We start from the raw sequence: 55,824 nt of genomic DNA on the forward strand, positions 1-55,824 counted from the left end.
ACCCGCTCGCACCGCGTGTAGGGGGTCTGGGTTGATCCGACTGATGCTCGCCGAGGACATGCACCTGATCCGCAAGGCGTTGGTCGCTCTGTTGTCGAGCGAGGACGACCTCGAGGTGGTGGCCGAGGCGGACAAGGGCGAGGACATCGTCCGGCTCGGCTGCCTGCGGCGCCCCGACGTCGCGGTGCTCGACATCGGGATGCCCGGTGTCGACGGCCTCACCGCGGCTGCCGAGCTGCACCGCCGGTTACCCTCCTGCAGGACCGTCGTCCTCACCGGGCTCGGGACGCCCATGGCGCTGCGCAAGGCGCTGGACGCCAACGTGCGCGGCTTCGTCGTGAAGGACGCCTCACCGGGCCACCTCGTGGACTGCATCCGCCGCGTGGCGAAGGGAGAGCGGGTCATCGACCCCGAGCTCGCGGTGGCCGCGCTCGACGCCGACAGCAACCCGCTGACCGCCCGCGAGCTCGACGTCCTGGAGACCGCGGCCGGCGGCGCCACCGTCGGCGAGATCGCCGACCGCCTGTCGCTGTCGCGGGGCACGGTCCGCAACTACCTGTCCCGCATCCTCACCAAGGTCGGCGCCCGCTCACGCGTCGAGGCGATCCAGATCGCCTCCGAGTGCGGCTGGCTGTGGCCCGCCGTCGGCCGTGACATCGGCATCCTGCGCTACCGTTCCCGCCGGTAGCCTCCCCGGGCCCTCCCAGTGACCCACCAGGTCGGCGTACAGCGGTGAGGACGCCGCCATCTCCTCGTGCGTGCCGAGCAGGACGCGGGTGCCGTCCATGACCAGCACCCGCCGGGCCCGCAGGGCCGAGGAGATCCGGTGCGCCACGACGATCACCGTGCCCCCGCGCGCCGCGAAGGCCGCCTCCGCCCGCGCCTCCGCCGCCGGGTCGAGATGGCAGGTCGCCTCGTCGAGCACGACCAGCCGGGCGGGGGACAGGTAGGTCCTGGCCAGCGCGACGAGCTGCCGCTCGCCCGCGGACAGCTCGGCCGGGTCGAGCGGGCCGCCCGCGGTGCGCTGTGCGAGCTCCGCCAGCCCGAACGCCGCCACCGCCTCGTCCACCCGCTCGGGAGGCGTCCCCGGCGCGAGGTACGTGAGGTTGTCCGCCAGGGTGGCGGGGAAGACGTACGCCTCCTGGGGGATCAGCGCGCGGGCGGCCGGGTGGACCCGCGCGGCCGGGACGCCGCCGACGAGGACCTCGCCGTCATCCGGGGTCAGCAGGCCGGCGACGAGCGCGGCCAGCGTGGACTTGCCGATCCCGCTCGGGCCGACGACGGCCAGATGGTCACCCTCGGGCACGTCGAGGTCCAGGCCGTCGATCACCGGCTCGGGGGCCTTGCGCCCCGGCGTGCCGTACGCGAAGCGCACCCCGCGCAGCTCCAGCCGGACCCCGCCCGGCTCCCGGTCGCCGTGCGGCACGGGCGGGCCGGGCGCGTGCAGGATGCGCTCCAGCGTGACGGCCAGACGGACGCCGCTGACGCCGAGCCCCTGGACCAGGCCGCCGAGCGCGGGGGACAGCGACTGCATGACATAGGTCAGCGAGCCGAGGATCACCCCGCCGGTGACCCCCTGGCGCACCAGCCAGGGCGCGCCCGCGAGCAGGAGCACCACCGGCAGCCACGCCCCCACCGCCAGCGACAGCGTCCGCGACGCCGTCACCCGGGCCAGCGCCCGCGCGGCCCTCGCCTGCCGGGAGACCTCCCGCCCGACGCTCGCCGCGACGCGCGCCTCGCCGCCGCAGGCGGTCACGTCCCGCAGGCCGCCCGCCATCGCGGCCACCGCGGCGGCCGTGCGCTCGTCGGCGACGATGAACTCGCGCTGACGCCGCGCCAGGGCGGGCAGGGAGAGGAGGAACAGGCCGAGCCCCAGGGCCACCGGCGTCAGCACGAGCGGCACGACCTCCGGGGCCAGCGTCGTCAGCCCGGCCGCGACGCCGGCCACCGTGAACACGAAGGTCCTGACCGCCGTGATGATCGCGCCGAAGGCGTCCCTGGCCAGCTCGACCTGATGGTTCATCCGGGCGACCGCCGCGCTGTCGCCGCCCCGCCCGGCCCGCAGCGCCCCGGTCACCACGCGCCGCAGCAGGTCGTCGCGGAACGGCTCGACGATCCCGGCGATGAGCAGCAGCACCTGCCGGGCGGCCACCGCGGCCACCGCCCATGCGACGGCGAGCACCGCCAGCCACATCAGGCCGGCGCCGGGCCGCCCCGCGGCGAAGCCGTCGTCCACGGCCCGCGCGATCGCGTACCCGCCGCTCAGCGCGGGCAGGGTCTCCGCCACCGACCAGCAGGCCAGCCGCAGCAGCCGGGAGGGCTCGCGCCGCAGGGCCCGCACGACCACCCGCCCGGCGGCCGCTCCCGGCCGCCCTCCCGCGGGTGCGCGGCGCTTCACGAGGCCTCCTCGGCCCGGAAGACCGCGCGGTAGCCGGGGTCGTCCCACAGCCGCTCGTGCGTGCCGGTCGCGCGCACCCGCCCGTTGTCCAGCCACACGACCTGGTCGGCCTGCGCCGCCGTCGTCACGCGATGGGCCACCACCAGGCGGGTGCGGTCGGACAGGCTCCCGGTGAGCGCCCGCCCCACCTGCCGCTCGGTCACCGTGTCCAGGCTGGACATGGCGTCGTCCAGGATCAGCAGCCGACCGGCCTGGGCGAACGCGCGGGCCAGGCCGACCCGCTGGATCTCGCCCCCGGACATCGGCGCCTCGCCGGCCGGGGTGGCGTAGCCGAGCGGCAGCCGCCGGATGAAGGCGTCGGCGCGGGCGGCGCCCGCGGCCGCCCGCACCGCGTCCTCGCTGCGCGCCGTGTCTACGCTTCGCACCGCGTCTACGCTTCGCGCCGTGTCCTCGCTTCGCTTACCGGCGTCGTCCCGTGCGGCGAGGCCGAACGCGACGGCCTCGCCCAGCGTGTCGCCGAACAGCGCGGGCCGCTCGAACGCGTATCCGACGGCCCGGCGCAGCGGCTCGCGGCCGATCTCGCGCAGCGGCACGCCGTCCAGCAGCACCGTGCCGCGCTCGGGATCGACGAGCCGGCCGGCGACGGCGGCCAGCGACGACTTGCCCGAGCCCGAACGGCCCACCACCGCCGTGCACGTGCCGCCGGGCACGACCAGGCTGACACCGCTCAGCAGGCGCACACCGTCGGCCCGCACGGTCACGTCGCGCAGCTCCAGGGTGCCCGGGCCCGGCGGCAGCGGCCGGTCCCCGTACGCCGGGGGCGGCACGGCGAACAGCTGCTCCAGGCGCAGGGCGGCCGACCGGGCACGGGCGATGCGCGCCGCGTACCCGAGCGCCGACCCCAGGCCCGCCCCGAGCACGACGTAGCGCGCGGCGGCGAGCAGCTCCCCGACGGTGAGGCCGCCGGCCGACAGGCGTAGCCCACCGACGGCGAGCACGGCGATCTCCAGAAGCGGGATGACGACGGCGGCCTGGACGCCCGCCCGCGCCTGCAGGCGCCACAACGCCAGGCCATGGGCGCGCAGGCGGGGGAGCGGGGCGAGCACGCGCGCCGCCTCAAGGTCCTCGGTGCCGGCCGCGGTGATGGTGCGGGCCCCGGCGAGCGCGCCCACCAGCATGGCCGCGATCTCCCCCTGGGCCTGCTGGTAGCCGCCGGAGGCCGCCGTGGTCCTGCGCATGAACGCGCGCAGCACGGCCACGATCAGGAGCAGACCGGCGACGAGCGTGACCGCGAGCCACGGGTCGATCAGCGCGAGGGCGACGACGCTGCCGGCCGCAGGAATGATCAGCGTGGCGGCGGTGACCACCGCCTCGGGGGTCCGTCCGGCCTCCTCCACGTTCACCCCGGCGCGGGTGACGATCTCACCCGCGGTGAAGTGGCGGGTCATGCCGGCGCCGACGGACAGGGTGTGGGCCACCACCCGGGAGCGCAGCCACTGCGCCGCCCGCGCCCCGCTCACCCCGGCCGCGAGCACGCCCAGCGCGTCGCACGCGACGACCAGCGCGACCAGCAGCGCGGCGGTCGTGAGCGGGCCGGTGAGGCCGAACCCGGCCTCGGGCCCCGCTCCATCCCGCGCCTGGGTCCGCACCACGGCGTCGACGGCGCGGCCGAGCGCCGCCGGGAGCATGAGGTCGGCCGCGGCGCCCAGCAGCGCCGTCGCCGTCAGCGCCGCGAGCCACGGGCCGCCGCGCCGTACGGCCCGTGCGATCAGCAGGTCCGCCGGACGAGAGCTCACCGGGTCCTCCAGAAGGGAAAGGCCGGACAGGACGGGGCACGGGAACGCTTCCGCGTTGCCGGCCGGGGCCGGAAACGCGGAAGCCTGGGCGGCCGCGACGACCGCCCAGGACTCCCTCAGCGTGCTATCAGCCGCAGATCAGGCTGAGGCTGCTGTTCTCGTGCGGGGTGCAGGCCAGGAGGCTCAGGTTGCTGCCGCCGCCGCCACCACCGCTGTGGCCGCCGGGAACCTCGAGGGTCTGCAGGTCGAGAAGCGCCATCTGGATCATCTCCTTGTATGGTTCCATCAGCCGGATGCGGCTGAAGTTCGTGTTCTTGGGAGGGTCGTCAGCCGCAGATGATGCTGAGGCTGCTGTTCTCGTGCGGGGTGCACCCGAGCAGGCTCAGGTTGCTGCCGCCACCGCCGCCACCGCTGTGGCCGCCGGGGACCTCGAGGGTCTGCAGGTCGAGGAGCGCCATGTGCGTTCACCTCCTTCCGGGGCTGGTCGGGACGTTCGACCCGGCGGCGGTGCGCAGGGGCCCCTGCGCCTGAGACCGTCCGGGGGGCTCGAGAAACGGGAGGTGGACCGGCTCGTCGTGCAGCGCGGTGCCGAGCGCGAGCAGCACGCCGGCGCTCCCGGTGGACAGATCCATGGACAGGCGGAGCAACTGGGCTCCGGGGAAGGCCAGCCCGTCCTGGTGGGGAAGCTCGTGCCACGCCAGCCGGGCGATCTGCGCCGCGGCGGCCTCCGGGTCGGGGCGGGAGCCGGACGACAGGCAGGCGATCATGCCGGCCCGGCCCGCGAACAGCCCCGACTGGACGTAGTAGTGCAGGGTCGTGACCGGCCGGATGGCGGCCAGCGACTCGGCGAAGATCTCGTCGTGCCGATGGGTCAGGTAGCGGTCCAGCACCAGGCCGATGCCGGCCGACCCCTCGTCGAGGTAGGGATTGGTCCGCCAGCCCTGCTGCACCTGGAGCTGACCGTCCTCGCGGCCGACGCACCGGCGCAGGTCCTGCCGCAGCGCGGTGGCCGCGAGGTCGAGCAGCCCGGGATCGCCGGTGCGCTCGTAGGCGTGCAGGAACATCAGGGCGGGTCCCGACGAGCCGTACATCAGCCCCGCGTGCGGGTGCCGCCCGCCGCTGATCTCGGGCACGTCGTCCGGGCCGCCGAGCCGGTCGGCCACCACCGCCACGACCTGCGCGGCCCGCTCGCGCAGCTCCGGCTCGCCGGTCGCGTCGTGCAGGTGCATCAGGGCGAGGGCGACGCCCGACAGGCCGCGGTAGAGGCTCAGATCCAGCCCCTCCCGGAGCTCCCGCGCGCATCGCCGCGCCACGTCGAGCGCCTCCTCGCGGCGGCCGAGGGCCTCCAGCGCGTACGCCACCCCGTGCAGGCCGTCGTAGAAGCCGGGCCCGATGCTGGGCCTGGCGGCCTGCCTGAGCAGCCACTCCTCGTGCTCGGGGAAGCGCCCCGCCCCGGTCGCCGCGAGCGCGTACAGCACGCCGGCCGCGCCGTTGGCGAGGCTGACCCCGCCGCCGGGCTGGAACTGGACGATGTCGCCCGGGAACAGCCGGTCCTCGCGGTCCGGTGTCGCCGAGGCGAGGATCGCCTTCGCGAGCGCGTCCCGGACGGCGGGCCACCCCTCGGTGAGCCGGTCCGGCCGGGGCAGCCGGCTCGGCTGGGGCGCGGGCGGATCCTCGCCGAGGATCGTCCGCACGGCTCCCTCGATCAGCGCGGGGGGCACGGGGAACGTCTCGACGATCAGCCGGCCGAGCTGGGCGGCCTTGGGCCGGTGGAGCTGCAGCAGCATGGTGGTCATCGGGGCGAACACCCCCAGGTGCAGGCAGGCCAGCGCGTACTCGTCGGCCTCGACGCCGGCCAGCTCGCGCGGCGGCACGAAGCCGGGATTGGCGAGCGTGGGCCGTCTGCGCTCCTCGACGGGAGAGGAGACCTCGAAGTCGATCAGGACCACGCGGTCGCCGTCCACCAGGATGTTGAAGGGGTGCAGGTCGCCGAACACCACGCCGCGCTCGTGCAGCGCCGAGACCGCGGCGCGTACCTTGGCGAGCATCCCGATGGCCCACTCGGTGTAGTCCGCGTCCAGCTCCGGGGTGTGGTCGGCCCGCGTGAGGGGGTGCCGCTGGGCGATGAGCTGGCTGAGCGAGGTGCCGTCGACGTACTCCTGCACCAGGAAGTGGTGCTCGCCGGCCGTGAAGTAGTCGCGCAGCGCCGGCACGACGTCGAGGCCGGCCAGGCGCTCCATGATGGCGGCCTCGTGCCGCAGGCGGGTGACGGCGTCGCGTCCCTCGACGTCGAGCCCGGCGTGCGGGCGGCCCTCCTTGAGCACCACCTTCTCGCCGGTGCGCCTGTCGCGGCCCAGGTAGACGCCGCCGCCGTTGGAGAAGTGCAGGACGCTCTCCACGTCGTACGGCACGCCTTCGAGCGTCACCGCGTTGCGCGCGGCCAGGTGCGGTTCGAGGAAGGCCGGCAGGGTCACCCAGGAGGGCAGGGCGAACGCCGGACCGCGCACGTCGGGGACGAGGTTGCCGTCGGCGTCCTCGATCGCGAGCACCCGCTCGCCGTTGTCGTCGAGGCAGTGGCGCTCGGCGAACCCGCCGTACCGGACGAACAGGGGGCCGTCGCCGTACCGCAGGTCGCTGAGGATGTACGGGCCCTCGACGCCGTCGAGGATCTCGGCGAGCTCCTTGAGCGTCAGCTCCAGCTGCGCCTCGTCCACGGGATAAATGGTGACCAGCTTGCCGCTCGACCCGCGGAAGGCGTACTTGGAGTTCTGCATCGTCATCACGCGCCGGCCGCGCAGGAACTTGAAGGCCAGCCCACGGGGCACGCAGTAGTCCCAGGCCGCCGCGATCACCCGCTCCGCCTCCGGCACGGAGGAGGAGATGTGAATCTTCCAGCCCTGCGTGGGCAGACCGGCACCGGCCGGCGCGTAGTGCAGCCAGGTCTCGCTCTCGGCGTGCGCCCATCCGTCGGGGGTGGGGCGGGCCGCGATGGCGAAGTCGGGATGCTCCGCGCGCTTGGTGTCGAGGGTGTCGTAGAACAAGGGATCTGCGAGGCAGTAAATCTCGTACTTACTAATCACAAGATGTCCCCTTAGGCCGGTCACGTCAAAGAATTCCGGAAATAAGGAGAAGGGCCAAGTTACGCCCGTCAACTGCGCCATGTGAAATCTGCATATAACGAACCGTGACGCAGTCATGGGTCGACGGGTGATGCCGCTCGCGGCTATCTCCTCGGTACCACCCGGACTATTCGGTCAAGGGGCTGGTCAAACACGCCACGCCGCTGTGCGGGGCCTTGCGCGTGGCCTCACACGGGCCCTTGTGCGGAACCTCGTGCGGGGCCTTGTGTGGGGCCTTGTGTGGGGGCGGCGGGAGGGATGGGGGCGGTGCGCGAGGCACACGCGTGCGGCCGGCCGGCGCTCAGAACGCGTGGAGGGCCACATGAAGGCGCGGGTGTCGCGCCCTGGACGCCGGGCCGTGGCGGGTGAGCGTGGCCGGTGTCAGCGGCGGTCCCCGCCCCTGCGGGGGATCTCGGCGATGAGGCGGAACCAGCCGTCGGGGTCGAGGACCGTTCCCACGGTGCCGGCGAGCGCCGCCGCCCGGTTGCGGAGGTTGTCCAGCCCGGTGCCGTCGCCGGGTCGTACGGAGGGGTCGACGCCGTCGTTGGCGACGGTGAGCGTCGCCACGCCGCCACGCACGACGATCTCGATCGTACACAGGGTCGCCCTGCTGTGGCGCAGGACGTTGGTCACCGCCTCCCGCACCATGATGGCGAGCACCGCGCTCACCTCGTCGCCCAGCTCCGCCTCGGTCGCCTCGACCTTGCAGTCGGTTCCGTAGGCATGGAGCACGGCCCGCGCGTTGGCCAGTTCCGAGGCGAGCGAGACGTCCCGGAAGGAGCGGGTCACGTTGCGGATGTCGGCGGACGCCTGGCGGATGGACTGCACCACGTCGGCCAGCGCGGGTCGCAGGGGGCTGTCGTCGTCCGCGAGCCGGTAGGCGAGTTCGCTGCGCAGGCTGGCCAGCCACAGGCGGCTGCTCACGAGGTCGTGCACATCACGGCCGAACTGCTCGCGCGCCTCGGCCGCCGCCTGCCGTGCGGCCTCGGCCTGCATCATGCGCAGCCGGCGCAGGCGCATCACGAGGACGACCAGCCCGGCGACCAGGAGCGTACCGAGCAGGGCCAGCGGTGCGAGCAGGGCCAGCGGTGTGACCAGGGCGATATGCGGCAAGTGAGGCAAACGACGACCCTCCAGTCATCCTTGCCGTAACATCGGCCTCGCCATTCGGTACACACGTCAGATCTTTGCATACCGGTCCTGAAATATGGCTACTTCATTCATGCCGAAGTAGGTTCTATTACTACCGCGTATATGAGGCCTCTGGGGCACCCTAAAAACGGGCGTTCATGAACTGTGAATCCGGCTGTAACAATTCACGGCTCCGTGTCTGTTTCGCGTGGGAAGGGCCCCGGAATCCCGTCAGCGCGAGTGGCCCGCGATCCCCGGAAGTCGAGGGGCCCCGAGGGCGTGGGGGCCCGGAGGGCATGGGGTCCTGGACTGTGCGGGGTCCTGAGCGTGTGGGGCGGAGCGTGCGGGGTCCTGAGAGGTCGGTTTGTGAGTTGATGCCCCTTCCGGCGTTGGGTTTGGAAGAGGCGGGCTGGTCAGCGGGGTGGCTGCTGGGCTAGGGGCGGGGCTGGGCGAACAGGCCGGGCTCGGTCTCGATGAGGATGCCGCGGCTGACCAGGCGTTTGAGCTTGGAGCGGATGTTCTCGGTGTTCTTGGACACGATGGGCAGGTCCAGGGCCTGCGGCCCCGGCGGTCATGGAGAACCTATTCGCGAGCAGCACCCAGGCCACCTGAGGTTGGCCTGGGTGACCACTGTGCGCGGCTCTCACCGGGGCTGTTCGGCTGCGTGGATCTCCTGGAAGACCTGCCGGGCGATCTGATAGCCGTCGAAGGCCTGGGCGGCGCCGGCGTACGCCTCGATGTGGATGAACGCCTCGACGATCTCTTGTGGAGTGACTCCGTTGCCGAGTGCGATGCGGAGCTGCCCGCGCAGCGGTTCGAGCGTGCCCAGGGTGGCGGCGATCGTCACGGAGATGAGGGCGCGGGTGCGGGTGTCGAGAACGTCGGTGCGCGGCCATGCGTCGCCGAAGGTGTGCAGCGTGGCCAGTCGTGTGAAGTCCGCGGCGTTGGCCGGCTCGCCCGGGCCGGGTTCCAGGAACGGCTCCAGCCGCCTGCCGAGCAGCCGCGCGGCCGTGTCCAATGCGGCCGCGTAGCCGGGTTCCTTCTGGTTGTCGGTCATGGTGATTCCTCGATCGCTTGTCGTTTCGGAGGGGCGGGCGTACGCCCGGAATGTAGAGATCAGTGCTGGGGGCGCACGTTGAGCGCGCCGTACTGCCCGCCACGCACCAGCGCGGGGTCGAACAGGCCCGAGAGGAAGGCGAGGTCGTCCGCGCTCAGCGGCACGGCCGTCGCGGCGGCGTTCTGGCGTGCGTACGCCGCCCGCTTCGTGCCGGGGATGGGCGCGATGTCGTACGGCTGGGCGAGCAGCCAGGCCAGGGCGATCTGCCCAGGGGCATGTCCCCGCTCGTCGGCGAACGCCTTCAGCCCCTCGACGAGGCGGAGGTTCTCCGCGAAGTTCTCTTCCTGGAACTTGGGCAGAGTGGAGCGGAAGTCGTCGCCGGAGAACGAGGTGCCGCTGGTGAAGCGGCCGGCGAGCGCGGCTCGCCCCAGGGGGCTGTACGGGACGAAGGTGATGCCCAGCTCACGGCAGGCGGGAAGCACCTCCTGCTCCACCTCGCGGGCCCAGAGCGAGTACTCACTCTGGAGAGCCGAGATCGGCGCCACCGCGGCCGCCCGGCGAAGCAGGTCTGGCCCGACCGCGCTGAGCCCGATCGCACGCACCTTGCCCGCGGTCACCAGGTCGGCCATCGCGCCGACGGTGTCCTCGATCGGCACGGTGGGGTCGAGGCGGTGGATGTAGTAGAGGTCGATGTGGTCGACGCCGAGGCGGCGCAGGCTGGCGTCGCAGGCGGCGGCCACGTACTCGGGGCGTCCGTCAAAGGCCACCCCGCCCTCCGGGGAGAGCCGCGCGCCGAACTTCGTCGCCAGGACGACCTCGTCGCGCACACCGTGTACGGCGCGGCCCAGCAGCTCCTCGTTGTGCCCGAAGCCCTTCTGCGGCCCGCCGGTGGCCGCACTGGCCGCGCCGTAGATGTCGGAGGTGTCGAAGAAGTCGATGCCGGCGTCGATGGCGGCGTGGATCGTGGCGACGGACTCCTCTTCGTCGGCGTCGCCGTAGAACTGGGACATTCCCATGCAGCCCAGCCCGATCGGCCGGATGGAGATGTCGCTGTGTCCGAGTGTGATGCGGGCTTCCTGCACGGCGGTCCTCCTAGACGGCGATGGTCTTGTACTCGATGTACTGGGCGAGACCCGCGGCGCCGAACTCGCGGCCGATGCCGCTGCTCTTGTAGCCGCCGAAGGCGCCGTCGTAGGTCGGGGCGGCTCCGTTGACGGTCATCCATCCGGTTCGGATCCTGCGGGCGACCTCGACGCCGTGGTCCCGGTCGGCGGTCCACACGCCGCCGCCGAGGCCGTACTCGGAGTCGTTGGCGATGCGGACGGCGTCGTCCTCGTCGTCGAACGGGATGACGACCAGGACGGGGCCGAAGATCTCCTCGCGGGCGATCCGCATGTCGCTGTCGACGTCGGCGAACAGCGTCGGACGGACGTAGTACCCGCCCTCCAGACCCTCGGGCGTCTCCGGCCCGCCGGTGACCATCCGGGCGCCTTCGGCGATGCCGAGTTCGATGTAGGAGCGCACCCGCTGCTGCTGGTCGGCGCGCACCATGGGCCCGATGAAGGTCTGCGGGTCAGCGGGATCGCCGACGCTGAGCTCCTCCATCATGGTCTTCAGCGCGCCGACGACCTCCTCGTAGCGGCTGCGCGGGGCGAGGATCCGGGTGTGGGCCACGCAGTTCTCGGCGTTGTTGCCCAGCGACAGGGCCTTCAGGCCCGACACGGCCGCCGTCAGGTCGGCGTCCTCGAGGATGATCGAGGCGGACTTGCCGCCCAGCTCCAGGCTGACCCTCTTGAGCTGTTCTCCCGCGATGGAGGCGATGCGCCGGCCCACCGCGGTGGAGCCGGTGAAGGCGATCTTGTCCACGCCGGGGTGGGCGACCAGGTACTCACTCGTCTCACGACCCGCGGGCAGGATGCTCACCACGCCCTCGGGGAGGCCGGCCTCGTCGAAGACCTCGGCGAGGGCCAGGGCGTCCAGCGCTGTCTCGGGAGAGGCCTTCAGGATGACCGTGCAGCCGGCGAGCAGCGCGGGCACCAGCTTGGCCAAGGCCGACTGGTGGGGCGCGTTCCACGGGATCACCGCCGCCACCACGCCCACGGGTTCGCGGCGCAGCAGCGTCGAGGACCCGTTCACGGCGCCCACCTGCTCGTCCCAGTCGAGGGCCGCGGCGGCGCGTAGATACGCGTCCGTCTGCTCGGGAACGCCCGACTGGTGCGTCCAGCGGGTGAACCACAGCGGCGAGCCGTTCTCGGAGGTGACCAGAGCAGCGAACTCCTCGGCACGTGCCGCGTGCAGCTTGGAGAACCGCTCCACCGCGCCGCGCCGCTCCTGCGGGCTCATCCGAGGCCAGGGTCCCTCGTCGAACGCCCGCCGCGCGGCTGCGACCGCCCGGTCGACGTCGGCGGGAGCGGCGTGCGGTGCGGTCCCGACCAGCGAAAGGTCGTGCGGCGAACGCACCTCCAGGACGCCGCCGGTGGCCGGAGCGACCCACTGTCCTCCGACGTACAACTTGTCGTAAGTGATCACGATGTTTCCTTCCGAGTTTTGTGTCCAGTGGACCTTTATGACTATAGCGGTCCATTGGACACGTATCAAGTGTCCGATGGACCGCTATCCTGGGGGCGGCCATGATCCGCGGGGCGCGAGGAGGTTCGATGGACGACGTCGAGGGGCCGGCCTTCCAGCGGGCCAGACGGCCCGAGCACCGGGAACTGCGCCGGCAGGAGATCCTGGACGCCGCGGAGGCGCTGCTGGCCGAGATGCCCGCCGACGAGATCAGCCTCCGGGAACTCGGACGTCGGCTGGGTGTGTCCAAGACGCATGTGGTGCGCTATTTCGAGAGCCGCGAGGGCGTCTTCCTAGGGCTGCTCGCCAGGCTCCGGCTGGCCTGGCTCGACGCGCTGGCGGACGAGTGGCCGGAGCCGCCCTGCGAGCCCGACCAGGTGATGCGGGCCTGGGCCGACTCCCTCGCCGCCCGGCCGGTCCTGTGCCAACTGTGGAGCCTGCTGCCGAGCGTCCTGGAGCGGAACGTCTCCGCCGACACCGTACGCATGTACAAACTCGTCGACCTGGGACACCGCACCAGGCTGGCGAAGCTGGTCAGGGACCGGGTGCCGGCCCTCAGCGCGGACGCCGCGCTCACCCTGACGGAGTACGCCGTCGTCTCACTGGTGGGCCTGTGGCCGTTCAGCAACCCGACCCCGACCGTCGTCGAGGCCACCGCCGACCCCCGGCTCGCGGGCTCACGGGTGGATTTCGCCACCATGTACGGAGAGATCCTTCAGACCACGCTCACCGGCCTGCTCACCCGTGCATGAAGCGGGTGCCGGAGTGGTCCTTGGGACCCGTGGCCATCTGCTTCAGGCACCCTTGGGGAAGGCGTGCTTCTTACCGCCGATCACGGCTACGCAGGCGGCGACCAGGAGCACCAACGACGCCCAAGTGATCGAAGCGGTGCCCAGATCCGCAATCAGAGGGTGATTCGCAAGGGTATGCCTGAGTTGCGTGGTGTAATCCCGTGAATTTGTAGCGTTACGGCCGATCAATGGACTTGGGCATGCTGCGATGGCGGTGTGACCGAGCGCAAGCCGTACCCAAGCGACTTATCCGACGAACGGTGGGCCCTGATCGAGCCCGTGATCACCGCATGGAAGGCCGCGCACCCCTCGGTCAGCGGCCACCAGGGCAGATACGACCTGCGGGAGATCGTCAACGCGATCCTCTACCAGAGCCGGACCGGCTGCCAGTGGGACTACCTGCCCCACGACCTGCCGCCCCGCAGCGCGGTGTACTACTACTTCGCCAAATGGCGCGACGACGGCACCGACCAGACGATCCACGACCTGCTGCGCTGGCAGGCACGCGAGAAACACCAGCGATCAGCCGACCCGAGCCTGGTGGTGCTCGACACCCAAAGCGTCCACGCGGCGGCCGGAGTCCCGTCCGAACCACGGGCCGCGACGCGGGCAAGAAGGTGCCCGGGCGTAAGCGCGGCCTGGCCGTGGACGTGCTGGGCCTGGTCATCGCGGTCGTGGTACTGGCCGCATCGGTGCACGACAACGCCGCCGGGATCGTCCTGCTGGACCGGCTCACCGCCGCGTGTCGCTCGCCGAGGGCGAAAGCGAAGCCGAGCCGGCCGCACCACCGGCCGCGGTTCCCGATCACCCCGCCTACCAGCAGATCCTGACCATCTTCGCCGACACCGGCCAGCCTTTACGCGCTCGCGACCTGTGTCAGGCCCTGGACCTGCCCATCGCGTCCAAGAACACCGAGAACATCCGCTCCAAGCTCAAACGCCTGGTCAGCCGCGGCATCCTCATCGAGACCGAGCCCGGCTTGTTCGCCCAGCCCCGCCCCTAGCCCAGCAGCCACCCCGCTGACCAGCCCGCCTCTTCCAAACCCAAGGCCGGAAGGGGCATCAACTCACAAACCGACCTCTCAGGACGCGGGGTCCTGGAGGGGGCGGCGCTCAGGCGAGCGACCGCACCGCCGCCCCGAACACCGCGGGGAGGCGCCGCGCGGCGGGCACGATCATCCGGGCCGCGGGAGGGTGCCGCCGGGCCCGCACCAGCGCGGCCGTCAGCAGGCGGGATCGCCACGACAGGCGCCGCCAGGCGTTCTCGTACTCCTCGGGGCGGCCCACCATCAGGCACCCGACGAGGGCGCGGGCCGACAGCAGCGCCAGCGAGATCCCCTCGCCGGTGAGCGCGTCCACGTAGCCCGCGGCGTCGCCGACGAGCAGGATCCTCCCCGCCACCCGCCGCCGCACCCGCTGGCGCAGCGGCCCGGCCCCGCGCACGGGGGTGGCGGGCGGGCCGTCCAACCGGGCGAGCAGGTCGGGGAACCGCGCCAGGTGCTCGTCGTAGGTCCGCCGCTCGCTGCTCAGCACGGCCACGCCGACCAGGTCGTCGCCCACCGGCGTGACGTACGCCTCGCCGCCGGGTGCCCAGTGCACCTCCACGAAGTCCGTCCACGGCGCGATCCGGTAGTGGCGGCGCAGGCCGTACCTGCGGGGGCCGCGGGACGCCAGGTCGAGTCCGAGCCGCGCCCTGATCGGCGAGTGCAGCCCGTCGGCCGCGACCAGCCACCGCGCGCCAAACTCCCGGCCACACAGTTCCGGCCCAGGCAGTTCCGGCCCGCCCGTCACGTGGGCGCGTACGCCCTCGCCGGCGGCGTGCACCGCGTCCACCCGGCCGGGCACCACGCGGACGCCGAGGTCCCGGGCGCGGTGGGCGAGCGCGGTGTGCAGGGCCGTCCGGCGCACGCCCAGTCCCGGGCCGTCCCGGAACTCCGCCTGCACCCGCTGCGGCCCGTCCACGTAACGGATGCCGCGAAACGGCCTGCCGTCCGGCACCGCCACGCCGAGGTCCGCCAGCGCCGCCGCGCCGGTGGGCATCAGACCCTCCCCGCACGCCTTGTCGACCGGACCCGGCCGCGGCTCGACCACGACGGCCTCCATGCCGGCCAGCGCCGCGTTGATGGCCGTGGCCAGCCCGGCGGGCCCGCCGCCGGCCACCAGCACGTCGATCACGCCGCGGTCCCCGCTCCGGCGTCGCGCGCGGCGGATCCGGGGGCCGCGGTGGCGAGCGCGGCGTTCTCGCAGCGCAGGCGCACGACCATGAGCGGCACGTTGAGCAGGGTGAAGGCCAGCGCGGTCAGCCAGGCGGAGTGCACGAGCGGAAGCGCCGCGCCCTCCACCGCCACCGCGACGTAGTTGGGATGGCGCAGCCACCCGAACCGGTACGGCCCGCGCGCCACGAGCGGCAGGCCGGGCACGACGATGACCTGGGTGTTCCACTGGGGACCGAGTGTGGTGACGCACCACCATCGCAGCGCCTGCGCGGCCAGGACCAGTCCGAGCATCGGCCAGCCGAGGCCGGGGACGAACGGCCGGCCCGCCAGCCACACCTCGAGCAGGCATCCGGCCAGCAGCCCGGTGTGCAGGGCGACCATCCAGGGATAGTGGCCCCCGCCGTACACCACGCCGCCCCGGCCGAGGCTCCAGCGGGCGTTGCGGCGCGCGACGACGAGTTCGGCGAGGCGCTCCACCGCGACCAGCGCGACGAGCAGCACGTACCACGGTGACACGGGCATGGGCGGCACGGCTCCTTCTACCAGCGCAGCAGGACGAGTTCGGAGCAGAACCCCGGGCCCATCGCCAGCAGCAGGCCCGGCGTGCCCGGCGGCGGGGGCCGCAGGGCGAGGGTGTCGCGCAGCACGTGCAGCACCGAGGCCGACGACAGGTTTCCGTTGGCGGCCAGCGAACGCCAGGTGAGGTCGAGCGCGCCGTCCGGGAGCGCGAGTGTCTCCGCGACGGCCTCCAGCACCTTGGGGCCGCCGGGGTGGCAGACCCAGGCGGTGACGTCGCCCGCGGTCAGGCCGTGGTCGGCGAGGAACCCGTGCACGTCGTCGCCCAGATAGGTGCGGACCACATCGGGCACCCCGGCGTCCAGCACGACCCGGAAGCCGCTGTCGCGGACGTCCCAGCCCATCACGCGTTCCGATCCGGGATACAGGTGACCACGCGTCGCCACCACCACGGGCCGCGCCGCGTCCACGGGGGGCGGCTCGCGCTCGTCCCCGTACGCGACCACCGCGGCGGCGCCGTCGCCGAACAGGGCGCCCGCCACGAGGTTGGCCGTGGAGGCGTCGTCGCGCTGCAACGTGAGAGAGCACAGCTCGACGGAGAGCAGCACCGCCACGTGTCCGGGCCAGCCGCGCAGGTAGTCGTGCAGCCGGGAGATTCCCGCCGCGCCGGCCACGCACCCGAGGCCGAACACCGGCACCCGCTTCACGTCCGGGCGCAGCCCGATCCGGTTGGCCAACCGGGCGTCCAGCGACGGCGCGGCGACGCCGGTGACCGACGTGCACATGATCATGTCGACGTCCGCAGGGGTGAGGCCCGCCGCCTCCAGCGCCCCCGTGACGGCCTGCGCGCCCAGGTCGAGGGCGGCCTCGATGAACAGGTCGTTGGCCGCGCCGAAGCCGTCGAGCTTGCCGTACTCGTCGAGCGGCAGCACCAGGTTGCGGTGCTCCACCCGGGCACTGGCGTGCAGCCGGTCGAGAAGCCGGCGATCGGCGCCCGGCGGAAGGCAGACTCTCGCCAGCGCATCCGCGACCTCCGCCTGCGAGTGGCGATGCGGGGGAACGACACCATGGACGGCCGCGATCCGCGTCATCTCACATCCCCGTGCAGGCGAAAACCGTGACAAGTCTCTCTTGCCCATTGGCGGCCGCCGCATACCTTCCGACGCCGATCGTGATCTGTATCCGGGGTGCCCGGTTACGCTCGGGATCGTGACCGGTTCAGGGGAGCTGCCCGACGAAACGGCGGCGATCGGCGGCGAGGGCGCCGCCGGGCCGGCTCGCCGCGCGGGCCTCGCTCCGGCGGACTTCACTGGCGAGGCGGACGGGCGCCGCCGGGCGGCGCGGACGGTGGCGCAGGCGGTGGCACAGACGGTGGCACAGGCGGTGGCGCAGGCGGTGCCGCGGACGGTGGCCGGGCTGGCCCGCGCGTGCCACCCGGGTCCGGCCGCCGCGGTGACGATCCTGGTCGCGGCGCTCGTGGCCGTCGCGGGGTGGGGCCCGGCGGGGACGGCGCTGACGGCCCTCGCCGTGCTGACCGGTCAGCTGTCCGTGGGCTGGTGCAACGACGCCGCGGACGCCGCCGTGGACGCCGCGGCCGGGAGGACCGCCAAACCGATCGTCGCGGGCCTGGTGTCCGCGCGTACGGTGCGTGTCGCGGCGTTCTCCGCGCTGGCGGCCTGCGTGCCGCTCTCGCTGGCCTGCGGCGTGGTGGCCGGGCTGACGCATCTGTCGGCCGTCGCCGCGGCCTGGGTCTACAACTTGTGGCTCAAGGGCACGGCGGCTTCGTGGGCGCCGTACGCGGCCGGGTTCGGCGCGGTGCCCGTGTTCGTGGCGGCCGGGACGCCGGGCCACGCCCTGCCGGCGTGGTGGGCCGTGCTCGCCGCGGCGCTGCTCGGCTGCGCGGCGCACCTCGCCAACGTGCTGCCCGACATCGAGACGGACGTGGCGACGGGGGTGCGGGGCTGGCCGCAGCGTCTCGGCTCCGCCCGGGTGCGGGTTCTGCTGCCGCTGCCGCTGCTGGCCGCGTCCGCGCTGCTGGTGGTCGCGCCTCCGGGGCCGGCCGGTCCGGTCCGATGGCTCGCGCTCGCCGGGGTGGCCGGGTGCGCCGCGGCCGGCCTGCTGCTCGGCCGGCGGGTGTCCGTGGCGCCCTTCGCCGCTGCGATCGGCGCCGCCGGGATCGACGTCCTGCTGCTCGCGGTCACGCCGGGCGTCGTCACCGCCGGCTGACTGTCCGCCGGCTGACTCCCGCCGCGGCCACGCCCGGCGTCATCCGGGGAAGTCACCTGCGGGGAAGGAACAGCCCCAGGCCCACGGCGGCGATCGGCACCAGGCAGAGGATCGTGAAGACGCCCTGCGGGCCGTACGCCTCCGCCGCGACGCCGAGCGCCGGCGCGGCGAGCCCGCCGACGCTCACGGCGAGCCCGAGCGTGACGCCGGCCGCGGTGCCCGGCCGGTTCGGCAGGTAGTCCTGGCCCAGCTTCACCAGCACGGCGAACGGGATGTTGATCGCGATGCCCGCCAGCACGGCGAACACCAGCGGCAGGGAGGGCCCCGGCAGGAGGCGCAGCCCGGCGAGCGCGGGGATGGCCAGCAGGCCGCCGATCTGCACGGTGCGCACGAGCCCGATCCGGTCGGCGAGGCGCCCCCCGATCAGCGTGCCCGCGACTCCGCCGACCAGGAAGCAGGCCAGGGCCGTGCCCGCGAGGCCGCGCCCGGCGTCCAGGTGCCTGATCCAGAACAACTCGATGAAGGTGAGCACGCCGAAGAACGTCACCGACCTGACGACCTCGATGCCGGTGAGGACCATGAACGGCGCCCACCTGTCGGTGCCCGCGCGCGGGCCCGCCGTGGACGCCCGGGCCGAGGGCCGGCTCCTGAGCAGCGCGAACGCGACGAGCAGGGCCGGCGGGATGAACAGGACCGTGGCACCGACGCCCATCGCGATGAGCGCGGGCGTGGCCAGCACCGGCGCGAGGAAGAAGCCGACGCTCCCGCCGGCCGCGAAGACGCTCATCGCCGTGGCGCTGTCTCCCGCCGCCTCCCTGGCCCCCTTGCCCGCCGCCGGGTGGAACATGGCCACGCCGAGCCCGGACAGCAGGACGAGGGCCCAGACCGCGGGGTAGGGCTCCATCAGCCCGGACAGGCCGAGGCCGAGCCCGGCCAGCGCGACGCCGGCGGCGGCCAGCCACCCCAGGCGGAAACGGTCGACCGCCAGGCCGATGAACGGCTGCGGGATCGAACTTCCCAGGGCCGCGGCCATGGTCAGCCCGGAGGCGGCCACGTAGCCGTAGTGCCGGTCGAGCACGAAATAGGGCACGCAGGCGGGCACCAGTCCCTGGTAGAGGTCGTCGACGGCGTGCGCGGCCGCCCACAGCCACATGCGCCGCCATGCGGACGCGGCCCGCGCCGCCGGCGCCCGAACGGATGTCTCTGTCACTGATCGTCTCCTTGAGAGGCTCCGTCGAGCATCCCGGACGACCGAGTCGGCGAACTAGCGATACTCTGCCGAGTCATGTCGGCAATCCGCCATTCCGAAAGCGGCGGCCCGTCCCGTGTGCCGCTGGCCCACCGCCAGCGCATCGGCTGGCACGATCACGCCTCGCACCAGCTCATCCATCCGCACCGCGGGGTGCTGCGGATCTCGACCCCGATCGGCGACTGGGTGGTGCCGCCGCACCGGGGCGTGTGGATACCGGCAGGGGTGGCGCACGCGCACGAGGCGTACGGGCCGACCGAGATGCGGGCGCTGGTCTTCGACCCCCCGGTCAACCCGCTGCGGCTGGACCGGCCCACGGTCCTGGCGATCACGCCGCTGCTGCGGGAGGTGGTGGTCGCCCTGACCGGCGACGACGAGCCGGCCGCGACGCAGCGGGCCAACCTGGAACGCGTGCTGCTCGACCAGCTCCGCAAGGTCGAGGCGCTCCCGCTGTGCCTGCCGGCGCCGTCCGACGCCCGGCTGCGCGACGTGGCCGCGATCCTCGAGGCCGACCCGGCGGACGGCCGGACGCTCGCCGAGCTGGGCGCGGCGGTCGGCGCCTCGGAACGCACGCTCAGCAGGCTGTTCCGCGCGGAGACCGGCATGAGCTTCCCGCAGTGGCGCACCCAGCTGCGGCTGCATCACGCGCTCATCCTGCTGTCCGGCGGCCGGTCGGTGACCTCGACGGCCGCCGCCTGTGGCTACAGCGGCCCCAGCGCGTTCATCCAGGCGTTCAGGCATGCCTTCGGCACGACCCCGCACGCGTACGTACGCTCGTGAGGCGGCTGACTACGGGCGGGTGAGCACCACGTAGCCGGCCTCCTGGAACACCACCCGGTAGCCCTGGGCCAGCAGCGTCTCGACCCTGGCGATCTGCCGGTGGACCGAGCCGAACGGGAAGTTCCCGGCCCCCACGTCGGCGGCGACCCACGGCGCCCCGCGCGGCGTGCGGTCCCACAGCAGGGTCCGCGTACGCGGCGACAGGGCCGGGGCGAGGGAGCCGGCCGCCTCGACCAGGACGCCGTCGGGCACGGCCGCGGCGGCGCGCCCGGCCGCGCGCGTCCGTGCCGTCTCGGCGTGGAAGGAGGGCGTGAACAGCGCCCCGAACGAGAAGAACGGCACGAGCGCGAGCGCGGCGGCGAGCACGAGCAGCGCCCATCCGCGCACGAGCCTTCCGGACCGTCCGGGAAAGCGGGCGGCCGCCCGCAGCGCCCCGTCGATCCCGGCGGCGAAGACGACCGCGACGACGAAGGCCGTGTAGTGGTATCTCGGGGTCCACCAGTTCGGATAGGTGCTGGCGAGCATCCGTTCCAGCAGCGGCGGCAGCAGAGCGAGGCCCAGCGGGGACAGCACGGCGGTGAACAGCACGGGAGCGAGCGTCAGCACGAGCGTGCGCAGCTTCAGCGGCGGATCGGCGAGCAGCGCGACGACGTCGCCGGGCCGGGTGACGGCGTGCACCGCGGCCCGGCGCAGGTCCGGGCCCAGCGTCCAGTACGCCCAGTAGTAGCCGGCCCTGCCGCCGAAGTGCGGGATGAGGAGCCGCGTCGTCACCAGGGTCGCGGCGACGCCGCCGACGACGAGCAGCGCGCCGAGTCTCCGGTCGCGGCGGCGGGCGAGGAGGTACAGCCCGAACCCGGCCAGGAGCAGGCCCATGTCCTCCTTGACCAGCAGAAGCGCCAGCCCCGCGAGGACCGCCGCCCGGCTGCGCCCGGCCTGGTAACGCTCCAGCATGGCCGCCGTGAGCAGCGGCGCGAACGCCACCTCGTGGAAGTCGAAGGCCACGGCCTCGGTGATCGGCCACGACAGGGCGTAGGCGACCGCGACGGGATAGGCGACGCGCCGCCCGGCCGTGACCGCCGAGGAGGCGCGGAAGGCGTACGCCCACACGAATGGGATCGACAGCGCGAGCAGGACGGCCTGCGCGACGAGCAGGGTCACGGGCCCGTCGTGGATCCAGTACAGCGGCGCCAGCAGCGCGAGCGCCGGGGACCAGTGGTCGCCGAGCACGCTGAACCCCGGCCCGAACCCGTTGTGCACGCCCTTCAGCATCGACACCGGCGGCTGGAAGTGGGCATACGAGCGGATGGCCTGGTCGAATATCACCAGGTCGTACGCGCCCGCCCGGAACCGCGCCAGCGTCACGCACGAGTAGAGCGCATACAGCGCCGCCGCCGCGACGGTGAGAACCGAGACGCAGGCGAGGTCCCTGCCGGCGAACATCCCGTGTCATCCGCTTCCGTCTGCCTTCCGCGCAGGCTATCGGCGGCGCCGCCGGGCGGACCGGGACCGCCGCCCCCGTTTCCCGTCATCGGCGGTCAAAGCTCCGGCCCGCCTCACCCGGGCCGGCTCAGGACGCAGAACCAGCGGCCGGCCTCGGTCCACACCTCCTCGGGGTGGAGGCCGGTGCGCCCGGCGAGCGGCCCGATATCGGAGACGCTGACCCGTGCCCAGGCGAACCACCCGGTGATCCTGCCCTCCCGGCGCAGCCGGACCCGTTCCGCGCGGGTCGCGGCGCCGGGGGGATCGAGCTCGGCGACGACCTCGCCGCCGGGCCGGAGCAGCTCGCGGACCCGCCGCAGCAGGGCGTCGGGGTCGCCGCCGATGCCTATGTTGCCGTCGGCCAGCAGCACGGTGCCCCAGCGGCCGGCGCCCGGCACGTGGCCGAACACGTCGCGGCACAGGGCCCGCCCTCCGGCCAGGCGGGTCAGCCGGACGGCCCGGGGGGTGACGTCGATGCCGAGCGCCCGCACCCCTCGCCTCGTCAGCGCCACGGTCAGCCGTCCCGGTCCCGAACCCACGTCGAGTGTGGGGTCGGCGCAGCGGGCGAGCATGGCCTCGTCCCCCGCGGAGTCGTAGAGCCAGCGCCACGACTCCAGCGGCCACGTCCTGCCGTCGGCCGACTCGACCTCGACCGGTGCGCCGTCCAGCGACTCGGCGTAGAGGGGGCCGATCACGCGGGGACGTCCGCGCCGAGGGCCGCCACCGCCGCAGCGAACCGCGAGGTGGGGACCCGCGCGGCCACCGCGCGCGCGTCGGCGGCGGTGTCCACGTCGGTCAGTTCGGGCAGCAGGGCGGCCCGCACGCCCGCGGCGCGGATCCGCTCCATCAGCAGAGTCCCGGTGTCGGGCCGCGACATCGGCAGCCCGGCCAGCAGGGCGGGGTCGGGCCTGCGCTGCCCGAGCAGCCAGAACCCGCCGTCGGCGGCCGGGCCGACGACGACCTCGTGCCCGCCCAGCAACCGCCCGGCCTCGGCCAGCAGGGCGGGGGTGACCTGCGGGGTGTCCATGCCGATCAGCACGACCGGCACGGGAAGGGCCGCCCACGCGTCGGCGAAGGCGGCGGTCAGCCGCGCGGCCAGATCGTCGCCCCGCTGCGCGACCACGTCGTACCCCGCGGGCAGCCAGGCCCCCGGCGCGCCGAGCAGGGCCAGCACCCGGCGCGCGGCGGGGGCGGCGGCGACGGCCGACAGCGTGTCGCGCAGCGCCGCCTCCGCCAGCGCGGCGGCCTCCCGCGCGGTGTACGGCGGCGTGAGCCGGGTCTTGACGGCCCCCGGCACGGGCGTCTTGGCGATGACGACGAGCTGCGTCGCGTTCCCGCCCGTGGCCGGCGTCACGCCGCCCGCCACATGTCGCGGACCGTACGCACGGTGCCGCCCACGGTGCCCGTCACCTTCGAATGGCCCACTCGCGGCAGGTAGTCGACCTCGACCTCGTCGATGCGCCAGCCCGCCTCGCTCGCCCGCAGCACCATCTCCAGGGGGTAGCCGAACCGCCGGTCCCGCAGGTCCAGGGCCAGCAGCGCCTCACGGCGGGCCGCGCGCATCGGGCCGAGATCGTGCAGCGGGGCGCCGGTGCGGCGGCGCAGCCGCCAGGCGAGCACCCGGTTGCCCAGCCGGGCGTGCGTGGGCCACGCCGATCGGGTGACGGGCATGCGGCGGCCGAGCACCAGGTCGGCCGCACCGCTCACCACCCCCTCCGCGACCGACGGCACCTGCCGCGGGTCGAGGGAGGCGTCGGCGTCCATGAAGCACACGACGGGGGCGGTCGCGGCCGTCAGGCCCGCGTGGCAGGCGGCGCCGAAGCCCGGCCTGGGCTCGGTCACCACGAGCGCGCCGTGCCGGGCGGCGACCTCGGGCGACCCGTCGGTGGACCCGTTGTCCACCACGATGGCGCGGTAGCCGTCCGGCATCCGGCCGAGCACCCAGGGCAGCGCCGCCGCCTCGTCGAGGCAGGGAAGCACCACATCGATCTGCATGCCGCAGAAGCTAGGGCCGCGGGAGCCGCGAAGTTCTTACGAAGTGACTACGGGGCGGCCCAGTTCTTACGAAGTGGCTACGGGGCGGTCCACGCGAGGGGAAGGCGTCCCCGGCGCGCCTACGGTGTCGGTCGTGACGGCACGGTCGATGACAGGGCGGCGGCGGGCGCTGGCGGCCTGGGCGGCGCTGGTGGCGGGCGCGTTCGCGGTGGGCGGTCTGCTGCACGCCCTCGGGGTGCTGCGCATCGACCACCTCCCGCCGCTGCACGCGCTGGCGCGCCTGCCCACGCTCGCGCTGATTCCGGCCGCGGCCTTCGCCGCGGTCGCGGTCCCCGTGCTGCCCAGGCTGACCGCGCACCTGCCGATGCGCGCGGCGCTGGCCGTGGCCTTCGCCGCGTCGCTCGCGTGGACGGTCCTGCTGGCCGTGTCGGGGGAGGGGCTGGCGTGGCCGTTCACCCACCCGCAGGAATACCTGGCCGGGCTCGGGGCCGTGGGCGACGACCCCCTCGGCTGGCTCGCCGGGTTCACCCGGGACCTGCCGGCCTATCCCACGCACGTGCGCGGCCATCCGCCGCTGCCGGTGCTGGTGCTGTGGGCGCTGGCGGCCGCCGGGCTGCCGGGACCGTTCTGGGCCGCCGTCCTCGTGGTCGTGACAGGGTGCTCGGCCACGGTCGCGATCGGGCTGGCGGTGTGGCGCGTCGCGGGGGAGGAGGCGGCCAGGCGGGCGCTGCCGTTCCTCGCCCTGTGCCCGGCGGCGGTGTGGATCGCCACGACCATGGACGCGTTCTTCGCGGGTGTGGGGGCGTGGGGGACGGCGCTGCTGGTGCTCGGCGCGCGGAGCCGGGCAGGCCGGGTGGCGCTCGGCCTCGGCGCGGGGCTGGCCCTGGGCGCGCTGCCCTACCTCAACTACGGCCTGGTGCCCTACCTGCTCATCCCCCTGGTGGCGGCGGTCGCGGTGGGGGTGCCGCGGGCGACCGTGGCCGCCTGCCTGGCCGGGATGGCGGGGGTGAGCGCCCTGTTCGCCGCCGGGGGGTTCTGGTGGCCCGCCGGAGTGCTCGCCACCCACGCCGAGTGGGCGGCCGATCCCGGTGCGGCCCGGCCGTACCTGTACTTCCTGGTCGCCAACCTGGCCGTGCTCGCCCTGGTGACCGGCCCGGCCGCCGCCGCAGGGCTGGTGGCGCCGGGGCGGGCCGGGGAGCGGATCCTGCCCGTGGCGGCGCTGGTCGCGGTGCTCGCCCTCGACGTCAGCGGCACCACCCGGGGCGAGGTGGAGCGGATCTGGCTGCCGTACGCCCTGTGGGTGGCAGCGGCGGCAGGGCGCACGGGAGCCGGGGGTGAGGGAGCAGGGGGTGAGGGAGCAGGGGGTGAGGGAGCAGGGGGTGCGGGCGGCCGCCGCCTGCTCGCCGCGCAGGTGGTGGTGGGCCTGCTGCTGCAGGGGTTCGTCCGGTCGCCCTGGTGAGTGCTCGTGTGTCAGTCGGCCAGCGGTGCGTGGGCGAACTCCCGCATGCCGTCGGCGAACCGGACCCGCGCCCGGAACCCGAGGCCGGCGGCGGCGCGGTCCGGGGAGGCCACGATGTGCCGGACGTCGCCCAGCCGGTAGCGGCCGGTGACCTCGGGGGCCGGTCCGCCCCGCGCCGCGCCGAGCGCGTCCGCCAGGTCGCCGATCGTGCGGGGCTCGCCGCTGGCCACGTTGTACGCGCGGAGCCGGCCGGGCGGGGCGGACTCCAGCGCGTGCAGCGCGGCGAGGTTGGCCGCCGCGACGTCGGCGACGTGGACGAAGTCCCTGCGCTGGCCGCCGTCCTCGAAGACCTGCGGCGCCCGCCCGGCCTCCAGCGCGGACCGGAAGATCGCGGCCACCCCCGAGTAGGGGGTGTCGCGCGGCATGCCGGGGCCGTACACGTTGTGGTAGCGCAGGGCGACCGCCACGCCGCCGGTCTCGCGGGCCCAGCCGGCCGCCAGGTGCTCCTGGGCGAGCTTGCTCGTGGCGTACGCGTTGCGCGGATCGGCCGGGACGTCCTCGTCCACGGTCCCCGGCGTCAGCGCCCGCCCGCAGCGCGGGCACACCGGCTCGAACCGCCCCGCGGCCAGGTCCTCCTCGTCCCGGGGGCCGGGGCGCAGGCGGCCGTGCTCCGCGCAGTCGTAGACGCCCTCGCCGTAGATCACCATGGACGACGCCAGGACCAGCCGGGCGATCCCGCGCCGCGCCATCGCGGCGAGCAGCACCGCGGTCCCGAGCGCGTTGACCGACACGTAGTCCGGGAGGTCCTGGACGTCGACGCCGAGGCCGACCTTGGCCGCCTGGTGCACGACGGCGTCGGCGCCGTCCAGGGCGCGCTCGACGGCGTCCTCGTCCCGCACGTCACCGGCCGTGACGTCCGCGCCGCCGCGCAGGTCGAAGCCCCGCACCTCGTGCCCGGCGTCGCGCAGCAGCCCGGCGACACGGGTCCCGATGAAACCGGCCGCGCCGGTGACCACGATCTTCATCCTGTGACGGTAACAACCGCCCACCACCCTGAAAGTTTCAAGTTCCTTACGGGTCGACCGGCACGGATGCGAGCGGGCTTTGACGGGCCCGCGCCGCCGACCTGATGATCCGGGCGATGCCGTCGGGGATCGACGTTCCGGAGGGTGGCTCGTGTCCAGACTGTCGTGGCCGGCCGCGTGGACCGCGGCGGGCGCCGTCGCCGCCGCGCTGCTGGCGGCCAACATCGCCGCGCCGCCCGTCCTCGCGACGAGTGTGGCGTACGCCGCCTCGGCGTCCACCGGGGAACCGACGCCGCAGCCGACCGGGTCGCCCGGGTCGCCCGGGACGGACACCATGCCGCCCACGGTCCCGGGCGAGGTGCGGGCGTGCCCGCCGCCCCTGCCCACGGGCGGCACGCCTCAGGGCGTGGTCGGCCTGTGCTGGACGGCGTCCACCGACGACGTCGGCGTCACCGGCTACGAGGTCTACCGCCTCACCCCGGACGGCTTCGTCAAGGCGACCGCCCCCACGAGCACGGTGACCGTCGTCAGCGGCCTGACCATCGGCCGGACCTACACGTTCTACATCGTGGCCAAGGACGCCGCGGGCAACACCAGCAGGCCCACCGCGCCGTTCAGCAGCACGGCGGTCACCGGCATGTACGTGTCGCCGAGCCCCGGCACGGGCGACACGACGCCGCCGACCAGGCCGACCGGGATGCAGGCCAACTGCCTGCCCGACTTCAAGGGGACGTCGTTCTGCTGGACGGCGTCCACCGACGACGCCGGGGTGACGGGCTACGACGTCTACCGGCGCACCGACACGGCCTGGATCCCGGTGGGCACCCCCATCGGCACGCACTTCACCGAGGGCAACCTCGTCACCGGCCAGTCGTACGTCTACTTCATGGTGGCGCAGGACGCCGCGGGCAACCTCAGCCTGCCGTCCGACCTGGTGACGGTCACGGCGTCGGGCGGCTACCCCACCTACACGCCGCCCCCGGTCAGCTGCGAGATCGAGTACACCGCGTGGTCGTGGAGCGGCGGCTTCTCCGCCAACGTGAAGATCACCAACCTCGGTCAGACGCCGATGAACAACTGGACGCTGCGCTTCGTCCTCCCCGACGCGGGACAGAAGGTCGCGAGCGGCTGGTCGGCCACCTGGTCGCAGTCCGGCAAGGACGTCACCGCCGCGGCCATGCCGTGGAACTCGGTGATCCAGGGCGGCGCGTCGCTGCAGATCGGCTTCAACGGCACCCTCACGGGCGCCAACCCCGATCCCACCGGCTTCACACTGAACGGCGGCGTCTGCATCCGAGGCTGACCTCCGCCGCCGTCCCGGTCGCACGGGCGGCGTCCGTCCGTTTCCGGCGGACGGACGCGGGCAGTCAGGACGTATGCCGCTGTTCGACACCACGCTGCTCCTGCTGCTCGAGGGCTACGCCTGGCTGCCGGCCCGCTGGCGGGAGACCCAGGGGGAGATGGTCCACACCCGGCTGATGGGCCGGCGCGCCGTCGTGCTGCGCGGGCCGGACGCCGCCCGCTTCTTCTACGACGACAACCACGTCCAGCGGGCCCCCGCGCTGCCCGAGCCGATCAAGAGCACGCTGCTCGGCCACGGCGCGGTGCACACGCTCGACCAGGCCGCGCACCGGGCGCGCAAGGGCATGTTCATGTCCCTCATGACGCCGCGGAGCGTCGCCGCTCTGGTGGACGAGACCACCGCCGCGTGGGACGAGGCGGTGGCGACGTGGCCGGACAGGGGAGAGGTCGTGCTCTTCGACGAGGCCGCCCGCGTCATCACCCGGGGAGTGTGCCGGTGGGCCGGCATTCCGCTCACCGAGGAGGAGACCGGGCCGCTCGCCGCCGACCTCGTCGCGATGGTCGACGGCTTCGGGTCACCGGGCCCGCGGCACTGGCGGGCCCGCGACGCCCGCAGGCGCCGCGAGGCGTGGCTGGCGGCGCTGGTCGAGGACATGCGGCGCGGGACGCTGCGGGCGCCGGGCACCTCGGCGCTCGCCGTGGCCGCCAGCCACCGTGAGCCCGGCGGAGAGCTGCTCGCGCCCCGGATCGCGGCGGTCGAACTGCTCAACCTGGTGCGCCCCACCGTCGCCGTGAGCTGGTTCCTCTCGTTCGCCGCGCACGCGCTGCACTGCTGGCCGGTCACCCGCGTCCGCCTGTCCGAGGACACCGACGGGACGTACGCCGAGGCGTTCGCCCACGAGGTGCGGCGCTTCTATCCCTTCGCGCCGTTCGTCGCCGGGAAGGCCGTCACGGATCTCACCTGGAAGGGCGAGCCGATTCGGGCCGACTGGCTCGTGCTGCTCGACGTCTGGGGTCAGAACCACGACCCGGCGCTCTGGCCGAACCCGTGCGCCTTCGACCCGCGCCGCTTCATCGGACGCGAGATCGGCCCGTACGACCTGATCCCGCAGGGCGGGGGCGATCCGGCGGAGGGCCACCGGTGTCCGGGCGAGCCGGTCGTGGTGGGCCTGCTGGAGGCCCTCGCGCCGCGGCTGGCCCGGCTGGACTACAGCGTGCCGGAGCAGGACCTCACCGTCTCGCCGTACCGGATTCCGGCCCGGGTGGCCAGCGGCTTCGTCCTGCGTCCGGCCGGCGCCCGTCCAGCCGGCACGGTGCTGCACGAGGGCGAGCCCAGCGAGAGCGGGTCCCACGAGAGCGGAGGGGCGCGACGGCGGCGCCCCTCCGTTCACCCCTTGTAGTTGAAGACCTGGCGCAGCGTGTGCCGGACCTCCACGAGGTCCTTCTGGTCCGCCATCACCTGGTCGATCGGCTTGTACGCCTCGGGGTGCTCGTCGACCAGCGCGGCGGCCCTGTCGGAGTTCCAGGTCCGGCCGCGCATCGCCTCCCTCAGCGATGCCGGTGACAGCTCGCGCTTGGCCCGGCTCCTCGACATCCTGCGTCCCGCGCCGTGCGAGCAGGAGTTGTACGACAGCGGGTTGCCCCGCCCGCGCACGATGTAGGACCGGGTGCCCATCGAGCCCGGGATCACGCCCTCGTCACCGGTGTCCGCCTTGATCGCGCCCTTACGGGTGATCCACAGCTCCTTGCCCTGATGAGTCTCCATCTGGGTGAAGTTGTGGTGGCAGTTGATCGTCCGTACCCGGGCGCCGGCGCCGACGACGCGGAACAGCGCCTCGCCCAGCACCCTGTCCATCCGCGCCCGTGACGCCATCGCGTAGCGCTGCGCCCACAGCATGTCCTCGATGTACGCGGTGAACTCCGGGGTGCCCTGGGTGAAGTAGGCGAGGTCGTAGTCCTCCATCCCGATCCCCAGGCTCCGCATGAGCCGCTTCGCGCCGTTGATGTGGGCGGTGGCGAGCTGGTTGCCGATCCCGCGGGAGCCCGAGTGCAGCACGGTCCAGACCCGGTCGCGCTCGTCGAGGCAGACCTCCACGAAGTGGTTGCCCGAGCCGAGGGTCCCGAACTGGCAGGCCACGGTGCTTTCCTGCTTGGGCGTCAGGCCGGTGTGCGGCCGGCCCAGCTCGCCGAGCGCGCGGTCCGCCGCGCGGTCGTCGTGCCCCTTGCCCACGCCCGCCGGGATGCGCCGCTCCACCAGCCGCATCAGCGGGTCGAGCGTGTCGGGCAGGTCGGCGGCCGTGAGCGTGGTCTCGGTCGCGACCATGCCGCAGCCGATGTCCACGCCGACGGCGGACGGGATGATCGCGCCCTCCGTGGGGATCACGGAGCCGACCGTCGCGCCGATGCCCACGTGCGCGTCCGGCATGAGCGCGACGTGACCGGGCACGAACGGCAGGCGCGCCGCGCGGGCGGCCTGGTCGATCGTCCCGTGGTCGATCTCGCTCGCCCAGGACAGCAGCTTCGGGGCGATGTGCTTCGGCATGGTTGGATCTCCTCCTCGATCGAGATCCACTGTGCCGGGCCAAGGCGGGAATCCCAACCGAATATCCGGCGGAAAGTCGTTTGCCGCCCTACCCGCCCGTCGCCCATCATGCCGAGATGAGCGACGATTCCCGGGACCCCGGTGGTCGGGACCAGGAGGAGCGGCGGCGCCGCCCCAACGGCGACGGCCCGGCCCCGCCCGCCGGCGGCGTACGGCTGCCGTGGACCGCGGTGCCCGCGCACCTGCGGCTGGCCGTGGAGCTGCGTCTGGGGGATCGCGTGACCGAGGCCGTGACCCAGCCCGGCGGATTCTCCCCGGGCGTGGCCGCCCGCCTGCGGCTCGCGGGCGGCGGCAGGGCCTTCGTCAAGGCGGTCGGGCCCGAGCCGAACCCGCTCAGCCCCGGCATCCACCGGTCGGAGGCCCGGGTGGCCGCCGCGCTGCCGGCCACGGCGCCCGTGCCCCGGTTGCTCGCCTCCTTCGACGAGGACGGCTGGGTGGTGCTGCTGTTCGAGGACGTCGAGGGCCGCACGCCGGCCCAGCCCTGGGTTCCGGCCGAGCTGGACCTGGTGCTCGGCGCGATCACCGAGCTGGCCGAGTCGCTGACCCCCGCGCCCGTGGCCGTGCCGCCGGCCGCCGAGCGGCTCGCCGAGGAGTATCAGGGGTGGCGGCGTCTGGCGGCCGGCCCGGACGGCCTCGGCGGAGACGGCCCCGACGCCGCGTGGGCCCGGCGGCACCTGGACCGGCTGGCGGAGCTGGAGGCGGGCTGGGGCACCGCGGTGGAGGGCGACACGCTGGCCCACGCCGACCTCCGGGCCGACAACCTGCTGCTCACCCCGGACGGACGCGTGCACGTGGTGGACTGGCCCTGGGCGTGCCTGGCCACCCCGTGGTTCGACCTGCTCGGGATGCTTCCGAGCGTGGCCATGCAGGGCGGGCCGCCGCCCGCCGAGATCTTCGACGGCCACTCGGTCGCGGCGAAGGCGGACGGCGACGCCGTCACCGCGGTCCTGGCCGCCGTGACCGGCTTCTTCCTGCAGCGGGGAAGTCTGCCCCCGCCGCCGGGCCTGCCCACGCTCCGCGCGTTCCAGCTCGCGCAGGGCCGGCCCGCGCTGGCCTGGCTGCGGCAACGGACCGGCTGGAAGTGACGCCCGCTCCACCGGTTCCGCCTGCGCGAGAGGAGATCGAGTATGAACCCCGCCTCGGCCGCCGTGGGTGGCGCGGCCGCCTTCGTCTGGCTCGGAATGGTGCTGGCGATCTCCTTCCTGGAGGCGCCGCTGAAGTTCCGCGCGCCGGGGGTGACGATCCCGATCGGGCTCGGCATCGGCCGGCTCGTCTTCCGCGCACTCAACGCCGCCGAGGCCGTGCTGGCGGTCGTCGTGATCGTGGCGGTCGCGACCGGATCGCCCGCGACCCTCGCGATCGCGCTCGCGGCGGTCGCCACGGCCGTCCTGGTGATCCAGATCGCCGCCGTACGCCCGCCGCTCAACCGCAGGTCCGACCGCGTCCTGGCCGGCGAGGACCCGGTGCGGCACAGGTCGAGGGCGCACCTCTACTACGTGGCGCTGGAGGTCGTGAAGGTCCTGGCGCTGCTCGCCCTGGGCTGCGTCCTCCAGGCCGTGTAGCGGTCCGTCCGCGCCGCGTGGCCGGGGACGGACCCGCCTCAGGGCGGGCGCGATCAGGGGTGTTTGACGACGGTGAGCAGGACCGCGCTGTCCTCGACGGCGTCGAGGGCGTGCCGTGCGTCGGGAATGGTGAGCAGGTCCCCGGGCCGCCCCTCCCACGAGGCGTCGCCGCTGCTCAGCCGGACATGACCGCGCAGCACCAGCAGGGTCGCCTCACCCGGGCTCTCGTGCTCGGCGAGGCCGGTCCCGGCGGTGAGGGCGAGCAGGGTCTGGCGCAGCGCGTGCTCGTGGCCGCCGTGCATGCTCTCGGCCGCGCGCCCGCTGGAGGCGACGGCGGCGCGTTCGAGTAGTTCCCCGGCCCGTGCGTCGAGAGAGATCGGCTCCATGCCCTCAGTCTGCCCTCAGTCTGCCCCACGCTCCATGCGGTGCCCCGCCCGCGGGGCCGGGCGCCCGCGTCCTGGCCGTGCACACGAAAGCGCGGTCCCGGCCGGGTAGCCCGGTGCGGGGTCGCCCGCCGCCGGCGGATCGAGCGCCGTCGCCACCGCTGAGCCCGCGCGGAGACGGCGCTATGCCGCGGTCACGGCCTCGCACACTTCCTTGTGCGCCGCCTCCGCGATGCAAAGCATCATTTCCGCATAGGGCAGCAGGCGCGTTCCCGCCTTCGTCAGGGCGATCCGGCGGCCTCTCCGGTCGAACAGGACCGCCCCGACGGCTTCTTCGAGACTCCTGATTTGCGCGGTGACACTGGACTGGGCATAGTGCAGCTTCTTTGCTGCCATTGTGAAGCTCAGCTCGGTCGCGACCTCACAGAAAGTGCGTAGCTGCTGCAGGTTCACACAGAACGACAAAGTACCCCCTATAACCCGAGATCAGCGAGTGGTCAAGGTGGTGCGCGCTCATTTCCAGCGATTTATTTACCATGCCCATCGGCATTCTGTCACGCATTGAGGCGATGCGTGAAAACGGACCCCGGGCGCGGGTTTCATCGCCAATTCAGCCGCGCCTCGGGATCGCTTCTCAAGGGGCCGAAAATGGAACGCCTCTTTGCCGGACCTGTTCGTGAGCGGACGCCGGAGATTCGCCGCCCGTACCGCCGCGCCGCCGGGCGCGTCCCGCCGTACGGCCGGCCGGGAGTCACCGACCCCCAGAGGGACGGTGGAGATCCCGGCCGGCCGCGGCGTCTAGTAGTCGGCGACCGCGGCGGAGGCCGCCACCCGGCGCCGTGCGGAGGCGCGCAGCGCCGCGACGAGCGTCAGCAGCATGGTGACGACGGAGATGCCGGTGACGACGTAGAGGCCGTTTTGGTAGCCGGACAGGGTCGCGGTCGTCTCGCCCGCCTCGCCGCCGGCCGCCATCGTGGCGGTCACGATCGCGAGGACGATCGCCGCGCCGACCTGATAACCCGTCTGCAGCACACCGGCCGCCAGTCCCTGCTCGGAGTCGGCCACACCGGTGGTCGCCTGGACGTTCGCGGCGGGGAAGGAGAAGGGGAAGGCCACGCCGATGAGCAGAATGCTCGGCAGGATCACCCAGACGTAGGGAGACGCCTCGTCGATCCGCAGGAAGAGCAGGTACGAGGCGGTGTAGGCGACGAATCCCGCGAAGATCATCCACTGGACCCCGAACCGGGAGATCAGTTTGCCGGCCCGCGGCGCGATCGTCGCGATGAGCAGGCCGATGGGGAGGAAGGCCAGCGCCATCTGCATCGGCGACCAGCCGCGCAGCGACTGCAGATAGAGGCCGCCGATGAACTGGAAGCTCATGTAGGTGCCGAGGATCGCCGCCGCGACCAGGCTCGCGCCCACCAGCGCGCCGTTGCGCAGCAGGCCCAGGCGCAGCAGGGGCTGGGCCGTCCGGCGCTCGATGAGGACGAAGGCCAGGAGGAGCACCACCGAGGCGGCGAACATCCCCAGGGTGCCCGGCGACGTCCACCCCGCGGTGGGCGCCTCGACGATGCTGTAGACGAGCAGCAGCATCGCGGCGGTCACGGTGACGGCGCCGGCGATGTCGAACGAGCCCCCGCGCCGCCCCGACGCGGCGTCGCGCGGCACGAGCGACAGGGCGCCGGCGAACGCGATGAGCGCCACGGCGACCGGGAGCAGGAACGTCCAGCGCCAGTTGATCTCGGTGAGCGAGCCGCCCACGATGACACCGGTCGAGTAGCCGACCGCGCCGCACGCCGTGTAGATGCCCAGCGCGCGGTTGCGCTGCGGGCCCTCGGCGAAGCTGGTGACGATGATCGACAGGCTGGCCGGGGCGGTGAACGCGGCGCCGACGCCCATGACGAACCGGGCGACGATCACGACCAGTCCCTCGTTGGTGATGCCGCCGACCAGCGACCCGACGGCGAAGACGGCGACACCCACCAGGAACATGCGGCGACGGCCCAGAAGGTCCGCCATGCGCCCGCCGAGCAGCAGGAAGCCGCCGAAGCCGAGAACGTACGCGCTCACGACCCACTGCACGGACTCGGTGGTCATCCCGAGGTCCGCCTGGATCGGCGGCACCGCGATGCCGACCATGATGTTGTCGAGAGCGTCGAGGAAGAAGGCGGCGCAGACGCTGACGAGCAGGCCCCACTCGCGGAGCCCCCACGAGTTCCCCTCTGCCGGTGCCTTCGTCTGCGTTTCGGCTAACGTCTGGACTTTTTCTTCTGGTGAAGTCGTCATGACTGTCCTAATCCACTCCGGTCGTATTGTCGCTGCCGCCGCGCCGAGGGGATGGGGAGCCGATCCCGAGCCTGGAGCGGAGGCTCTTGCCGCCCGCGTCCGACGCCGGCGGTAAGCCAGGGGCGAGGGGATGTCGTCCCTCGCCCCTGGCCGGCTTCACCGTCGCGGGTCAGCCCTTGAGCCCCAGCGGGAACGGCGCCTGAGGCGTCCCGCCGAGGAGATGGGCCCCCGCCGACTGCACGATCTGCTCCTGGGCGAGGATGTGCTGGCACATGGTGTGCAGGTCCCGCAGCCAGCGGTCCAGGGGAGAGGTCCGGTAGATCGAGGCGGTTCCGACGAGGTCGGACAGCCGGGACACGATCGAGCGAGCCGTCCTGAACGCGTTGACACGGGCCAGCGCCGAGGAGACCTGCTGGTCCGGGGTCGGTTCGACGCCGGACCGCAGCCGGTCCCACAGATCGTGCAGGGTGCCGTAGACCGCGTAGCGTGCCGCGGAGAGCTCCATCTCCGCCTGGCCGATGGTGGTCTGCACGCGGTAGCTGTCCGACCACGGCATGCCGGTCGCCCGCTCGACCCGGCCGGCCGCCAGCTCGCGCACGTGGTCCAGGGCCGCGCGGGCGACACCGAGCGGCACACCGGGCACGTTGCTCAAGAAGGCGTCCGGAGCGGTGAACGGTCCGGACCGCTGCGGCTGGGTGAAGTCGAAGGAGCGCTCCTCCGGGACGAACAGGTCGGTGACCTGGTAGTCCATGCTGCCGCTGCCGGCCAGCCCGGTGGTGTGCCAGGTGTCGACCTTCTCGAACTCCTCGCCGCGGGCCAGTATCAGGCGCCAGTTCATCGGCGCGCCGCCGGGCCCCGGCTCGGGCTCGCCGTCCTGGTGGACGACGCACCCGCCGACGACCCAGTCGGCGTGCGTGACTCCACTGCCGAACGGCCAGCGGCCGGTGACGCGATAGCCGCCGGGCACCCGGTCGGCGCGGCCCACCGGGAAGATCAGCCCGGCCGTGATCGCGTCGGGGTTGGCCCGCATCTCCTTGACGACGAACTCGTTCAGGTAGCCCGCGTAGATCCAGGTGTCCATACCGATCATGGCGCACCAGCCTGCGGCGGCGTCGCCGTAGGAGAGGGCCTCGATGACCTCGGTCTGCTGGGCGAAGGTGAGTTCCGGGCCGCCCCACTCGTTGGGCATGCCGATGCGGAAGACACCGGTGTCGCGGAGCAATTCCACGACGTCCTCGGGAAGGTGTCTGGTGCGCTCGATCTCCTCGGAGCGCTCGCGCAGCAGGGGAGCCGCCGCCTTCGCTCGCGCCAGGATCTCCTCCGGTGAAGCGGGAACCTGCTCGCGCCCTGTCACGGGGCGCAGAGTCTCCGGCATGGTCATGTGAAATCCTCCTGTTCGTGGCTTCGTCTCTGGTCCGATCGCAGCGACGGACTGCCGCCGTCCGCTGGTGACTCCAGGCCGCCGTGGCCCGTACAGCGGGACGGTGTGACAGTCCTGGCCACTTCGCAGCGGGTTCCACGCTAGGAACGGTGACCCTTCACCGTTCGCTCGAACGCGCACGCGATCTGGTACGTCCGCACATGCCGGACGTGACCGACTCACCCCATGCCCGGTGGCGAGGACCCATGTGACAAGCAGTGACATGGCCCCTCTCCCGAGCGCTCAGGCAGTGCTCCATATAACCGTCATCGCCGACTTTAAAGGTTAGAAACGCGACATTGCAACCGGTCACCTATGATTGAGGGGTTAGAGCAGGCGGTAGTTGGAGGATGTCGCCATGACCGAGCCCGACCCGCGTCCGTTCGTCCGGGAGCCCCTCGCCCTCGACCTGCTGAACACCTGGTGGAAGGAGCACGGCCGGCTCCACGACCTGCTGGACTCGCCCTCCGGGCTGCGCGTGTGGCTGGCCGGCCACGGGATGGCCGACCGCTTCGCCGCGGACGAGGAGTCGCTGAAGGCGGTCGTCCACGCGCGCGACGCGCTGGCCGCGGCGGTCGCGGGCCCGGGGGGTCCCGCCGTCTACCGGCAGGTCGACGACGTCCTCGCCCATGGGCGCGTCCGGCTCACCCTCACCGCGGAGGGACCCGGAGAGACGGCGGAGTTCGACGATCCGGCGTGGGGGGCGGCGTGGACCGCCGTCCGCGACTACCTGGACCTGCTGGCCACGGCTCCGGACCGCATCCGGCTGTGCGCCCAGCCGGACTGCATCCGCTACTTCCTCGACACGTCTCGCAACGGCACCCGCCGCTGGTGCTCGATGTCCCTGTGCGGCAACCGGGTCAAGGCCGCCCGGCACTACGCTCGGGTTCGTCCCCCCGGCGTCTGAACCGGCCATCCGGCGGTTCTGGTCTCGAAAGGTCTTCGCTCATGTCCCATGGCGCTCTGCCCGAGCACATCGCCGATCTCCTCGCCCAACCGAATCCCTGCGTCATCAGCACGGTCCGCCAGGACGGCGCACCGGTCTCCGTGGCCACCTGGTACCTGTGGCAGGACGGGAAGGTGCTGGTCAACATGGACGCCGGGCGCAAACGGCTGAGCTACCTGCGCGAGGACCCCCGGGTGTCGCTGACGGTGCTGGACTCCGGCGGCTGGTACCGCCACGTCAGCCTGCAGGGACGGGTGGTCACGCTGGAGGACGACCCGGACCTGAAGGACATCGACCGCCTCTCCGTCCACTACACCGGTGAGCCGTACCCGAATCGCGAACGGCCGAGGGTGAGCGCCTGGATCGAGATCGACACCTGGCACGTGTGGGGGTTCTCCGCCGGGTCCTGAAACGCGGGCCCGCGCCGGTCGGCCCGCGCCGCTCAGCGTGGGGCGTGCGCGCGCCGGACGGCCGGTGCCGCCGGGGGAGCGGGTCCCCCGGCGGCACCGGTGGCACGGGCTCGGCCGGATCAGGAGCGCGGCGTGAACGCGACGACGCGACCGGCGTCGCGTGCCGCCTCGAACCGCTCACGCAGGTGCGCCCTGCGGAGCTTGCCGATGCCGGTCTTGGGGATGTCCTCCCTGCCGACCGGCACGACATGTGCCACGCCGACGCCGAACGCGTCGGTCACCCGGCCGCGGATCAGGCGTTCGGCCTCGGCGGCCGGCATCCCGTCGCGGGGGTGGAAGAACACCGCCAGCTCCTCGGTCTCCCCGTCCTGTCCGGCGACCAGGCAGGCCACCGTGTACGACGGCTCCACGAACGGGAGCTCCTCGACCCGGGCCTCGATCTCATGGCCGTGGTAGGTGATGCCGTCGAGCAGGATGACGTCGTCGGCCCGGCCGGTCACGGTGAGGATCCCGTCCTGGATGTAGGCGAGATCGCCCGACTTGAACCAGCCGTCGGCGGTGAACGACTGGCGGTTCTGCTCGGGGTTGCGGTAGTAACCGGCCGTCACCGGGGCGCCGCTGACCTGCAGGTTGCCGATGGCGCCGGGGGGCACGAGCGCGTTGTGCTCGTCCACCACCCTTACGGACGTGCCGGGCTGGGGCCGTCCCACGGGGACGTACCGCTCGTCGCCGCCGTCGCCGGGGGAGAACCGGCAGTCCACCACCCCGGCGGAGGTCTCCGACATGCCCCAGCCCGGGTACATCGCGTCCGGGGGCAGCCCGAAGGGGGCGAGCAGCTCCAGGAAGCGCCGGACCACGCCGTTCCTGATGGCCTCGCCGCCGTTCATGATGTACCGCAGGCGGCTGAGGTCCCAGGACTGCTCCTTCAGCCGGTCCGCCTGGTCGTTGATGAGCCCGAAGGCGAAGTTGGGCGCCCATGTCGTGTCCGCGCGGTGGCGGTCCATCGCGGCGATCCAGCGCAGCGGGTCTTCGAGGACCCACTCGATCCGGGCATGGACCTGGTGGCAGCCGAGGTAGACGTCGCGGACGTGGAACATGACGAGGCCGCCCACGTGGTCGAGCGGCATCCAGTTGAAGGTGCGGTTGGCCCCGCCCATCCGGTTCACCCGGGCGGTGCCCGCGGTGCGGCTCAGCACGTTGCCGTGCGTGAGCACCACGGCTTTGGGCACGCCGGTGCTGCCCGACGTGAGGAGGTACATGGCCGGGTCGCCGGGTCCGGCCCGGTGCCGTCGGTCGTCGGGAGAGTGGGAGAGCAACCGGCGGGTGTCCCCCAGCCACGCGGTCCGCCAGGCGGGATCGGCGAGGACCTCCCGGGACAGCGGCTGCTCCGCACCCGTGATCACCCACGGCTTCCCGTAGCCGTTCCAGACCCGCTGCAGCAGCCCGGGCGCGGCCTCCCGCTGGACGGCGGTCGCGCCGGCGTTGACGGGCATCGGGACGTGACCGCCCAGGACGCAGGCCCAGAACGCGACCAGCAGCTCCGGGTCGTCGGCCACCTGGAGGACGACCGCATCCCCGGGCGCGACACCGGCCGCGCGGATCCCCGCGAGCATGCGCGAGGCGGCGTCCAGCAGCTCCCGGTAGGTCATCCGGGACTCCGACCCGTCCGGCCGGATGAAGACGATCCCCTCGGCGCTTCCCTCCCGCGCCGCCCGGACGAGCGCCGCACCGAGGTCCGGGACGTCGGGGGCGAGGGCCGCACCGCCGTCGAGTAGCGAGATGCCGGTGTTCGTCACAGCGCCTCCTCCCCCTCCGCGGTGGCCACGATCACGACCGGGCCGCGCCCGTGCGGGGGGACCTGCTCCTTGCGGAAGCCCCCGTACTCGGCCGCTGTCCCGAGACCGGCGTCGGCCAGCAGCTCACGCACCTCGGGCCCGGTGAGGACCGCCTGGTCGAAGAAGTTGTCGTACATGCTCACCCGGCCGTCGGCCTCCCGTACGAGCAGGGTCTCCTCGTTCCTCCAGGTCGCCGCGCGGGGGTTGAGCGACTGGCGGGCGAGCCGGGTGACGAGCACCCCGTCACCGCGGTGGTGGGCGACCGTGTACGGCTGGTAGCTCTCCACGAAGTTCAGCAGGTGGCCGAACTCGAGGACGACGTGCCCGCCGGGCAGCAGCAGGCCGCGCATCTTCCGCAGGACGCGCCGCAACTCCGCCCGGGGCAGGTAGTTGAGCGTCATGAACAGGCAGTAGACGAGATCGAACCGCTCCTCGCTGTCGAAGTCCTCGACCCGCTCGTGGACGTACTCGACCCTCTCTCCGCCCATCCGCCGCGCGTACTCGACGAAGCCGGCGCTCTGGTCGACGCCGACGCCGCAGTAGCCGCGCGCGCCGAGTTCGCGGAGGTTGGTGCCGGTCCCGCAGCCGAGGTCGAGGGCCCGCCCGCCGTCCGGCAGGAGGGAGGCCAGGAAATCCGTCTCCGCGGCGAGGTTCCGGAAATCCCTGCGCATCAGCTCGTAGTACTGTCCGGGGAATTCGAAGCTGGTCACTGCGTCACCTTTCCGCTGGTCGGTCAAATCGGTGCGGGGCTGCCGGTGGATTCGGCGGGGCTCGTGTTTCGCTGCTTCCGGAACTCTCTGGGCGTGATGCCGTACCGATCCCGGAAGAGGCGGCTGAAATGCGAGGCGCCGTAGAATCCCGATCGCTCGCCCACGGCAGCGATGGACAGGTGGTCGAGCCCGGGATCGGCCAGCTCCGCCCGGCAGCGGGCCAGCCGCTCGTCACGGATCCAGCGCGCCGGGCTGGTGTTGTGCTCCTGGAATATCTTCTGCAGATACCGGAGTGAGACGTTGTGCCGCTGGGCCACGACGGCCGGGGTGAGGTCCGGGTCGGCGAGCCTTTCCCGGATGTACGCCTGGATGCTCAGCATCAGGGCCTGCCTGCCCGCGTCGGCGTCGGCGGCCAGCGACCGCATGCGCTCGGCGAAGAAGGCCGCGGCCAGGCCCGCCACGCTTCCACCCAGCAGCCCGATCGCCGTGCCGACCTTGCCGCTGTGCTTCTCGAGCCCGATGAGGAGATTGGACACGAGTGCGCCGAGTCCCTCTGAACCGGTGCAGGATCTCGCGGTGAGAAGTTCGGTGTCCTTCGGCGTGAGTCCCATCAGACGATGCGGAAACAGCAGGGTCGCCATACGGAACGGCTCCGGCATGACGATTTTGTAGGGCCGAAGACTGTCATAGCAGACGAATTCCGGATCACGGACAACCGCGTGCCGGCCGTCCTGGAAGACCCATATCTCGCCGGTCAGCGGACGGCATACCCTCAGGTATCCCTCGGCACTCCGGTCGATCAGCCTGCTGGGCCGGATGAGTTCTCGGGGCCCTCCGTCGACCAAGGAGAACCGAACTTCACCGAACTGCCTGACGGACGTGGTCCCGTCGAGCTCCGCCCGGTGATCACGGATGATCTCCAAGTGACCCTGCGAACGCGCGATCGGTTTCGTGGAGACGGCGGTTTGACGTGCAATCGGTACTTGGACAGGCAGCATCGATCAATCACCTCGTCGGTAAGACCTAGTGGTAGACGTGCCGTTCCGCGAAGGCACAACCGCGACCTCTTCATACGGGGCTTAGTCCTCGAACGGATTGATGTCGCCCCGGGGTCCGCTTCGCCCGTAAGACATGAGAGCATGCGCTTTGCCCGGTTTGCTATGGCGATCGAAGTTTTCGATGACTGCCACACGTGCCGCGGAAACAACGCCGGTGGGCCGCGGACGCCGCCCACCTGGATCCGGTCATGCCGCCGACCGCCGAACCGTACTACCGCGCGCGGTCACCGGCGATTTACGCGCGTATCCGCGCAAGGAAACGTGCGTGCTCCACCAAGTGGGCGGACGGCCGCGTCGCCAACGTCCAGTCGTCGCCCGGGCCTTTCCGCCGGCGGCGGCGCATTCCCCGCATCGGGTGACGACGCCCGCGCGGGCCGGCGTCGTCGGCGCCGGACGGAGCTTCCTGCGGACACGAGGAGATCGACGTGGTCAAGACGCGCCACCACGAGGGCGAACCAGCCGGGGTTCGCCCACTTCCTCAGGCGGCAGCGCATGCTCGTCCTCGGCGCCGCCGATCCCGGGGGTGCGGTGTGGGCCTCCCTCGTCACGGGAGACACGGGGTTCGCCGGCCCGGCCGGCGACCGCGACCTCGTGGTCGCCGCCCTGCCCGTCGCCCTGCAGCTGACCGGCCGCGCCCGGGTCGACCGGGACCCGCGGCGAAGCGCGGAACTGCCCGGGGCGCTGCGGATCGTCGAATTCGACGTGGAACGCGCGGTGGAGATCCGCCACGCGACCACACTGCGCTGGGGCCCCGGCGTCTTCGTCCCCCTGCGGCCCGGCGCCCGGCGACGCCTCCCCCGGCGCTGATCCGCGCCTGTGCGCTTTCACCGGAGAAAACGCGAACGGCGTGTGTCCCTGCGCCACGGCCCGGTCGCCCTGAAATCGTCGTGCACCGTCAATCTCCGGTGCGCACTCCGGCAAATGTCCGAGCCGGCGCTCGGTAATGTCGTCGGTGTCGAGCCGATTCGATTTACGTTCTGCGACCGTCGAGGGTCCGTCCCGCGGGGGTCGTCATTTCCTGAGCATGCGTTGAATATCTCGTGTCCGATGCTCCCCGGGAGGACCAACGATGGGTGAGGCGCCAACGGCAAATCAGGTGGCGGTCGCCGTGCAGGACGACCTGCGCACGGTGATGCGCAATTTCGCCACCGGCGTGTGCGTGGTGACCACGTTCTCCGGCACCGCTTCGCTCCGCACGCACAACGCCCTGACGATCAATTCACTGACCTCGGTCTCGCTGGACCCTCCGCTGATATCGCTGAGTATCCGCCGTGAGTCGACGTTCCTGGCCGATTTGATGGAGTCCCGGGTCTGGGCGGTTTCCATCCTCGACGCCGAAGGTGAGGATCTGGCCCGGATATTCGCCCGTCCGGAACAGGAAAGGAAAAAGGCACTGAGCAGTCTCCCCGCGAAGCCGGGCGAGCGGACCGGCGCCCTGCTCCTGGACTCCTCGGCATGGCTGGAATGCCGTTACTGGAATCACCTCGTGGCCGGCGACCACCTTCTGATCGTCGGGGAGATAGTCGGGCTCGGTACGAACCATGCGCGGGTGCCGCTGGTATTCCTGCAGGGGGCATTCCACCGAATCGACCTGAACCGGATCGGCTAGCGCCATTCCTTCTCCATAATCGACAGGCGAGGCTGACACATGTCTGGAATCTCAATCGGTGTGATCGGAGGCGGCGCGTCCGCGGTTTGCCTCATCGACGCGTTGGCCCGGGAGCGGGGAAGGCCGGGCAGCATCACCGTGTTCGAACCGTCCCCCAACCTGTGGCGGGGCCGGGCCTACCAGGTCGACACCGAGGTCATCAAGGTCAACGCGACCCCCGACGACATGTCGGCACGGGTGGGCGATCTTCACCACTTCGAGCGCTGGCTGGAGCTACGGGAGCGCGTCGCCGACGACGCCGGGTACGTCGACGCCTACTCGGGAGCGCGTTTCGTCCCGCGCACCGTCTACGGCGAGTACCTGGAGCAGACGGCGTACGCGGCACTGGGGGAGCTGCGCAGACAGGGCTGGCGGGTCGACCTCGTCGGAGCCGCGGTCACCGGAGGCCGCCGGACCGCCGACCACGTGCTGCTCAGCACGGGCGGCACGAGCGCCGCCGCTTTCGACTACGCGGTTCTGTGCGTGGGAGGTGACGGCCCCAGGGACGTCTACGGGCTGACCGGTGCGCCCGGCTTCGTGCCCGACCCGTACCCTGTCTCCGGCAAGCTCCGCCAGGTCGGGGAGCGGCAGGACGTGGCCGTCGTCGGCAGCGGCCTGACCGCGGTCGACGTCATCCTCCAACTCGACGCGCAGGGGCACGAGGGACAGATCACCCTGCTGTCCAGGAGGGGTGTGCTCCCCGCCGTCCGGCAGCGGCCGCTCGAGCTCGAACTCCGCCATCTCACCAAGAGCCACATGCGCTCCCTCGCCCGGCAGCGGCGGGAGATGTCCGTCGAGGACTTCACGGCGGTCGTCCGGGCCGAGCTCGTGGAGGCCGGCGCGGACCTCGACGCGATCCGCGCCGAGATCGTCGACGTGGACATGGAGCCGCCGGTCGACCGCCTGCGCCGGCATCTCGCCGCGGTGGACTCGCCGGACCCGGGCCTGCGGATCCTGCAGCGCGCGGTCCCGGACATCGGCCCCGACGTCTGGCCCCTGCTGGCGGAGCGGGACAGGGCGGCGATGCTGCGCTCCCACTACCGCACCGTCATGAGCCTGTGCTGTCCGATGCCGCCGAGCAGCGCGGCGCGGCTGCTCGAACTCGTCGACGCCGGCCGGCTGGAGGTGCGGTCCGGGCTGCAGAAGGTCGCCGTGCGCTCCGGTGGCGGCTTCGAGCTCGCCACCTCCGACGGGGAGGTCATCGGCGCCGACACGGTGATCAACGCGGTGAACGCGTCCGAGGACCGCATACCGGCCGCCGCGCGGTCCCTGGTGACCTCGCTCACCGCCGGCGGCGCCGCGAGCCCCCACCCGCACGGCGGACTCCGGCTGGCCCGGGAGACGAGCCGCCTCATCGCGGGCGGCGCACCGGATCCGCGCCTGTACGGACTCGGCACCATCGGGGCCGGAGCGCTCTTCTTCACCTTCGGCATCCCGTCGCTCGTGGACCGCGGCGAGGACATCGTCGCGGCCATCCTCCAGCACGCGGAGGCCGGAGACGCCACCCGGTCCGAGGACGTCCTGCTCCCCGCGTAGCGGGGCCCGGCAGCCGCGCCCGCGCACCGGCTCAGCACGGACCGCCCAGCAGCACAGGCCGGCACCACAGGCCGGCACCACAGGCCGGCAGCACAGACCAGCAGCACAGACCAGCAGCACAGACCAGCAGCAGAGAGGTGAGACGACCATGAGCATGACCACGGCCGCCGAGACGCGCCCGGCGTACCTCGCGGACACCGCGACAGGCCTGCCCATCCCGGGCGAGCCGGTCTTCGACAACCCCGACGACACCCGCCGGCACCGCAAGCAGCGCCTGGCGGCCGCCCTCCGGCTGTTCGGCAAGTACGGATTCGGGGAGGGCATCTCCGGCCACATCTCCGTACGCGACCCGGAACACCACGACCGTTTCTGGGTGAACCCCTTCGGGGTCTCCTTCAACCGCGTCCGCGTCGCCGATCTGATCTGCGTCGACTCCACCGGACAGGTCGTCCACGGCAGGCACCGGGTCAACCCCAGCGCGTTCGTCATCCACTCGCAGATCCACGAGCTGCGGCCGGACGCCACCGCCGCGGCGCACGGGCACACGGCGCACTCGCGCGCGCTCGGCGCGCTCGGCCGCCTGCTGGAGCCGATCGACCAGGAGTCGGCCGCCTTCTACGGCCGGCAGACCCTCTACGAGGCGTACGAGGGTCCCTCCGTGTCCATGGAACAGGGCCGGGACATCGCCGAGAAGCTCGGCGACAACCGCGCCATCCTGCTGCGGCACCACGGGCTGATCACGGTCGGCGGCTCGCTGGACGAGGCGGTCCACTGGTTCTTCACCTACGACAGCTGCGCCCAGGTGCAGCTGCTCGCCCTGGCGGCCGGCACCCCGCAGCGGTTCACCCGTGAGCAGGCCGAGGCCGCGGGCGCCGGGTTCGGCGATCCGCAGCTCGGCTGGTTCAGCTTCCAGCTGCTCTGGGACGAGATCGTCGCCGAGCAGCCCGACCTGCTCGAGGAGTAGCACGCCCGCCGAGGTCCGGGTGCGCGCGCATCCGGACCCGGCACACACCCGTGAGGCAGAAGGTGCGACCCAACGCGTGCATCGCCATCGAAAGCACGGACGATCTCGTCCCCAGCCGGAAGACACCACAGCCATGAATCCTTCGCAGAGTGCCCCGGTGGGCCAGCCCTGGCGAGACCTACCCGCGGCGCAGCAGCCCGAGTACCCCGACCGCGAGGCTCTGCGCGGTGTGATCGCGGACCTCGAGTCGTACCCCCCGCTCGTCTTCGCCGGCGAGTGCGACCAACTGCGCGCCCACCTGGGAGCAGTCGCCAGGGGTGAGGCGTTCCTGTTGCAGGGCGGCGACTGCGCCGAGACCTTCGGCGGGGTCTCCGCCGGCCAGATCCGCGACAAGCTCAAGACGCTGCTCCAGATGAGCGCGGTCCTCACGTACGCCGCCTCCCTGCCCGTCGTCAAGGTGGGCCGGATCGCGGGGCAGTACTCCAAGCCGCGTTCCGCGCCCACCGAGACCCGCGACGGCGTGACGCTCCCGAGCTACCGAGGCGACTCCATCAACGGCATGGAGTTCACCCCCGAGGCCCGCACACCCGACCCGGAGCGGCTCAAGCGGATGTACCACGCGTCCACCTCGACGCTCAACCTGGTGCGGGCCTTCGCCACCGGCGGGTACGCGGACCTGCGCCAGGTGCACTCCTGGAACCAGGACTTCGTGCGGTCCTCGCCGGCGGGGCGGCGCTACGAGTCCCTGGCCCGGGAGATCGACCGGGCGCTGAGCTTCATGAACGCCTGCGGGGCGGATCCGGGGGAGCTCGGCGCGGTCGAGTTCTACGCCTCCCACGAGGCGCTGATCCTGGACTACGAGTCGGCGCTCACCCGAGCGGACTCGCGCACCGGGCGGTTGTACGACGTGTCGGCGCACATGGTGTGGATCGGGGAGCGCACCCGGCAGCTCGACTACGCGCATGTCGCGTTCGCCGCGGAGATCCGCAACCCGATCGGGGTGAAACTGGGCCCGTCGAGTACGCCGGAGGAGGCGCTGGCCCTGATCGACCGGCTCGACCCCGAGCGCGAGCCCGGCCGGTTGACGTTCATCACCCGGATGGGCGCGCGGGCCGTCCGCGACCGGCTGCCCGAGCTGGTGGAGAAGGTGACCGCCGAGGGCGCCCAGGTGGTGTGGGTCTGCGACCCGATGCACGGCAACACCTTCGAGGCGGCCTCCGGGCACAAGACCCGCCGTTTCGACGACGTGCTCGACGAGGTCAGGGGCTTCTTCGAGGTCCACAGGGCCCTCGGCACCCACCCGGGCGGCATCCACGTGGAGCTCACCGGGGACGACGTCACCGAGTGCCTGGGCGGCGGCGACGAGATCCTCGTCGACCACCTGCACCGGCGCTACGAGACCGCCTGCGACCCCCGGCTCAACCGCAGCCAGTCCCTCGAACTGGCCTTCCTCGTCGCGGAGATGCTCCGTCAGGACCCGGCGGGAAGGGGGGCTTTCCCGGGCGGGACGGAGATGACCGTCCGGGCGGTGCGGGGCGCCGTCCAGGTCGAGCGGGACGACGAGCCGCACCTCCTGGAGAGCGTCCAGACCCTGCTCCGCAGGATCATGGATGTCAACGACCTGTCGCCCGACGACCTCATCAGCATCGTGTTCACCTCCACCCCGGACCTGGTGAGCGCGTTCCCCGCCGCGGCGGCCCGCGCGATCGGCCTCACACACGTCCCCCTGATGTGCGCCCGGGAACTGGACGTGAACGGAGCGCTGCCCCGAACGGTGCGCGTCCTCGCGCACGTGCGGACGGCTCGCGCCGTCCGCGACGTCCGGCACGTGTACCTGGGGGGCGCGGCGGCGCTGCGCGAGGACCTGGCACAGCCGGGAGAAGGGGGAGTGACCCTGTGATGCGCACCATGGCGGTGGTCGGCACAGGTTTGATCGGGACATCGGTGGGGCTCGCGGTGAGCCGGCACGGCGTCATGGTGCATCTGCTGGACCAGGACGAGACGGCGGCCCGCACCGCGGCGGCGCTGGGCGCCGGTGTGGCCGGCGCCCCGGCGGAGCGGGTGGATCTCGCCGTGATCGCCGTACCGCCCAGCAGGGTCGGCGCGGTGCTGGCCGAGCAGCAGTTGCGCGGACTCGCCCACGCCTACACCGACGTGGCGAGCGTGAAGTCCGCCCCGGCCCGGGACGTGCTGCGCACCATCTCCGACCCGGTGACGTTCGTGGGCGGGCATCCGCTGGCCGGCCGGGAGAGGTCGGGCCCGCTCGCGGCCCGCGCCGACCTCTTCGAGGATCGGTCCTGGGTGCTCACGCCCACGCAGGCCACGTCGCAGCCGGCCCTGAACCGGGTCCTGGAGATGGTGGCCCTGTGCGGTGCGATCCCCGTGGTGATGGAGGACCAGGCGCACGACGCCGCCGTGGCGTTGACGTCCCACGCCCCGCACGTGGTGGCGAGCCTGATGGCGGCGCGGCTCCAGGCCGGGCCCGAGGAGGCCTTCCGGCTCGCCGGGCAGGGACTGCGCGACGTCACCCGCATCGCGGCCGGCGATCCCCGCCTGTGGCGCGACATCCTCCAGGCCAACGCCGCCGCGGTCGCCAGAGTGCTGCGAGCGCTGAACGACGACCTGTCGGCCGTGCTGGCGGCGCTCGACGACCTCGCGGCGGCCGAGCCGGTGCGCGAGGGTCACAGCGTGATGAGGATCGAGGATCTGCTGCGCCGGGGGATCGCCGGACTCGACCGGATCCACGGCAGGCGCACCGGCACGCGGCCGGGTCAGGTGCGGCTGCGGGTCGCCCTGGGGGAACGGCCGGGGGAGCTGGCGCTGCTGGTCGCCAGGCTCGCGGAGTTCGGAGTCGGCCTCGACGACGTCGCCGCCACGGCGTCTCCGGATCGTGGGGCCCTCTTCGCGGAGTTCGGCCTGTCCGCGGTCCGGGCGGAGGCCGCGTGGCGGGCGCTGACGGAGGAGGGCTGGGCCGCCGAACGCCTCCACCCGATCACGGCGCCGGGATCGGCGGGCGGCGCGGCCGGCGTCGCCCCCCTGCCGCCCGCCGATCCCGGCGCCCAGTCCCTTGTCCACCAGGTGGAGGCCGGCCGGCAGGAGGCCCTGAGCAAGCCCTGAGCGAGCCGTGAGCGCGCCGTGAGCGCGGCGGCGGGGAGGCCGGTCGGGGCCCCTGGCCCGGGCGGAATCACGGCGGACGCCGGGAGGTTGCCGCCGTCGTGACGGCAGGGCTTAGGCTTGAGGCTCTCTGGGGTTGGAGGTCCTTTCGTGCTGGTTGACTCGTTCGGCCGGGTCGCGACTGATTTGCGGGTGTCGCTGACCGACCGGTGCAACCTGCGGTGCGCGTACTGCATGCCGCCCGAGGGCCTCGACTGGCTGCCCAAGCCCGAACTGCTCACGGGTGAGGAGATCGTCCGCCTGGTGACGATCGGCGTGGAGCGGCTCGGCATCCGGGAGGTCCGCTTCACGGGTGGCGAGCCGCTGCTGCGGCGGGAGCTCGTCGAGATCGTGACCGCGGCCGCCGCGCTGCGCCCGCGTCCCCAGGTGTCGCTGACGACCAACGGCATCGGCCTGGCCCGCCTCGCGGAGCCGCTCGTGCGGGCCGGTCTCGACCGCGTCAACGTCTCGCTGGACACGCTCGACCGCGACGTCTTCGTCCGGCTGGCGCACCGCGACCGGCTGCGCGACGTGCTGGACGGGCTCGCCGCGGCGACGGCGGCGGGCCTCACGCCGGTCAAGGTCAACGCAGTGCTGATGCGCGGCGTCAACGAGCACGAGGCCGCGCCGCTGCTGCGCTACTGCCTCGACCAGGGGTATGAGCTGCGCTTCATCGAGCAGATGCCGCTCGACGCCCAGCACGGCTGGCGCCGCGACGACATGATCACGGCCGACGAGATCCTCGGACTGCTGAAGGAATCCTTCGACCTGACCGAGGACGACCCGCGTGAGCGGGGCAGCGCCCCCGCCGAGCTGTTCCTGGTCGACGGCGGCCCGCAGCGGGTGGGCGTGATCGGCTCGGTCACCCGGCCGTTCTGCGGCGCCTGCGACCGCGTCCGGATCACCGCCGACGGCCAGATCCGTAACTGCCTGTTCGCCACGGAGGAGTCCGACCTGCGTGCGGCGCTGCGCTCGGGCGCCTCGGACGAGGAACTGGCGCAGCGATGGGTCGCGGCGGTGCGGGGGAAGAAGGCCGGGCACGGCATCGACGATCCCGCGTTCCTGCAGCCGTCCCGTCCGATGTCGGCCATCGGCGGTTGACGGAGCCCCCGGAGAGCCCTGGAGTCCTGGAGCCCGTCGTGCGTTCCCGCCACGAAACCGGAACCGGAACCGGAACCGGATCGGGGGCGTACGACGCCGTGATCCTGGCGGGGGGCCGGGCCGAGCGCCTCGGCGGGGCGGACAAGCCGGGCGCGCTCGTCGGCGGGCTGCCCCTGGTGGAGCGCGTGGCGGCGGCGGTCCGCGACGCCCGCGCCGTCGTCGTGGTGGGCCCGCCGAGGGACATGCCGGGCGTGCTGTTCACCCGTGAGGATCCCCCGGGCGGAGGGCCGGTTCCGGCGTTGCGTGCCGGGCTCGCCGGGGTGACCTCCCCGCTGGTCGTCCTGCTCGCCGCCGACCTGCCGTTCGTCGCCGCCGACCACGTCGGGGCGCTCCTGGCGGCTGTGCCCGAGGACGGCGCGGGCGCGGTGCTCGTGGACGACGAGGGCCGCGAGCAGTGGCTCACCGGCGCCTGGCGGACGGCCGCGTTGCGGGCCGCGCTCGGTCCTTACGAGGGGCGGTCGCTGCGCGGGCTGCTCGGCCCGCTGGCACCGGCGCTCGTGCGCCCGCCCGTGGCGCCCGGGGAGACCCCGCCGTGGTTCGATTGCGACACCGTCGACGATCTCCGCGCGGCCCGCGAGCGGGCCCGAGGGCGCGGGTGAAGGGAGTACGCGTGAACGTGCTGGAGGAATGGACGGCACTGGTCTGCCGCGAGCTGGGCATCGACCCCGCCCGGGTGGACCGGACCGCGGTGCTCGACCTGACCAGGGATGTGGCGCACGGAGTGGCGCGGCCCGCCGCCCCGCTGACCGCCTATCTGGTGGGGCTGGCGCAGGGCGCCGGCACCGCCCCGCCGGACGTGGTGGAGCGGTTGTCCCGGATGGCCGAGGACTGGGCGGCGGAGGCGACCGCAAGGACGCCCGCGACCACTGACACCCCCGACTCCTGACGCCGGTTTCCACGGCCCCGGCGCGCCGCATGAAGGGGAAGGGCGGGCGCCGGGGGCCGCTCGGCGGAAGGGCCGTCCCTGCCGGGGACGACCGCGACGGCCGGTCTGTGACGACGTGCGCAGGGCCGATATCTGTGCCGACTCGTAACCGTGCGAAGTCGAAACCTGTGCGAACTCAAGCTGTGCGAACGCAAAGCCGTGTGAAGTCGAAGCTGTGCGAAGTCAAAACGTGGGGCGGGTTTATGGAGAAAAGGGCGACGCCGGGTGGTTACGGGGGCAAACCACCCGGCGTCGCTTCATCGGCGTTCCGACGGGGGCCCGGAACGCCGGCACCAGCGCTCCGACGGGGGACCAGAGCGCTTGGCTAAACTGTACACCTCCAACCCATGGGTTGCGTCAAGACTTTGTCACGACCCGATCTCGCGTCGATGGCGTGGTATCTCGTTTTGGTCAGGTGAGGTCAAGTCCGGGGGTGGAGGAGGCTCGTGACCTCGCTGATTGGCCCCGATAACGGCAAGGTATGGCAAAAGAACCGCGCCTGCGACGAACAGGGCCTTGACAGGCCAGGGGGCAGGCACCGCCACCGCCAGAATGAGGCACACGAGCCGGATACCCATCTTGATGAGATAGCTGATCTCCCGCTTGCGCACGTCGTCGGTCAGCGACGGCTGGGCGTCCGTCACCTGGTGAACGACCGCGCGGTCTTTTCGCAACCAGCGCCATGGATTCACGCTTTCCACGGTAGACCCCGGGGGAGGCGAGGGTGATTCCCGCACGGCGATACGATCACGCGACAGGCACAGGCAGGAGGACGTGATGTCGGACCGCACCTATCGGGTGAGCGAGATAGTGGGCACGTCGGCCGAGAGCATCGACCAGGCCGTTCGCAACGGCGTCAGGCGGGCCGCCCAGACGCTGCGGCACCTGGACTGGTTCGAGGTGACCGAGGTGCGCGGGCACATCGTGGACGGCGAGGTGGCCCACTTCCAGGTCGGGATGAAAGTCGGCTTCCGCCTTGAGGACGCCGAATGAGGCCCGAATGAGGCGACGCGAGGTCCCGGCGCCGGCCGGCGGAGCGCTCTTCCGCTCCGCCGGCCGCTGACGACCCACGACCCATGCGACCGGTGGCGGAGTCGCGACCCCGCCGGGTGACGAATTGTCAGCTGGCCTGGCTGACCGTCGACATGTTGAAGTCGGGCACCCGGACGGGCGGCATGACGGCGCGGGTGAACCAGTCGTTCCACTCGCGCGGCAGCGTCTGCTCGCTCGGGCCCACCTCGCCGAGGCGGCCGAGCAGGTCGACCGGCGACTCGTTGAACCGGAAGTTGTTGACCTCGCCCACGACCTCGCCGTTCTCGACCAGGTAGACGCCGTCTCTGGTCAGCCCGGTGAGGAGCAGCGACTGCGGGTCGACCTCCCGGATGTACCACAGGCAGGTCAGCAGCAGGCCCCGCTCGGTCGAGGCGATCATCTCCTCCAGCGAGCGGCCGCCCTCGGGCCCCGTCATGATCAGGTTGTCGATCTGCGGGGTGGCGGCGAGCCCGGTCAGCTCGGCCGAGTGCCGGGTCTGCACGAGGTTGGTCAGCGTGCCGTCGCTGATCCACTCGGTGTGGGCCAGGGGCAGGCCGTTGTCGAACACCGACTGCTCCCGGCTGGAGGAGTGCGCGACGACGAACGGCGTGCACTCGACGCCGGCCCGCGCTGGATCGCTGTGCAGCGAGATCGGCATTGTCGAGAGCCGCTCGCCCACCCGGGTGCCGCCGCCCGGCCGGGAGAACACGGTGCGGCCGTCGGCGGCGTCCCGCGCGCCGGCCGACCAGTACAGGTAGATCATCAGGTCGGAGACCGCCGTCGGCGGCAGGAGCGTCTCGTAGCGGCCCGGCTCCAGGCTGATCCGCCGCTTGGCCCAGTCGAGCCGGCGGGTGAGCGTCTCGTCCAGGGCGGCCACGTCCACGTCGGAGAAGTCGCGGGTGGCCACGCCCGTCCAGGCCGAGCGCGTCATGTCCGCCGACTTGGCGTTCAGTTCGAGCCGCCCGGTCGGCTGGTCGTGACGCACCCGCAGGCCCGCGGACGATCCGACGAACGTCGAGGTCACGCCGTGCTCGGCGAAGCCGTACAGCCGGCGTCCCGAGGCGTCGGCGGCGGCGAACGCCTCGCCGAGCGCGGGGGCGAAATTCCCGAACACGTCGATGGAGGTCGGCTCCACCGGGCGCTCCCACCCCGCACCGGCGGCGCCCTCCACCAGAGGCCGGGCGTCCTCCGACGGCCGGGCCTCCCGCGCGGCGCGATCCGCCGCGGCCACTACGTCGGCCAGCTGGTCGGCCCGTACGGCGGAGCGCGAGACGACCCCCACCCCGGCGCCCACGACGGAGATCACGGTGAGCCGGGACGAGCGGGCGACCCCGTTGGTCGTCAGCGTGTTGCCGGCGAAGCGCAGGTTGGCGGTCGAGCCCTCGTCGGCGATGACGACGCAGCCGTCGGCCTCGCTCAGCGCGAGCGCCCGCTCCACCGTCTCCTGTGGTGTGGTCACCCCGTCGCTCACTTGCTGCCACCCTCCTGGACGGTGTTGAGGATCCGTACGCCGCGGAACAGCGCGGCCGGAGCGCCGTGACTGACCGGCGCGACCTGGCCCGGCTGGCCCTTGCCGCAGTTGAAGGCGCCGCCGAGCACGTACGTCTCCGGGCCGCCGACGGCCTCCATGGAGCGCCAGAAGTCCGTCGTGGTCGCCTGGTAGGCCACGTCGCGCAGCTGCCCGGCCAGGCGGCCGTTCTCGATCTTGTAGAACCGCTGGCCGGTGAACTGGAAGTTGTACCGCTGCATGTCGATCGACCAGCTCTTGTCGCCGGCGACGTAGATCCCGCGCTCGACGCGGGAGATCAGCTCGTCGGTGGACGGGCCGTCCGCGGCCGGCTGGAGCGACACGTTGGCCATCCGCTGGATCGGCACGTGCCCGGGGGAGTCGGCGAACGCGCAGCCGTTCGACCGGCCGAGCCCCTTGAGCAGCGCCATCCGCCGGTCGAGCTGGTAGCCCACCAGCGTGCCCTCGCGGACGATGTCGAACGACTGGCCGGCCACGCCCTCGTCGTCCCAGCCGACGGTGGCCAGTCCGTGCTCGACCGTGCGGTCGCCCGTCACGTTCATCACCGGAGAGCCGTAGTGCAGGCTGCCGAGCTGGTCGAAGGTGGCGAAGGAGGTGCCGGCGTAGGCGGCCTCGTAGCCGAGCGCCCGGTCCAGCTCGGTCGCGTGGCCGATCGACTCGTGGATCGTCAGCCACAGGTTCGACGGGTCGACCACCAGGTCGTACGGCCCGGCCTCGACCGAGGGCGCCTTGAGCTTCTCGTCCAGCAGGTCGGCGATCTCGGCCAGCTCGGCGGGGAAGTCCCAGCCGGTGCCGGTCAGGTACTCATAGCCCCGGCCGACCGGCGGGGCCAGCGTGCGCATGTCGTCGAACCGGTCGCCGTCGGCCCGCATCGCGGTCAGGACGGGGTGCAGCCGCACGCGCTGCTGCGTGGTCACCGTGCCCGCCGTGTCGGCGTAGAACTTCTGCTCCTTGACCTGCATGAGCGAGGCCGAGACGTGGTCGACCCTGCCGAGCAGGCCGGACGACCACTCCGCCAGCAGCGCCGCCTTGTCCGGCAGCGGCACGTCGAACGGGTCGACCTCGTAGGCCGACACCCAGGTCACGTCGTCGTACACCGGCTCGGGGGCGAGCTCCACCGGCTCGCGGTTGATGGGCGCGCTGACCGCCGCCACCCGCACGGCCTCCTCGGCGGCCCGGGCCGCCGCCTCCGGGGTCAGCGCGATCCCGGACGCGAAGCCCCACGTGCCGTCCTTGATCACCCGTACGGAGAAGCCGAGGTCGTCGGCGTCCGAGGAGCCCTCGAGCCGGGCGTCGAACAGGCGCAGCGTCTCGGCGCGCACGCGTTCGAGCCGGAACGAGGCGTGCTCGGCTCCCAGGTCACGGGCGCGCTGCAGGGCCGCGTCCGCCAGCCGCCGCAGTGGCAGAGCGAGGAAGTCGGGGTCGATCTGGCGCATGTCCACGATCCTAACCCTGTGATCTTGTGCCCTGCGGACAAGTGGACTACCCCCAAGTAGCCGATACGGTCGGTCGCATGGTTCGCTCTGTACTCGTCACCGGCGGAAATCGCGGCATCGGCCTCGCGATCGCCCGCGAGCTCGCCGCCGCGGGGGACGCCGTCGCCGTCACCTACCGTTCCGGCGAGCCCCCTGAGGGGCTGTTCGGGGTTCGCTGCGACGTGACGAGCTCCGCCGACGTCGACGCCGCCTTCGCGAAGGCCGAGGCCGAGCACGGCCCGGTCGAGGTGGTCGTCGCCAACGCGGGGATCACCAAGGACACGCTGCTGCCGATGATGAAGGAGGAGACCTTCACCGACGTCATCGACACCAACCTGACCGGCGCCTATCGTGTCGCCAAGCGGGCCGTGCGGCCCATGTTGCGCCTGCGGCGCGGTCGTATCGTGTTGATCTCCTCCGTCGTCGGCCTGTCCGGCTCCGCCGGCCAGACCAACTACGCCGCCTCCAAAGCCGGCCTGGTCGGCTTCGGCCGGTCGCTGGCCCGCGAGCTCGGCTCGCGCGGCATCACGGTCAACGTGGTGGCGCCCGGATTCGTGGAGACCGACATGACCGCGGTGCTCGACGAGGCGCAGCAGGAGCAGATCCGCAAGAGCATCCCGCTCGGGCGGCAGGCGCAGGCGGAGGAGGTCGCACGGGTCGTCAGGTTCCTGGCGAGCGACGACGCCTCCTACATCACCGGGGCGGTCATCCCCGTCGACGGCGGCCTCGGCATGGGCCACTGAGCGGACAGACTGGAGCTGGACATGGGTTTGCTGGACGGGAAGCGACTGCTGGTCACCGGCGTCCTCACCGACGCGTCGATCGCCTTCAACGTGGCCAGGCTGGCGCAGGAGGAGGGCGCCCAGGTCGTGCTGACCGGTTTCGGCCGCCTCAGCCTGGTCGAGCGCATCGCCAAGCGACTGCCCGAACCACCGCCGGTGATCGAACTGGACGTCCAGAACACCGATCACCTGGACACGCTCGCCGACCGCGTCGGCGAGCACCTCGACGGGCTGGACGGAGTCGTCCACTCGATCGGGTTCGCCCCGCAGACCTGTCTGGGCGGCAACTTCCTCAACACGTCGTGGGAGGACGTCGCCACGGCGGTGCACGTCTCGACGTTCTCGTTCAAGTCGCTCGCCGTCGCCTGCCTGCCGCTGATGAAGGAGGGCGGCTCGGTCGTCGGCCTGGACTTCGACGCGACCAAGGCGTGGCCGGTCTACGACTGGATGGGCGTGGCCAAGGCCGGGCTGGAGTCGTGCTCGCGCTACCTCGCCCGTGACCTGGGCAAGCACGGCATCCGGGTCAACCTCGTCGCCGCCGGTCCGCTGCGCACGATGGCGGCCAAGAGCATCCCCGGGTTCAAGGAGTTCGAGGACTCCTGGCCGGAGCGCGCGCCGCTCGGCTGGGACCTGGCGGACACCGCCCCCGCCGCCAAGGCGTGCGTCGCGCTGCTGTCCGACTGGTTCCCCGCCACCACGGGCGAGATCGTGCACGTCGACGGCGGCGTGCACGCGATGGGCGCCTGACGGCGCCCCGTTCGCGACATCCCGCCCCTCGTCAGGGGCGGGTTCACGGGCCGCGGCGGCTTGCGGATCTTGCCGCGGCCCGGCGCTCCGCTCAGCATCTGGCGTGTCTGACGCCGCCCGTTCTCCGGAGCGGGCCTGTGGACGGTCAGGCGTGAGCGTGGCGCCCGGGCCGCCCCGTCCTCGTACGCTCCGGGGACGGCCTGGCCCGCGACGACGTTGCCGCAGAACTCGTGTGCGCAGAACTCGTGTGGGGACCATGGGACGACCAGAGCGCCACCTCAGCCCCGAGGAAGGGCCCGTGCAGGCGTTCGCCGTCGCGTTGCGGCGGCTGCGCGAGGAGGCCGGGTCGCCCACCTACCGGGCCCTCTCGGAAAGGGCGCACTACTCGCCCACGGTGCTGTCGCAGGCCGCGAGCGGCCGTGTCCTCCCGAGCCTGGAGGTCACCCTCGCCTTCGTACGGGCCTGCGGGGGCGACGAGGAGGCGTGGGCGGGGCGCTGGCATCGCGTCGGCGCGGAGATCTCGGGGCGGACGGCGGAACCGCCGGAACCGGCCCC

55 protein-coding genes and 2 pseudogenes (1 of these 57 running past the window's edge) are annotated in these 55,824 nt (G+C 72.8%); 28 read left to right on the forward strand and 29 right to left on the reverse strand.

The features are described from left to right. Nucleotides 1-31 precede the first annotated feature (31 nt). Entirely contained in the window at nt 32-688 is a 657-nt protein-coding gene (locus ACGFIB_RS29370) for a response regulator transcription factor (protein WP_142572437.1), read from the forward strand. Here the strand turns inward: ACGFIB_RS29370 and ACGFIB_RS29375 are convergent. From ACGFIB_RS29375 to ACGFIB_RS29415, 9 genes are all read right to left on the reverse strand, one after another. After that, nucleotides 590-2,398: an ABC transporter ATP-binding protein gene (locus ACGFIB_RS29375; protein WP_357261674.1), complete on the reverse strand. Its 1,809-nt coding sequence runs from the start codon at nt 2,396-2,398 to the stop codon at nt 590-592. The genes ACGFIB_RS29370 and ACGFIB_RS29375 overlap by 99 nt on opposite strands. Next, entirely contained in the window at nt 2,395-4,194 is a 1,800-nt protein-coding gene (locus ACGFIB_RS29380; RefSeq protein WP_393376363.1) for an ABC transporter ATP-binding protein, read from the reverse strand. Before ACGFIB_RS29380 ends, ACGFIB_RS29375 begins: the two co-directional genes overlap by 4 nt. Nucleotides 4,195-4,321: 127 nt before the next feature. Further along, the gene (locus ACGFIB_RS29385; protein WP_393376364.1) at nt 4,322-4,480 is read right to left on the reverse strand and encodes a SapB/AmfS family lanthipeptide; all 159 of its coding nucleotides are present in this window, start codon (nt 4,478-4,480) and stop codon (nt 4,322-4,324) included. A gap of 40 nt (nt 4,481-4,520) precedes the next feature. Beyond that, nucleotides 4,521-4,652, reverse strand: a complete 132-nt coding sequence (locus ACGFIB_RS29390) for a SapB/AmfS family lanthipeptide (RefSeq protein WP_142572434.1) — start codon at nt 4,650-4,652, stop codon at nt 4,521-4,523. Nucleotides 4,653-4,658: 6 nt separating this feature from the next. Beyond that, nucleotides 4,659-7,274 carry a class III lanthionine synthetase LanKC gene (gene lanKC, locus ACGFIB_RS29395; protein WP_393376366.1) on the reverse strand — a complete coding sequence of 872 codons (2,616 nt, stop codon included), beginning with the start codon at nt 7,272-7,274 and terminating at the stop codon, nt 4,659-4,661. A 420-nt stretch (nt 7,275-7,694) separates the two neighbouring features. Continuing rightward, complete coding sequence (locus ACGFIB_RS29400) at nt 7,695-8,426, reverse strand: sensor histidine kinase (RefSeq protein ID WP_393376368.1); 732 nt, start codon at nt 8,424-8,426, stop codon at nt 7,695-7,697. A gap of 661 nt (nt 8,427-9,087) precedes the next feature. After that, a complete protein-coding gene (locus ACGFIB_RS29405; protein ID WP_393376370.1) occupies nt 9,088-9,501 on the reverse strand; it encodes a carboxymuconolactone decarboxylase family protein in 414 nt (137 codons plus the stop codon). A gap of 59 nt (nt 9,502-9,560) precedes the next feature. After that, the gene (locus ACGFIB_RS29410; RefSeq protein ID WP_357248264.1) at nt 9,561-10,583 is read right to left on the reverse strand and encodes an aldo/keto reductase; all 1,023 of its coding nucleotides are present in this window, start codon (nt 10,581-10,583) and stop codon (nt 9,561-9,563) included. Nucleotides 10,584-10,593: 10 nt separating this feature from the next. Beyond that, on the reverse strand, nt 10,594-12,030 hold the full coding sequence (locus ACGFIB_RS29415; RefSeq protein WP_393376372.1) for an aldehyde dehydrogenase: 1,437 nt from the start codon (nt 12,028-12,030) through the stop codon (nt 10,594-10,596). Between the two features lie 128 nt (nt 12,031-12,158). Here ACGFIB_RS29415 and ACGFIB_RS29420 point away from each other — a divergent pair, with 128 nt between their 5' ends. The 4 genes and pseudogenes from ACGFIB_RS29420 to ACGFIB_RS29435 all read left to right on the forward strand — a co-directional run bounded on the left by ACGFIB_RS29420 (nt 12,159) and on the right by ACGFIB_RS29435 (nt 13,863). Further along, nucleotides 12,159-12,821, forward strand: a complete 663-nt coding sequence (locus tag ACGFIB_RS29420) for a TetR/AcrR family transcriptional regulator (protein ID WP_393376374.1) — start codon at nt 12,159-12,161, stop codon at nt 12,819-12,821. A gap of 255 nt (nt 12,822-13,076) precedes the next feature. Next, a pseudogene (locus ACGFIB_RS29425) lies at nt 13,077-13,331 on the forward strand (transposase); the annotation flags it as partial. Next, nucleotides 13,310-13,690, forward strand: a complete 381-nt coding sequence (locus tag ACGFIB_RS29430; RefSeq protein WP_357261657.1) for a transposase — start codon at nt 13,310-13,312, stop codon at nt 13,688-13,690. The pseudogene ACGFIB_RS29425 and the gene ACGFIB_RS29430, both read left to right, overlap by 22 nt. After that, nucleotides 13,603-13,863, forward strand: coding sequence for a hypothetical protein (locus ACGFIB_RS29435; RefSeq protein WP_357261832.1), 261 nt, complete (start codon nt 13,603-13,605; stop codon nt 13,861-13,863). The genes ACGFIB_RS29430 and ACGFIB_RS29435 overlap by 88 nt, the downstream gene beginning before the upstream one ends. 109 nt (nt 13,864-13,972) lie before the next feature. On the opposite strand, the gene ACGFIB_RS29440 is transcribed toward ACGFIB_RS29435, so the two are convergent. Genes ACGFIB_RS29440 through ACGFIB_RS29450 form a run of 3 tightly spaced genes read right to left on the reverse strand, consistent with a single transcriptional unit; the run spans nt 13,973 to nt 16,682 of the window. Beyond that, on the reverse strand, nt 13,973-15,034 hold the full coding sequence (locus ACGFIB_RS29440) for an NAD(P)/FAD-dependent oxidoreductase (RefSeq protein WP_393376375.1): 1,062 nt from the start codon (nt 15,032-15,034) through the stop codon (nt 13,973-13,975). Beyond that, nucleotides 15,031-15,597, reverse strand: a complete 567-nt coding sequence (locus ACGFIB_RS29445; protein WP_357248278.1) for an isoprenylcysteine carboxyl methyltransferase family protein — start codon at nt 15,595-15,597, stop codon at nt 15,031-15,033. Before ACGFIB_RS29445 ends, ACGFIB_RS29440 begins: the two co-directional genes overlap by 4 nt. Before the next feature lie 17 nt (nt 15,598-15,614). Continuing rightward, on the reverse strand, nt 15,615-16,682 hold the full coding sequence (locus ACGFIB_RS29450) for a type III polyketide synthase (RefSeq protein ID WP_357261651.1): 1,068 nt from the start codon (nt 16,680-16,682) through the stop codon (nt 15,615-15,617). A gap of 118 nt (nt 16,683-16,800) precedes the next feature. Between ACGFIB_RS29450 and ACGFIB_RS29455 the strand changes: the two genes are divergently transcribed. Beyond that, a complete protein-coding gene (locus tag ACGFIB_RS29455; RefSeq protein ID WP_393376377.1) occupies nt 16,801-17,817 on the forward strand; it encodes a UbiA family prenyltransferase in 1,017 nt (338 codons plus the stop codon). Between the two features lie 52 nt (nt 17,818-17,869). On the opposite strand, the gene ACGFIB_RS29460 is transcribed toward ACGFIB_RS29455, so the two are convergent. Then, nucleotides 17,870-19,027, reverse strand: coding sequence for an MFS transporter (locus ACGFIB_RS29460; RefSeq protein ID WP_229689848.1), 1,158 nt, complete (start codon nt 19,025-19,027; stop codon nt 17,870-17,872). 75 nt (nt 19,028-19,102) lie between these two features. Here ACGFIB_RS29460 and ACGFIB_RS29465 point away from each other — a divergent pair, with 75 nt between their 5' ends. After that, the gene (locus tag ACGFIB_RS29465; protein ID WP_393376379.1) at nt 19,103-19,846 is read left to right on the forward strand and encodes an AraC family transcriptional regulator; all 744 of its coding nucleotides are present in this window, start codon (nt 19,103-19,105) and stop codon (nt 19,844-19,846) included. 9 nt (nt 19,847-19,855) lie between these two features. Here the strand turns inward: ACGFIB_RS29465 and ACGFIB_RS29470 are convergent, their stop codons facing one another. From ACGFIB_RS29470 to ACGFIB_RS29485, 4 genes are all read right to left on the reverse strand, one after another. Then, nucleotides 19,856-21,286 (reverse strand): DUF2079 domain-containing protein, encoded by a 1,431-nt coding sequence (locus ACGFIB_RS29470; RefSeq protein ID WP_393376381.1) that lies wholly within the window; start codon nt 21,284-21,286, stop codon nt 19,856-19,858. Nucleotides 21,287-21,399: 113 nt separating this feature from the next. Then, nucleotides 21,400-22,020 carry a methyltransferase domain-containing protein gene (locus ACGFIB_RS29475; protein ID WP_393376383.1) on the reverse strand — a complete coding sequence of 207 codons (621 nt, stop codon included), beginning with the start codon at nt 22,018-22,020 and terminating at the stop codon, nt 21,400-21,402. Beyond that, nucleotides 22,017-22,679, reverse strand: coding sequence for a TIGR04282 family arsenosugar biosynthesis glycosyltransferase (locus ACGFIB_RS29480; RefSeq protein WP_393376384.1), 663 nt, complete (start codon nt 22,677-22,679; stop codon nt 22,017-22,019). The genes ACGFIB_RS29475 and ACGFIB_RS29480 overlap by 4 nt, the downstream gene beginning before the upstream one ends. Beyond that, nucleotides 22,676-23,320, reverse strand: coding sequence for a glycosyltransferase family 2 protein (locus ACGFIB_RS29485; RefSeq protein WP_357248299.1), 645 nt, complete (start codon nt 23,318-23,320; stop codon nt 22,676-22,678). Before ACGFIB_RS29485 ends, ACGFIB_RS29480 begins: the two co-directional genes overlap by 4 nt. A gap of 133 nt (nt 23,321-23,453) precedes the next feature. Between ACGFIB_RS29485 and ACGFIB_RS29490 the strand changes: the two genes are divergently transcribed. Next, entirely contained in the window at nt 23,454-24,779 is a 1,326-nt protein-coding gene (locus ACGFIB_RS29490; RefSeq protein WP_393376385.1) for a hypothetical protein, read from the forward strand. A gap of 11 nt (nt 24,780-24,790) precedes the next feature. Here ACGFIB_RS29490 and ACGFIB_RS29495 read toward each other — a convergent pair whose 3' ends face one another. Beyond that, on the reverse strand, nt 24,791-25,804 hold the full coding sequence (locus tag ACGFIB_RS29495) for an NAD-dependent epimerase/dehydratase family protein (protein WP_393376386.1): 1,014 nt from the start codon (nt 25,802-25,804) through the stop codon (nt 24,791-24,793). Between the two features lie 151 nt (nt 25,805-25,955). On the opposite strand from ACGFIB_RS29495, the gene ACGFIB_RS29500 reads away from it, so the two are divergent. Then, nucleotides 25,956-27,107, forward strand: a complete 1,152-nt coding sequence (locus ACGFIB_RS29500; protein ID WP_393376387.1) for a cellulose binding domain-containing protein — start codon at nt 25,956-25,958, stop codon at nt 27,105-27,107. Nucleotides 27,108-27,180: 73 nt separating this feature from the next. Further along, nucleotides 27,181-28,506 (forward strand): cytochrome P450, encoded by a 1,326-nt coding sequence (locus ACGFIB_RS29505; protein ID WP_393376388.1) that lies wholly within the window; start codon nt 27,181-27,183, stop codon nt 28,504-28,506. On the opposite strand, the gene ACGFIB_RS29510 is transcribed toward ACGFIB_RS29505, so the two are convergent. After that, nucleotides 28,494-29,648, reverse strand: a complete 1,155-nt coding sequence (locus ACGFIB_RS29510; protein WP_142572421.1) for an RtcB family protein — start codon at nt 29,646-29,648, stop codon at nt 28,494-28,496. The two genes, ACGFIB_RS29505 and ACGFIB_RS29510, sit on opposite strands and share 13 nt — an antisense overlap. Before the next feature lie 116 nt (nt 29,649-29,764). On the opposite strand from ACGFIB_RS29510, the gene ACGFIB_RS29515 reads away from it, so the two are divergent. Together ACGFIB_RS29515 and ACGFIB_RS29520 are read left to right on the forward strand one after the other, a co-directional pair. Next, complete coding sequence (locus ACGFIB_RS29515; protein WP_393376390.1) at nt 29,765-30,793, forward strand: phosphotransferase; 1,029 nt, start codon at nt 29,765-29,767, stop codon at nt 30,791-30,793. Between the two features lie 42 nt (nt 30,794-30,835). Beyond that, nucleotides 30,836-31,270 carry a hypothetical protein gene (locus ACGFIB_RS29520; protein ID WP_393376392.1) on the forward strand — a complete coding sequence of 145 codons (435 nt, stop codon included), beginning with the start codon at nt 30,836-30,838 and terminating at the stop codon, nt 31,268-31,270. Nucleotides 31,271-31,323: 53 nt separating this feature from the next. Here the strand turns inward: ACGFIB_RS29520 and ACGFIB_RS29525 are convergent, their stop codons facing one another. From ACGFIB_RS29525 to ACGFIB_RS29540, 4 genes are all read right to left on the reverse strand, one after another. Beyond that, nucleotides 31,324-31,656 (reverse strand): cupin domain-containing protein, encoded by a 333-nt coding sequence (locus ACGFIB_RS29525; RefSeq protein ID WP_142572418.1) that lies wholly within the window; start codon nt 31,654-31,656, stop codon nt 31,324-31,326. Nucleotides 31,657-31,836: 180 nt separating this feature from the next. After that, nucleotides 31,837-32,106, reverse strand: a complete 270-nt coding sequence (locus ACGFIB_RS29530; RefSeq protein ID WP_142572417.1) for a LysR family transcriptional regulator — start codon at nt 32,104-32,106, stop codon at nt 31,837-31,839. Between the two features lie 345 nt (nt 32,107-32,451). Continuing rightward, nucleotides 32,452-33,939 carry an MFS transporter gene (locus ACGFIB_RS29535; RefSeq protein WP_393376394.1) on the reverse strand — a complete coding sequence of 496 codons (1,488 nt, stop codon included), beginning with the start codon at nt 33,937-33,939 and terminating at the stop codon, nt 32,452-32,454. Between the two features lie 169 nt (nt 33,940-34,108). Continuing rightward, nucleotides 34,109-35,320, reverse strand: coding sequence for an acyl-CoA dehydrogenase family protein (locus tag ACGFIB_RS29540; protein ID WP_393376396.1), 1,212 nt, complete (start codon nt 35,318-35,320; stop codon nt 34,109-34,111). Between the two features lie 397 nt (nt 35,321-35,717). On the opposite strand from ACGFIB_RS29540, the gene ACGFIB_RS29545 reads away from it, so the two are divergent. Both ACGFIB_RS29545 and ACGFIB_RS29550 read left to right on the forward strand, forming a co-directional pair. Next, nucleotides 35,718-36,266, forward strand: coding sequence for a CGNR zinc finger domain-containing protein (locus ACGFIB_RS29545; protein ID WP_357261607.1), 549 nt, complete (start codon nt 35,718-35,720; stop codon nt 36,264-36,266). Nucleotides 36,267-36,307: 41 nt separating this feature from the next. Then, nucleotides 36,308-36,715, forward strand: coding sequence for a PPOX class F420-dependent oxidoreductase (locus ACGFIB_RS29550; protein ID WP_142572413.1), 408 nt, complete (start codon nt 36,308-36,310; stop codon nt 36,713-36,715). 119 nt (nt 36,716-36,834) lie between these two features. Here the strand turns inward: ACGFIB_RS29550 and ACGFIB_RS29555 are convergent, their stop codons facing one another. From ACGFIB_RS29555 to ACGFIB_RS29565, 3 genes are read right to left on the reverse strand one after another with little or no spacing between them, the layout of a single operon-like run. Continuing rightward, the gene (locus tag ACGFIB_RS29555; protein WP_393376398.1) at nt 36,835-38,511 is read right to left on the reverse strand and encodes an AMP-binding protein; all 1,677 of its coding nucleotides are present in this window, start codon (nt 38,509-38,511) and stop codon (nt 36,835-36,837) included. Then, nucleotides 38,508-39,260 (reverse strand): class I SAM-dependent methyltransferase, encoded by a 753-nt coding sequence (locus ACGFIB_RS29560; RefSeq protein ID WP_142572411.1) that lies wholly within the window; start codon nt 39,258-39,260, stop codon nt 38,508-38,510. Before ACGFIB_RS29560 ends, ACGFIB_RS29555 begins: the two co-directional genes overlap by 4 nt. Before the next feature lie 23 nt (nt 39,261-39,283). After that, nucleotides 39,284-40,258 (reverse strand): helix-turn-helix domain-containing protein, encoded by a 975-nt coding sequence (locus ACGFIB_RS29565; protein WP_357261601.1) that lies wholly within the window; start codon nt 40,256-40,258, stop codon nt 39,284-39,286. A 552-nt stretch (nt 40,259-40,810) separates the two neighbouring features. On the opposite strand from ACGFIB_RS29565, the gene ACGFIB_RS29570 reads away from it, so the two are divergent. The 10 genes and pseudogenes from ACGFIB_RS29570 to ACGFIB_RS29615 all read left to right on the forward strand — a co-directional run bounded on the left by ACGFIB_RS29570 (nt 40,811) and on the right by ACGFIB_RS29615 (nt 49,666). Further along, on the forward strand, nt 40,811-41,125 hold the full coding sequence (locus ACGFIB_RS29570; RefSeq protein WP_393376400.1) for a hypothetical protein: 315 nt from the start codon (nt 40,811-40,813) through the stop codon (nt 41,123-41,125). Nucleotides 41,126-41,387: 262 nt separating this feature from the next. Beyond that, on the forward strand, nt 41,388-41,927 hold the full coding sequence (locus ACGFIB_RS29575; RefSeq protein WP_208762306.1) for a flavin reductase family protein: 540 nt from the start codon (nt 41,388-41,390) through the stop codon (nt 41,925-41,927). 39 nt (nt 41,928-41,966) lie between these two features. Further along, a complete protein-coding gene (locus ACGFIB_RS29580) occupies nt 41,967-43,502 on the forward strand; it encodes an FAD/NAD(P)-binding protein (RefSeq protein WP_393376402.1) in 1,536 nt (511 codons plus the stop codon). Between the two features lie 148 nt (nt 43,503-43,650). Then, complete coding sequence (locus ACGFIB_RS29585; protein ID WP_357248337.1) at nt 43,651-44,466, forward strand: class II aldolase/adducin family protein; 816 nt, start codon at nt 43,651-43,653, stop codon at nt 44,464-44,466. A gap of 133 nt (nt 44,467-44,599) precedes the next feature. Further along, a pseudogene (locus tag ACGFIB_RS29590) lies at nt 44,600-45,928 on the forward strand (class II 3-deoxy-7-phosphoheptulonate synthase); the annotation flags it as partial. Between the two features lie 51 nt (nt 45,929-45,979). After that, a complete protein-coding gene (aroH, locus tag ACGFIB_RS29595) occupies nt 45,980-46,366 on the forward strand; it encodes a chorismate mutase (RefSeq protein WP_357248379.1) in 387 nt (128 codons plus the stop codon). Further along, the gene (locus tag ACGFIB_RS29600; RefSeq protein ID WP_393376530.1) at nt 46,366-47,583 is read left to right on the forward strand and encodes a prephenate dehydrogenase; all 1,218 of its coding nucleotides are present in this window, start codon (nt 46,366-46,368) and stop codon (nt 47,581-47,583) included. The genes aroH and ACGFIB_RS29600 overlap by 1 nt, the downstream gene beginning before the upstream one ends. Before the next feature lie 147 nt (nt 47,584-47,730). Continuing rightward, complete coding sequence (moaA, locus tag ACGFIB_RS29605; RefSeq protein WP_393376404.1) at nt 47,731-48,720, forward strand: GTP 3',8-cyclase MoaA; 990 nt, start codon at nt 47,731-47,733, stop codon at nt 48,718-48,720. A 38-nt stretch (nt 48,721-48,758) separates the two neighbouring features. Next, nucleotides 48,759-49,379, forward strand: coding sequence for a molybdenum cofactor guanylyltransferase (mobA, locus tag ACGFIB_RS29610; protein WP_393376405.1), 621 nt, complete (start codon nt 48,759-48,761; stop codon nt 49,377-49,379). An 11-nt stretch (nt 49,380-49,390) separates the two neighbouring features. After that, on the forward strand, nt 49,391-49,666 hold the full coding sequence (locus ACGFIB_RS29615; protein WP_191052923.1) for a DUF6457 domain-containing protein: 276 nt from the start codon (nt 49,391-49,393) through the stop codon (nt 49,664-49,666). A 407-nt stretch (nt 49,667-50,073) separates the two neighbouring features. Here ACGFIB_RS29615 and ACGFIB_RS29620 read toward each other — a convergent pair whose 3' ends face one another. Then, entirely contained in the window at nt 50,074-50,397 is a 324-nt protein-coding gene (locus ACGFIB_RS29620) for a DUF3099 domain-containing protein (RefSeq protein ID WP_357248344.1), read from the reverse strand. 85 nt (nt 50,398-50,482) lie between these two features. Between ACGFIB_RS29620 and ACGFIB_RS29625 the strand changes: the two genes are divergently transcribed. Further along, on the forward strand, nt 50,483-50,698 hold the full coding sequence (locus tag ACGFIB_RS29625; protein ID WP_142572404.1) for a dodecin: 216 nt from the start codon (nt 50,483-50,485) through the stop codon (nt 50,696-50,698). Between the two features lie 127 nt (nt 50,699-50,825). Here ACGFIB_RS29625 and ACGFIB_RS29630 read toward each other — a convergent pair whose 3' ends face one another. Together ACGFIB_RS29630 and ACGFIB_RS29635 are read right to left on the reverse strand one after the other, a co-directional pair. Next, the gene (locus tag ACGFIB_RS29630) at nt 50,826-52,208 is read right to left on the reverse strand and encodes a metallopeptidase TldD-related protein (protein WP_393376406.1); all 1,383 of its coding nucleotides are present in this window, start codon (nt 52,206-52,208) and stop codon (nt 50,826-50,828) included. Beyond that, nucleotides 52,205-53,701, reverse strand: a complete 1,497-nt coding sequence (locus tag ACGFIB_RS29635; RefSeq protein WP_393376408.1) for a TldD/PmbA family protein — start codon at nt 53,699-53,701, stop codon at nt 52,205-52,207. Before ACGFIB_RS29635 ends, ACGFIB_RS29630 begins: the two co-directional genes overlap by 4 nt. A gap of 77 nt (nt 53,702-53,778) precedes the next feature. On the opposite strand from ACGFIB_RS29635, the gene fabG reads away from it, so the two are divergent. The 3 genes from fabG to ACGFIB_RS29650 form a co-directional block, all read left to right on the forward strand. Continuing rightward, complete coding sequence (gene fabG, locus ACGFIB_RS29640) at nt 53,779-54,483, forward strand: 3-oxoacyl-[acyl-carrier-protein] reductase (RefSeq protein WP_142572401.1); 705 nt, start codon at nt 53,779-53,781, stop codon at nt 54,481-54,483. A gap of 21 nt (nt 54,484-54,504) precedes the next feature. After that, nucleotides 54,505-55,269: an enoyl-ACP reductase FabI gene (fabI, locus tag ACGFIB_RS29645; protein ID WP_142572400.1), complete on the forward strand. Its 765-nt coding sequence runs from the start codon at nt 54,505-54,507 to the stop codon at nt 55,267-55,269. Nucleotides 55,270-55,525: 256 nt separating this feature from the next. Then, nucleotides 55,526-55,824: the 5' portion of a helix-turn-helix domain-containing protein gene (locus ACGFIB_RS29650; RefSeq protein WP_393376410.1), read on the forward strand. It continues 124 nt past the right edge of the window; only the first 299 of its 423 coding nucleotides appear in the window; the start codon lies at nt 55,526-55,528; its stop codon lies off the right edge, out of view.

This window comes from Microbispora bryophytorum (genome assembly GCF_043197435.1).
In the GTDB taxonomy this organism is placed as follows: domain Bacteria; phylum Actinomycetota; class Actinomycetes; order Streptosporangiales; family Streptosporangiaceae; genus Microbispora; species Microbispora bryophytorum.

Coding starts and splice junctions, on each gene's coding strand:
- ACGFIB_RS29470 (WP_393376381.1), bottom strand. CDS start 21,286: ATGTTCGCCGGCAGGGACCTCGCCTGCGTCTCGGTTCTCACCGTCGCG.
- ACGFIB_RS29635 (WP_393376408.1), bottom strand. CDS start 53,701: ATGCGCCAGATCGACCCCGACTTCCTCGCTCTGCCACTGCGGCGGCTG.
- ACGFIB_RS29545 (WP_357261607.1), top strand. CDS start 35,718: ATGACCGAGCCCGACCCGCGTCCGTTCGTCCGGGAGCCCCTCGCCCTC.
- ACGFIB_RS29390 (WP_142572434.1), bottom strand. CDS start 4,652: ATGGCGCTCCTCGACCTGCAGACCCTCGAGGTCCCCGGCGGCCACAGC.
- fabG (WP_142572401.1), top strand. CDS start 53,779: ATGGTTCGCTCTGTACTCGTCACCGGCGGAAATCGCGGCATCGGCCTC.
- ACGFIB_RS29575 (WP_208762306.1), top strand. CDS start 41,388: ATGGGTGAGGCGCCAACGGCAAATCAGGTGGCGGTCGCCGTGCAGGAC.
- ACGFIB_RS29450 (WP_357261651.1), bottom strand. CDS start 16,682: ATGACGCGGATCGCGGCCGTCCATGGTGTCGTTCCCCCGCATCGCCAC.
- ACGFIB_RS29510 (WP_142572421.1), bottom strand. CDS start 29,648: ATGCCGAAGCACATCGCCCCGAAGCTGCTGTCCTGGGCGAGCGAGATC.
- ACGFIB_RS29465 (WP_393376379.1), top strand. CDS start 19,103: ATGTCGGCAATCCGCCATTCCGAAAGCGGCGGCCCGTCCCGTGTGCCG.
- ACGFIB_RS29405 (WP_393376370.1), bottom strand. CDS start 9,501: ATGACCGACAACCAGAAGGAACCCGGCTACGCGGCCGCATTGGACACG.
- ACGFIB_RS29495 (WP_393376386.1), bottom strand. CDS start 25,804: ATGAAGATCGTGGTCACCGGCGCGGCCGGTTTCATCGGGACCCGTGTC.
- ACGFIB_RS29585 (WP_357248337.1), top strand. CDS start 43,651: ATGAGCATGACCACGGCCGCCGAGACGCGCCCGGCGTACCTCGCGGAC.
- ACGFIB_RS29485 (WP_357248299.1), bottom strand. CDS start 23,320: ATGCAGATCGATGTGGTGCTTCCCTGCCTCGACGAGGCGGCGGCGCTG.
- ACGFIB_RS29565 (WP_357261601.1), bottom strand. CDS start 40,258: ATGCTGCCTGTCCAAGTACCGATTGCACGTCAAACCGCCGTCTCCACG.
- ACGFIB_RS29430 (WP_357261657.1), top strand. CDS start 13,310: ATGGCGCGACGACGGCACCGACCAGACGATCCACGACCTGCTGCGCTG.
- ACGFIB_RS29625 (WP_142572404.1), top strand. CDS start 50,483: ATGTCGGACCGCACCTATCGGGTGAGCGAGATAGTGGGCACGTCGGCC.
- ACGFIB_RS29540 (WP_393376396.1), bottom strand. CDS start 35,320: ATGACCATGCCGGAGACTCTGCGCCCCGTGACAGGGCGCGAGCAGGTT.
- ACGFIB_RS29420 (WP_393376374.1), top strand. CDS start 12,159: ATGGACGACGTCGAGGGGCCGGCCTTCCAGCGGGCCAGACGGCCCGAG.
- ACGFIB_RS29515 (WP_393376390.1), top strand. CDS start 29,765: ATGAGCGACGATTCCCGGGACCCCGGTGGTCGGGACCAGGAGGAGCGG.
- ACGFIB_RS29570 (WP_393376400.1), top strand. CDS start 40,811: ATGCTCGTCCTCGGCGCCGCCGATCCCGGGGGTGCGGTGTGGGCCTCC.
- fabI (WP_142572400.1), top strand. CDS start 54,505: ATGGGTTTGCTGGACGGGAAGCGACTGCTGGTCACCGGCGTCCTCACC.
- ACGFIB_RS29535 (WP_393376394.1), bottom strand. CDS start 33,939: ATGACGACTTCACCAGAAGAAAAAGTCCAGACGTTAGCCGAAACGCAG.
- ACGFIB_RS29525 (WP_142572418.1), bottom strand. CDS start 31,656: ATGGAGCCGATCTCTCTCGACGCACGGGCCGGGGAACTACTCGAACGC.
- ACGFIB_RS29550 (WP_142572413.1), top strand. CDS start 36,308: ATGTCCCATGGCGCTCTGCCCGAGCACATCGCCGATCTCCTCGCCCAA.
- ACGFIB_RS29600 (WP_393376530.1), top strand. CDS start 46,366: ATGCGCACCATGGCGGTGGTCGGCACAGGTTTGATCGGGACATCGGTG.
- ACGFIB_RS29580 (WP_393376402.1), top strand. CDS start 41,967: ATGTCTGGAATCTCAATCGGTGTGATCGGAGGCGGCGCGTCCGCGGTT.
- ACGFIB_RS29520 (WP_393376392.1), top strand. CDS start 30,836: ATGAACCCCGCCTCGGCCGCCGTGGGTGGCGCGGCCGCCTTCGTCTGG.
- ACGFIB_RS29385 (WP_393376364.1), bottom strand. CDS start 4,480: ATGGAACCATACAAGGAGATGATCCAGATGGCGCTTCTCGACCTGCAG.
- ACGFIB_RS29445 (WP_357248278.1), bottom strand. CDS start 15,597: ATGCCCGTGTCACCGTGGTACGTGCTGCTCGTCGCGCTGGTCGCGGTG.
- aroH (WP_357248379.1), top strand. CDS start 45,980: ATGACCGTCCGGGCGGTGCGGGGCGCCGTCCAGGTCGAGCGGGACGAC.
- ACGFIB_RS29505 (WP_393376388.1), top strand. CDS start 27,181: ATGCCGCTGTTCGACACCACGCTGCTCCTGCTGCTCGAGGGCTACGCC.